This window comes from Cyclobacterium qasimii M12-11B (genome assembly GCF_000427295.1).
In the GTDB taxonomy this organism is placed as follows: domain Bacteria; phylum Bacteroidota; class Bacteroidia; order Cytophagales; family Cyclobacteriaceae; genus Cyclobacterium; species Cyclobacterium qasimii.
In genome coordinates, this window is sequence record NZ_ATNM01000193.1 from 57,672 (window position 1) to 103,507 (window position 45,836).

General features: G+C 38.5%; 34 protein-coding genes and 3 pseudogenes. 7 read left to right on the top strand and 30 right to left on the bottom strand.

Annotation, left to right across the window (positions count from 1 at the left end):
- Positions 1–513: 513 nt before the first annotated feature.
- The gene (locus tag ADICYQ_RS23820; RefSeq protein WP_020891497.1) at positions 514–3,708 is read right to left on the bottom strand and encodes a PVC-type heme-binding CxxCH protein; all 3,195 of its coding nucleotides are present in this window, start codon (positions 3,706–3,708) and stop codon (positions 514–516) included.
- A gap of 293 nt (positions 3,709–4,001) precedes the next feature.
- Between ADICYQ_RS23820 and ADICYQ_RS23825 the strand changes: the two genes are divergently transcribed.
- On the top strand, positions 4,002–5,462 hold the full coding sequence (locus ADICYQ_RS23825) for an SLC13 family permease (protein ID WP_020891498.1): 1,461 nt from the start codon (positions 4,002–4,004) through the stop codon (positions 5,460–5,462).
- Positions 5,463–5,932: 470 nt separating this feature from the next.
- Here the strand turns inward: ADICYQ_RS23825 and ADICYQ_RS23830 are convergent, their stop codons facing one another.
- The 8 genes from ADICYQ_RS23830 to ADICYQ_RS23860 form a co-directional block, all read right to left on the bottom strand.
- Positions 5,933–7,144, bottom strand: a complete 1,212-nt coding sequence (locus ADICYQ_RS23830; RefSeq protein WP_020891499.1) for a tetratricopeptide repeat protein — start codon at positions 7,142–7,144, stop codon at positions 5,933–5,935.
- A 33-nt stretch (positions 7,145–7,177) separates the two neighbouring features.
- Entirely contained in the window at positions 7,178–9,760 is a 2,583-nt protein-coding gene (gene gyrA / locus ADICYQ_RS23835; protein ID WP_020891500.1) for a DNA gyrase subunit A, read from the bottom strand.
- A gap of 165 nt (positions 9,761–9,925) precedes the next feature.
- On the bottom strand, positions 9,926–10,924 hold the full coding sequence (locus ADICYQ_RS23840) for a hypothetical protein (protein WP_040418018.1): 999 nt from the start codon (positions 10,922–10,924) through the stop codon (positions 9,926–9,928).
- Positions 10,925–11,017: 93 nt separating this feature from the next.
- Complete coding sequence (locus ADICYQ_RS23845) at positions 11,018–11,530, bottom strand: hypothetical protein (protein ID WP_020891502.1); 513 nt, start codon at positions 11,528–11,530, stop codon at positions 11,018–11,020.
- Positions 11,531–11,649: 119 nt separating this feature from the next.
- Entirely contained in the window at positions 11,650–12,303 is a 654-nt protein-coding gene (gene rpe / locus ADICYQ_RS23850; RefSeq protein ID WP_020891503.1) for a ribulose-phosphate 3-epimerase, read from the bottom strand.
- A 69-nt stretch (positions 12,304–12,372) separates the two neighbouring features.
- Entirely contained in the window at positions 12,373–13,578 is a 1,206-nt protein-coding gene (locus tag ADICYQ_RS23855; protein WP_235114884.1) for a S8 family serine peptidase, read from the bottom strand.
- Positions 13,539–14,009 carry a hypothetical protein gene (locus tag ADICYQ_RS29160; protein ID WP_235114886.1) on the bottom strand — a complete coding sequence of 157 codons (471 nt, stop codon included), beginning with the start codon at positions 14,007–14,009 and terminating at the stop codon, positions 13,539–13,541. Before ADICYQ_RS29160 ends, ADICYQ_RS23855 begins: the two co-directional genes overlap by 40 nt.
- Positions 13,996–14,685 carry a hypothetical protein gene (locus ADICYQ_RS23860; RefSeq protein WP_051160350.1) on the bottom strand — a complete coding sequence of 230 codons (690 nt, stop codon included), beginning with the start codon at positions 14,683–14,685 and terminating at the stop codon, positions 13,996–13,998. Before ADICYQ_RS23860 ends, ADICYQ_RS29160 begins: the two co-directional genes overlap by 14 nt.
- 52 nt (positions 14,686–14,737) lie before the next feature.
- Here ADICYQ_RS23860 and ADICYQ_RS23865 point away from each other — a divergent pair, with 52 nt between their 5' ends.
- Positions 14,738–15,367: a beta/alpha barrel domain-containing protein gene (locus ADICYQ_RS23865; RefSeq protein WP_020891507.1), complete on the top strand. Its 630-nt coding sequence runs from the start codon at positions 14,738–14,740 to the stop codon at positions 15,365–15,367.
- Between the two features lie 2 nt (positions 15,368–15,369).
- On the opposite strand, the pseudogene trmB reads toward ADICYQ_RS23865, so the two are convergent.
- The 9 genes and pseudogenes from trmB to holA all read right to left on the bottom strand — a co-directional run bounded on the left by trmB (position 15,370) and on the right by holA (position 25,906).
- A pseudogene (gene trmB, locus ADICYQ_RS23870) lies at positions 15,370–16,028 on the bottom strand (tRNA (guanosine(46)-N7)-methyltransferase TrmB).
- A 2-nt stretch (positions 16,029–16,030) separates the two neighbouring features.
- Positions 16,031–17,338, bottom strand: coding sequence for a bifunctional folylpolyglutamate synthase/dihydrofolate synthase (locus ADICYQ_RS23875; RefSeq protein ID WP_020891510.1), 1,308 nt, complete (start codon positions 17,336–17,338; stop codon positions 16,031–16,033).
- A 9-nt stretch (positions 17,339–17,347) separates the two neighbouring features.
- Positions 17,348–18,301, bottom strand: coding sequence for a hypothetical protein (locus ADICYQ_RS23880; protein ID WP_020891511.1), 954 nt, complete (start codon positions 18,299–18,301; stop codon positions 17,348–17,350).
- A 3-nt stretch (positions 18,302–18,304) separates the two neighbouring features.
- The gene (locus ADICYQ_RS23885) at positions 18,305–18,697 is read right to left on the bottom strand and encodes an ExbD/TolR family protein (RefSeq protein WP_040418020.1); all 393 of its coding nucleotides are present in this window, start codon (positions 18,695–18,697) and stop codon (positions 18,305–18,307) included.
- Between the two features lies 1 nt (position 18,698).
- Positions 18,699–19,400 carry a MotA/TolQ/ExbB proton channel family protein gene (locus ADICYQ_RS23890; protein WP_020891513.1) on the bottom strand — a complete coding sequence of 234 codons (702 nt, stop codon included), beginning with the start codon at positions 19,398–19,400 and terminating at the stop codon, positions 18,699–18,701.
- Position 19,401: 1 nt separating this feature from the next.
- Positions 19,402–20,055: an SPOR domain-containing protein gene (locus ADICYQ_RS23895; protein WP_020891514.1), complete on the bottom strand. Its 654-nt coding sequence runs from the start codon at positions 20,053–20,055 to the stop codon at positions 19,402–19,404.
- A gap of 137 nt (positions 20,056–20,192) precedes the next feature.
- On the bottom strand, positions 20,193–21,866 hold the full coding sequence (locus ADICYQ_RS23900) for a TonB-dependent receptor (RefSeq protein WP_040418023.1): 1,674 nt from the start codon (positions 21,864–21,866) through the stop codon (positions 20,193–20,195).
- Positions 21,866–24,868 (bottom strand): tetratricopeptide repeat protein, encoded by a 3,003-nt coding sequence (locus ADICYQ_RS23905; RefSeq protein WP_040418025.1) that lies wholly within the window; start codon positions 24,866–24,868, stop codon positions 21,866–21,868. The genes ADICYQ_RS23900 and ADICYQ_RS23905 overlap by 1 nt, the downstream gene beginning before the upstream one ends.
- Before the next feature lie 13 nt (positions 24,869–24,881).
- Positions 24,882–25,906 (bottom strand): annotated as a pseudogene (gene holA, locus ADICYQ_RS23910) (DNA polymerase III subunit delta).
- A gap of 122 nt (positions 25,907–26,028) precedes the next feature.
- Here holA and ADICYQ_RS23915 point away from each other — a divergent pair.
- Positions 26,029–26,727, top strand: coding sequence for a tetratricopeptide repeat protein (locus tag ADICYQ_RS23915; protein WP_020891518.1), 699 nt, complete (start codon positions 26,029–26,031; stop codon positions 26,725–26,727).
- On the opposite strand, the gene ADICYQ_RS23920 is transcribed toward ADICYQ_RS23915, so the two are convergent.
- Entirely contained in the window at positions 26,714–27,550 is an 837-nt protein-coding gene (locus ADICYQ_RS23920) for a universal stress protein (RefSeq protein WP_020891519.1), read from the bottom strand. The genes ADICYQ_RS23915 and ADICYQ_RS23920 overlap by 14 nt on opposite strands.
- A gap of 16 nt (positions 27,551–27,566) precedes the next feature.
- Entirely contained in the window at positions 27,567–28,493 is a 927-nt protein-coding gene (locus tag ADICYQ_RS23925; RefSeq protein WP_020891520.1) for a 2-hydroxyacid dehydrogenase, read from the bottom strand.
- Between the two features lie 234 nt (positions 28,494–28,727).
- Between ADICYQ_RS23925 and ADICYQ_RS23930 the strand changes: the two genes are divergently transcribed.
- Entirely contained in the window at positions 28,728–29,576 is an 849-nt protein-coding gene (locus ADICYQ_RS23930) for a DUF2911 domain-containing protein (RefSeq protein WP_040418040.1), read from the top strand.
- Between the two features lie 243 nt (positions 29,577–29,819).
- Here the strand turns inward: ADICYQ_RS23930 and ADICYQ_RS23935 are convergent, their stop codons facing one another.
- Positions 29,820–31,541, bottom strand: coding sequence for a sodium:solute symporter family protein (locus ADICYQ_RS23935; RefSeq protein WP_020891522.1), 1,722 nt, complete (start codon positions 31,539–31,541; stop codon positions 29,820–29,822).
- A 96-nt stretch (positions 31,542–31,637) separates the two neighbouring features.
- Positions 31,638–34,130 (bottom strand): PIG-L family deacetylase, encoded by a 2,493-nt coding sequence (locus ADICYQ_RS23940; protein WP_020891523.1) that lies wholly within the window; start codon positions 34,128–34,130, stop codon positions 31,638–31,640.
- Between the two features lie 156 nt (positions 34,131–34,286).
- Between ADICYQ_RS23940 and ADICYQ_RS23945 the strand changes: the two are divergent.
- Positions 34,287–35,232, top strand: a pseudogene (locus ADICYQ_RS23945) (phytanoyl-CoA dioxygenase family protein).
- Between the two features lie 13 nt (positions 35,233–35,245).
- On the opposite strand, the gene ADICYQ_RS23950 reads toward ADICYQ_RS23945, so the two are convergent.
- Together ADICYQ_RS23950 and ADICYQ_RS23955 are read right to left on the bottom strand one after the other, a co-directional pair.
- Entirely contained in the window at positions 35,246–37,423 is a 2,178-nt protein-coding gene (locus ADICYQ_RS23950; RefSeq protein WP_020891526.1) for a DUF5916 domain-containing protein, read from the bottom strand.
- 176 nt (positions 37,424–37,599) lie between these two features.
- Complete coding sequence (locus ADICYQ_RS23955; RefSeq protein ID WP_020891527.1) at positions 37,600–38,793, bottom strand: Gfo/Idh/MocA family protein; 1,194 nt, start codon at positions 38,791–38,793, stop codon at positions 37,600–37,602.
- A 259-nt stretch (positions 38,794–39,052) separates the two neighbouring features.
- Here ADICYQ_RS23955 and ADICYQ_RS23960 point away from each other — a divergent pair, with 259 nt between their 5' ends.
- A complete protein-coding gene (locus tag ADICYQ_RS23960) occupies positions 39,053–39,733 on the top strand; it encodes a VLRF1 family release factor (protein WP_020891528.1) in 681 nt (226 codons plus the stop codon).
- A gap of 114 nt (positions 39,734–39,847) precedes the next feature.
- Positions 39,848–41,047, top strand: a complete 1,200-nt coding sequence (gene lhgD, locus ADICYQ_RS23965; RefSeq protein WP_020891529.1) for an L-2-hydroxyglutarate dehydrogenase — start codon at positions 39,848–39,850, stop codon at positions 41,045–41,047.
- Between the two features lie 114 nt (positions 41,048–41,161).
- Here the strand turns inward: lhgD and ADICYQ_RS23970 are convergent, their stop codons facing one another.
- The 6 genes from ADICYQ_RS23970 to ADICYQ_RS23990 form a co-directional block, all read right to left on the bottom strand.
- Positions 41,162–41,509 carry a hypothetical protein gene (locus ADICYQ_RS23970; RefSeq protein WP_020891530.1) on the bottom strand — a complete coding sequence of 116 codons (348 nt, stop codon included), beginning with the start codon at positions 41,507–41,509 and terminating at the stop codon, positions 41,162–41,164.
- Between the two features lie 182 nt (positions 41,510–41,691).
- Positions 41,692–41,832 carry an NAD(P)/FAD-dependent oxidoreductase gene (locus tag ADICYQ_RS30980; protein ID WP_020891531.1) on the bottom strand — a complete coding sequence of 47 codons (141 nt, stop codon included), beginning with the start codon at positions 41,830–41,832 and terminating at the stop codon, positions 41,692–41,694.
- 55 nt (positions 41,833–41,887) lie between these two features.
- Positions 41,888–42,916 (bottom strand): aminoacetone oxidase family FAD-binding enzyme, encoded by a 1,029-nt coding sequence (locus ADICYQ_RS23975; RefSeq protein ID WP_020891532.1) that lies wholly within the window; start codon positions 42,914–42,916, stop codon positions 41,888–41,890.
- 24 nt (positions 42,917–42,940) lie between these two features.
- Entirely contained in the window at positions 42,941–44,470 is a 1,530-nt protein-coding gene (locus ADICYQ_RS23980) for a helicase HerA-like domain-containing protein (protein ID WP_020891533.1), read from the bottom strand.
- Between the two features lie 123 nt (positions 44,471–44,593).
- Positions 44,594–45,001 (bottom strand): DUF4332 domain-containing protein, encoded by a 408-nt coding sequence (locus ADICYQ_RS23985; protein WP_020891534.1) that lies wholly within the window; start codon positions 44,999–45,001, stop codon positions 44,594–44,596.
- A gap of 31 nt (positions 45,002–45,032) precedes the next feature.
- Positions 45,033–45,485, bottom strand: coding sequence for a DUF937 domain-containing protein (locus ADICYQ_RS23990; protein ID WP_020891535.1), 453 nt, complete (start codon positions 45,483–45,485; stop codon positions 45,033–45,035).
- Positions 45,486–45,836 lie beyond the last annotated feature (351 nt).

Below are 45,836 nucleotides of genomic sequence, written 5' to 3' on the forward strand. Positions count from 1 at the left end.
CCTTTGTTCATCATTTTATCACCTTAAATGGCTTCAAAAAATAAGATCAAATTAGATCAGAAAAACAATGGAATAGCTTAAAAATTTCAAATAAACCTATTCATACTACATTAAATAATGAATCCACCATAGCTATACACATGCATAAATACCTTAAGATTCATAATTTCGACATAGGTAAAAAGTAAGGACTAATTCCCACTTGTCAACTATTAAAATTATGTTTGTAAAAGGTCAAAAAGCCTTTTAGAGTATCATTCTTTTACTTACTTAATACTAAAGTAAGGATAATTAAGAATAAAATTAATTTTAAATGTACCTTTTTTAGACTTTATGACATTTTTTAAATTTATTCGAAATAAAAATAAATTGCACTTTCCAAAAGCAGCATAAAGATGCTGTGCCTCATGACACTAAAAGTAAAAAAAGGCCAGTCCACAAACGTTGAACTGGCCTTTATACTTCTAAAACTAATATGGAGTTAGGACATTAATAAGCCTAAACCATATCTAATTACTCTTTTTCCATCGGATGCTCGTCCAACAACTCTGTTGGAGAATAAAAACCTGTTTTGTCTTTGGTCGCTGCCCTTACTGCCTTCACCTTGTCGGGGCTAATTGCAGAAGATTCGTTTCCAAAGCTATTTCTAACATAGGTCATAACAGCTGCCACTTCCTTGTCATTAAGCATCCCACCATAAGGTGTCATCGGCACCTGCCCAGGATATTCCTTACCCAATACTTCAATTGGTCCCATAATACCATTCAACACGATCTTAATAAATCGTTCTTCATTGCCATTAACCCATCTGGTTCCTGCTAGAGGTGGGAACCCAGAAGCACTAAGCCCTTTGCCATCTGGCTGGTGACAAGTAATACAAAATCCTTCTCTACTGTAAATGGCTTTACCCATTTGGAAGAGGGTTAATTCTTCGCCTTTTAATCTGGCATTTGATGCTTTTGCCTCTTCTTCAGCCTTATGAAATACAACAGACCCATCAGGGTTGATGACCATGTTCTTTATAGACATATCATTCAGGTGGGCCAAAGAAGTCTCAAAAGGTTTTTGCATCCAATCATCCATTGGGTGTTCATTGGCAACCTCCAAAATGGCCAGCCCATCTTCTTTATTGAGCCATGAAGCGGCTACAATAGCTTCTAACCTTACACGTCCGTGTGGATCAGCAGCAGCTTTTTTAAGTAAAGCCACCTGATCAGGAATCTGATGTCCTGTATAACGGAGTATCCTTGCCACAGCAGCTCTCACCCTATGGTCTTCAGAGTCCATCAGTTTTTTCAACAAGTCCTGGTCAACAGCATTGAGTCCCCAACTTACCCATAATCCTTCCAATAGATGATGTTCATACCTGGGATCATTTTTATCAAGTGCGGCCATCCATGTTTTCATTTTGGACAAGACCTCATTTTTATCTCTGCCTCTCAATTCAGTTCGGGTAGTATACCTGGCCCTGAATTCCGGTAATTTCAAATTGTCCAATAAGGTTTCAATTGAAGCACCATCAATGGTCGGAGGAGTGACCAAAGGTCTGGAAGGATAAGTAATCCTGTATATTCTACCATGTACGTGATCTCTTAGTGGATCCCTGGCATTGTGCTGCATGTGCCCTACCAATATATTGTGCCAATCGACAAAGTAAAGGGAACCATCAGGAGCAAATTCCATGTCAACTGGCCTGAAATTTCCATCACTACTTTTGATAAGGTCAACCCGGTGTTCACTGTCATACCCTGTGCCATCTTCTACCATGCGGTGCATTTTCATTCCTAAAAAGCCAATGGTATTGTTGATCAACAAATCCCCCTGGACTTCCTCTGGAAAGTGTCTGCTGGAAACAAATTCAAGTCCTGAAGTAGGCCTTACCCTATGGGCATCTTCTATCAGGTTTGGTCCTTTGTGATTTCCTTCGCCATACCTGGATTTTACTGATCCTGGCATCATCCAACGTACATCTGGACCGGAAGTCTCCGCAAAGAAATTTTGTCCCCAATCGTCAAAGGCAATGCCCCAAGGATTAGGAATAGGAAGCTGTGCAGTTCTTTCTAGTCTTTTTCTAGCTGGATTGTACCTGTAAAAACCTCCATTTGTAGCCCTAACCGGACCATAAGGTGTTTCTACATTTGTATGCAAGAAAACCCCTTCACCCATGTACATGGCACCTGAAGGATCCGCTACAAAGGCTGAAATATTGTGATGGGTATCGTGGTCATCAAAACCACTCAATAAGATCTCTCTCTTTTCTGCATAATCATCACCGTCTTCATCTTTCAGAATGATGAAGTTGGTGCCTTGGGAAAGATACACTCCTTCGGGAGTAATTTCCATGCCTATAGGAAGGTGAAGGCTATCAGCAAAAACAATCTGCTTGTCTGCTTTTCCATCGTTATCGGTGTCTTCCAGGATTAGAATTTTATCATTCGGCTTGGGATCACCAGGTTTGTAATGAGGGTAACTAGGCATTACAGAAACCCATAACCTGCCTTTCGTATCAAAGGTCATCTGTACCGGATTGGCCAAATCAGGGAATTCTTCTTCGGATGCAAATAGCTCAACTTTATAGCCTTCTGCCACTTCAAATTTATCCAGGGCATCTTGTCCATAAAGGTATTCCAGGCTACCATTTTTTTCTGGGTTATAATTGGTATTCACCTGTGGCAATTCAATGGTACTCTCATCGGCTTTTGCCAGGTCAAATTTTTCTCCTTTATTGGCTTTCCAAATTGCCTGATCTCTATTGTCCGTCATTTGACGGATTTTTTTCAATTCGTAAGGATAGTTATCTGGTCCAAATGGATTGTACCTACGGCCAAAAACGTGAACCCCATTAGGGATTTTATAGTCATTGTGCCACATCCAGTTCTTTTCCTTTACAGCCGCATGGATGGCTGCTCTGTTGTCTTCAGCTACCGCTTTGTCATCACCAAAAATATTGTCAGTAATAAAAGTAGAGAACTTATTGTATCCTTCCTCTGTCAATTGAAAACCATCAATAGTAAGGTACTCATCAGCTGAAGCGAACCATGAAGAAGAAGGTTCGAAAGCGTCAACAAATAATACTTGATTCCTGTCTGCAATTTCTTTCATTGCAGCAGTATACAGTTTTAGATTTTTATTTTCATTTTCACCATTTGGCAAATCAAAATCTCCACTAAGATTTTCAAATGCTATAGGTGAAACCAACGCCAATTGTGGCGGTGCTTCTCCGTTGTAAACCGTATTTTTGGTATGCTTGATAAAAGCTTCCAATTCATTTTTATACATTTCCAGCCCTTCCTGGCCTTCAAATGATTCATTGTAACCAAAAAAAGCAATGATTATGTCTGCTTCATGCCTTTTAATCCACTCGTCTGGCGTCTCAAAATGTCCTTCACTTCCTGAATTGGTTGCTAACTCATCCTGAAATTCCTCTGCACCTGGAAAAGCCCAAGGTGAAACCCTACCTGCGTGGGGCCTAAAACCAGGAGTGTCTCCTCCATCACTCATATTCCTTATATACAATAAGGAATCAGGATAGCGAACTTGCATTTCCGTTTCGAAGAATCCGTAATTCATCATTCTTGATCCCAGATTATTTCCGATCAAAATAATATGATCACCTTTGTTTAAGGCTAGTCTGGGTCCTTCCTGACCACATTGAAAGGCAAAAAATGCCAGCACCCCGATTAATAATTGGGTTTTAATTCGCTTCATAAATTTGGACTTGTATTGGATCATAGGGTTATATTTTCATTTCTAACATGCTAGTAATGATTAATTTTGTCAATTGAACATTGGCCAACCTCAATATTAGCAAAATTTTTCAATTTTCTTTACTAATACTACATAAACCTCTGTAATCTGGTATTAACCAACCTACTTAGTTTATAGAAGGATCTTTAAAAGTACAGGTGAAATTTTTAGAAAAATTACTGAACCAACCATTACTGTAAAGAATGCTTTCGAATTAGCTCAATTTTAAGTAATCTTAACTTTTATTCATATTTATGCGAACTCAACAAATAGGTTTATTATTAGGTCCCATCGTTTTTTTTGGATTGTATTTAGGTATTGCACCTGAAGGCTTGTCTCCGGAAGGCGTATCATTATTGGCCGTCACATTTTGGATAGCCATTTGGTGGATTACTGAAGCCATCCCTATTGCAGCCACTGCCCTGCTTCCCTTGGTTTTATTTCCATTGACTGGTGTAATGGCATTAAAAACTACTTCAATCTCCTATTCGGACCCGATGGTGCTATTGTATATGGGAGGTTTTATGATTGCAGTGAGCATTGAAAAGTGGAACCTTCACAAACGTATTGCCCTTAAAATCATTTCTTACCTGGGAACGGATCTCAAACGAATAATACTAGGCTTTATGGTGGCCACTGCATTTCTATCCATGTGGATATCAAATACAGCTACCTCACTAATGATGTTACCCATAGGCATAGCTGTGGTCGTACAAATGTCAAATACTAATAAAGGCATAAAGAAAACCCTAGGACCATCATTAATGCTTGGAATAGCCTACAGTGCGTCTATTGGCGGAATGGCTACCATTATAGGTACGCCCACAAATATCATTTTGACAGCTGTGGTAAACAATATTTATGGCGTAGAAATTAGCTTTGGACAATGGATGCTCGTTGGCTTACCTATAGCCTCTGGATTGTTGATTATTTGCTGGTATTACCTGGTTAATTATGCATTCAAATTTCCAAAAACGTTACAACTGGCTGGTGGAAAAGAGGAGATCAGCAGGCAGCTCCAGGCTTTAGGGGCCATGACGCTCCAGGAAAAGAAGGTGATGTGGGTTTTTATCGGCGTAAGTTTCTCATGGATAACCCGAAGTTTCTTAATCCAGCCTTTTATTCCTGTTTTAAATGATACGATTATTGCCCTTATGGGAGTGTTGCTTTTATTTGTTATTCCTGCTGGAAACGAGAAAAAAGAACAATTACTGGATTGGAAAGTAGCTGAAAAAATTCCTTGGGGAATTCTTATATTATTTGGAGGTGGCTTGGCTTTGGCGGAAGGTTTTAAAGAAACAGGTCTTGCCAACTGGATAGGAGAACAATTTGTACTGCTAGAAAATGTGCCCTTCTGGTTATTTTTATTGATCATAATTGCTGCAGTAAACTTCCTCACAGAAATCACCTCCAATGTGGCCACTGCCTCCATGCTCTTGCCTATTCTTTCAGCAGTGGCTTTGGCCATGGGAGTACATCCCTTCGGGTTAATGATTGGTGCGACAATGGCTGCCTCCTGTGCCTTCATGCTTCCTGTAGCCACGCCTCCAAATGCTGTTGTCTTTGGTTCAGGCTACCTAACCATACCAGTAATGATGCGTGCTGGCTTTTTTCTTAACCTGCTTTCGATTCTTTTAATTTTATTGGTAACCTTGTTTTATCTACCACTTGTATGGGATATCAGTCTGCTTAGTTACCCAGCTGAATGGAAATAGCCTTGGAAAATGCCAATGGAAAAAAGTTTGAAGCTAAGTATCTTATAATGAATGCATAATAATAAGGGGAAGGTTAATACTAAAATTTGTTAAATTCAAGTCATATTAGTTAACCAATTGTCAAAACATTAAAGCTATCTGTTTTTATACCATACATTTCATCAGGAAATAAAAGCGCTATTCCTTATTTAGGATTCAAACGTATGTTTTCATTCCCTTGATTCAACTAGAAATGATGCTAATTTTAGGCTCTTTATAAGGCTCCAATATCATAATTAGGTGGAAGTAAGCTTGATTTCAGGGCTACTTGTGATCGCAAATGCTATAAAAAATTATTTACAAGCCAAACTAATTCTAAGCCAAAACGACCAGCCAGCACTCCTTAGAATAATAAGCCTATTACCTATTTAAACAAAAAAAAGACCTAAGCATTTTGCCTAGGTCTTTCATAAATATAAGAATTGTTAGAATTATCTATCCAACCAGCCTTCTCCTAATTTCTCAGTTAATTTCTGATTGTATTCTTCAACTTTTGAATCATTTTTCAATCGACTATGAACTCGATAAAGAATTTCCATGATATCGGTGTTATCAGGTTGTAAATCTGATGCCTTAGTGAAATAAGGCAATGCTTCCTCATACAAGCTATTGGATTTCGCAAGCATACTTTCAGATTTTGCTTCCCAATCTGCATCAGAAAGATTGTTCACTTCTGTTTCAATGTCTCTGGCTTGGTCCAGATAGATCGCTCCAGCATAATAGTTTCCTTCAAAGAATTCAGGATCTGCTACTACAGCTTTTTTATACTCAGCCAAAGCACCATCTAAGTCTCCTGATTTTTCTTTAAGGTAACCGTACCTTAATAGAATTGCAGAATTGTTAGGATCGCTCTCTAAAGCTTTTTCGATTGAAACCATCGCTTCATCCATCTTATCTAACTGAAGTAATAACTGGATCTCAAATTCAGCTAAACCTTTGTCATCTGGATACTCTTCCCTTGCAGCAGTTACCACACGATAAGCCTCTTCAGGATCATTGTCCTCAGCACTAGCAATTTGAATTAGGAAATAGTAGGCATTCAATTTATTATAACCTTCTACATCCAACAACTGTGTGAAGTACTTTTTAGCTGCTTCGGTATTACTAACCATATTTGCAGTATATCCAGCATTGAATACTATAGAAGTATCATTTGGATCCAAATCGGCTGCCAAAGAGAAAAACTCATGAGAAAGCTCCATGTCTTCTTCTTCATATTTAGCGATTGCTTTGTTAAAAGCTGCATTTTTCAACCTATACACACCTTCTCCTTGGAAATTAGGGGGCATATCAGGCAAAACTTCTTTAAACAAATCCTTACTCACTTTTGAAGTTGAGTCAGCATTCTCCATTTCAAAGGTCTTGATAAAACTCTGTTGAGCTTCACGACCCATAGCTACTGTTGTCTCCGTATTGGATGAATCTACCTCAAACATCTGTGTTTCTATTTTACCTTTGATAAAATAGGTGTCAGATTGTGCTCCAGTTTCTTCATCCGTAATTGCGGATTTGATTTCGGTATAGGCTTCTTCGAGGTTTCCTCTACTAAAGTTTTTCTCAGCAGATTTAACTACCTTTTTTTGGCCAAAGGCAACAGTTGAGGCGATGCCCACCAAAGCCAACGATAAAATTAACTTTTTCATGTTACTAGTGTGGTTCTTTATTGGTTTCAATTACTATTCGTTTATAGGATTATCTTCATTGTCCTCAGTCTGATCAGTATCAGGTTCGTTAGGCGTTTCTGTATCGTCAGGCGCTTCAGTTTCGTTAAGATTTTCTGAATCTTCAGTAACATCTACTGCTTCATCCTCTTCCAGGTTTTCGATTTTTTCTACAGAAGAAATTTCATCAGTTTCATTAAGTCGGATTAACCTAACACCCTGAGTAGCTCTTCCCATTACTCTAATCCCTTTTGCTGGAGTCCTGATAGTAATACCTGATCGATTTATTATCATTAAATCATCTGTATCTACCACTTCTTTTATAGCTACTAATCCACCGGTTTTCTCAGTGATATTCATTGCTTTAACTCCTTTTCCACCCCTATTGGTGATCCTGTATTCAGACAAAAATGAACGTTTACCATAGCCTTTGTCTGTTACGACAAGTAAGGTGGCGTCTTCTCTCTGAACACAAACCATGCCAATTACGTGATTTTCCTCTCCTCCCAGGTTAATGGCTTTCACCCCTGTGGCTGTTCGACCCATTGGCCTAACAGTGGACTCATGGAAGTGAACGGCTCTTCCAGAACTTGATGCGATAACGACGTTCGCATCGCCATTGGTCAACTCTACGTTTAACAGCTGGTCATCTTCCCTAATATTCAAGGCAATGATACCATTTGTTCTTGGCCTGGAGTATTGTTCTAAGGTGGTTTTCTTGATGATACCTTTTTTAGTAATCATCACGATATTGTTATTATTGATATAATCAATATCGGTCAAATCTTTAACCTGTATAATAGACCTAATACTGTCCGTACTCTCAATATTGATAAGGTTCTGGATAGGTCTACCTTTAGATGTTTTACTGCCTTCTGGTATTGCATAAGTTTTGAGCCAGAAAAGTTTACCCTGATCTGTGAATATCAATAGGTAATTGTGGGTCAAAGCAGTAAACAGATAGACGGTATAATCATCTTCTTTGGTGCTTACTCCTCTGGATCCTACTCCTCCTCTACTTTGAGATTTATACTCTGTGAGGACGGTTCTTTTAATGTATCCTTGATTGGAAACGGTAATTACCACTTCCTCATTAGGAATCATGTCCTCATAGTTGAAGTCTTCTGCATTGTGTTCAATGGCAGTTCTTCTCTCGTCGTTGTAACGGGTTTTTATTTCTAGCAATTCATCTTTGATGATCTGCATTCTTCTTTCCTTATTGGCAAGGATATCTTTCAACTCCTCAATAAGTTTCATCAACTCATCGTATTCAAGCTGGATTTTAGCCCTTTCCATGCCAGTAAGACGTTGTAGCCTCATGTCTAGGATTGCGCGCGCTTGAATTTCGGTAAGATCAAATTTTTCCATCAAACCATTTCTGGCTGTTTCAGGGTCTTTTGAATCTCTGATCAACTGGATAACAGCATCAATATTATCCAAGGCAACCAAATAGCCTTCCAGGATATGTGCTCTTTTTTCGGCCTCCTTTAATTCATACTCTGTTCTCCTGACAACTACTTCATGCCTATGGTTTACATAGTGCAGAATAAGCTCTTTCAGGTTTAGTGTAAATGGTCTGCCTTTTACCAAGGCGACATTGTTCACACTAAAGGAAGTTTGAAGCTGTGTATGCTTGTAGAGGTTATTAAGGACAACGCTTGGCATGGCATCTTTCTTGAGCTCATACACTATGCGCATTCCTTGTCTATCCGACTCATCTCTAATGGCAGAAATACCATCAATTTTCTTCTCATTGATTAGCTGAGCTGTTTTCTCAACCATCGAAGCTTTATTGACCTGGTAAGGGATTTCATGGATGATAATCATCTCCTTACCCGAAGCTTTGGTTTCTACTGAAGCCTTGCCTCTTAGAATTACCCTACCTCTACCAGTTTCGAATGCTGCTTTCACACCATTGTACCCATAAATGATCCCCCCAGTAGGGAAATCAGGCGCAATAATGTGCTCCATTAATTCAGGAACAGTAATGTCATTGTTGTCTATATAGGCAAAAATTCCATCAATTACTTCTCCTAAATTGTGAGGCGCCATATTAGTGGCCATACCAACTGCTATACCAGAGGCTCCATTTAGTAATAAGGCCGGAATTTTGGCCGGTAATACTATGGGTTCCTTTAAGGTGTCATCAAAATTTAATTGAAAGTCTACAGTTTCCTTGTTAATATCGGTCAGCAGTTCTTCAGCAATCCTTCTCAATCTTGCCTCTGTGTACCTCATGGCCGCAGGGTTGTCACCATCAATGGACCCGAAGTTTCCTTGAGGATCTACTAATGGATACCGCAATGACCATGGTTGGGCCATTCTAACCAAAGATTCATAAACAGCCGAATCACCATGTGGATGGTATTTACCCAAAACTTCACCGACAATTCTGGCAGATTTTTTATAAGGCTTGTTGTGGGAAACCCCCAACTCCTGCATTCCATAAAGGATTCTGCGATGTACTGGCTTTAAACCGTCTCTTACATCCGGTAAAGCCCGGGAAACAATTACCGACATCGAATAATCGATGTAGGCGCCGCGCATTTCGTCCTCAATATTAATCGGAATGATGTTCTCGTTTTCTCCTTGAGCCATATTTAATTTTTCTCGCTTATAACCTGCAAGATAGCAAAAAGTAAAGGTTTAGAAAAATATTATATTTCTTACAATTCAATAATTCGGTATCCTTTTTATATTCATGGAGTTAATTTTCCATTTTACAGGAATTAATTTGGAATATAACCATGTAAAACCCCCAAATCAGTTGCCATACCACTGACCTACTTTTCTATTCTGCCTTTTCCAAATGGAGCTCCCTCTGTACTCAACACCATTGTGAAGATGCTTCATAACTACCTTACAACCTGCTACTTTACATCTTTTGGATCCTGGAAGACTCATGGAAACACCTACCTGTAAAGTATAAATTGATTGTTTAAGCGACTGAATTTCCATCGGATCGGTCATATTATATTCATAAGGCCTGAATTCTGCCGCAGGTTTTATAAAAACTTTCGAATATTCTGATAAATCTCTCTCAAATCTAAGTCCTACTCCATAATATCCTGAACTGGCAGTAAGTCGAGGATCAAGAGATTTCTTTAACTTCATGGATCCAAACTCCCCTTCAGCAATTATTCGCCATGGATAAAATTGTCTTGCTCTTTGTTTGAGTTGGTTTTGCATGGAGATATTACCCTCGGAATACTTCCTATACTGCCACCTCAGAAATGCACCTCGCTTTTTAGCGTCCCAAAGAATCAAGCCTACTGTGCCATAGAATTTATCATAAGTATACTGCTCTTCTTCTAGGGTAAAAGTATTTCCTGCGCCATTGAATTCATCAAAACTTCCCCATTCTCTACCATACCCAGCACCTACAACAAGCATGTCAAATAAATTAAGGCGAACCCCAAGGTTTAAAGGATAGGCGAAATTATTATTTCTAAATGAAATGGTATCCTCAATTGTTAGCTCCGCTGGCTCCATGGTGGACAAATCCGTGATAGGATAATTTTCAGGCATTTCACTGTTAAAAATAAGTCGGTTCTCATGATAACCTGCTCCTGTAGACAATTCAAAAGAAAAGTTACTGACTGCATTTCTAAATGCATTGCCCACCTCGCTTTCGCTTTTTTTGCTTTTAATTTTCCTGTCTATACCAAAAATATCCTCCTGTGCTTTACTTTGAAAAGTTACCGTAGCAAGTAAAACTACCATGAGGCTAGTCAAAGAAATCAATCGCTTATTCAATTCCATAGTTATAAATGGTCTTTAATTTACTAACGCAATAAAACAAAAAAACCCTCAAAAATTGAGGGTTTTTTTTCTTAACGCTTAAGAAATCGTTTATTAACTCTCGTCAGAAGTACTTTCTTCTTCAGCTGGAGTTCTTTTTTCTTTTAATTCAGCCATTAAACTATCCACTTTTTCTTTAACCTCAGGATTTGCTTTCATTGCCTTGTTTACTTTATTGTAAGTTGCAATTCCTAAAACGTCATCGTTTTTAATCAGGCCAATTTTCAATTCTCTAACTTCTGTGCTTAAGGAACCCATAAATTCCAAAATTGCTTCATAAGCTACTTTCTCCTCGTCGGTGATTTCAATTTCGGCAAGCTTTGCCTCATCTTCCCATGCACCTTTTATATCGTTATAACGGCCAGCTCCATCTATGACTTCGTTTTCCTTAATCATACTGATTAACTCAACATTTTTTTGCTCATAAAAGGCCATTACAGAGTCTTCCATTGCAGCAAATTTTGCAATTTCTTCATCCGTAATTTCTTCTACAGCTTCATCTTGTGCTTGCGCATTAAAACCTATTAAACCACAGAATAAAAAGGCCAATCCTAATAATTTCTTCATAATTTTTCTTAATTTATTAAATGCTATCTACCCTCGAATTAAATCAGAATCAACCAATTTAACAAACAATGAACCAAAAAACATGTTAAAAATTCATGGAAAAGAGGTTAATATTGAATTTAAACAATAAATTTAAGCTTATTAATTGTTTCCGTAGGATTTTCTGAGGAAAATACAAAGTTCCCAGCAACCAGAACATTTGCACCGGCATCCAACAGCTTTTTAGCGTTAGATAAGCTCACTCCCCCATCAATTTCTATTTTTGCATGAGATCCTGTTTCTACAATTAATTGACTTAAAGCCTGTATCTTTTTATAGGTGTTTTCTATAAATTCTTGTCCTCCAAAACCAGGGTTTACGGACATGATTAGGACGGTATCTACCTCTCTAATAATATCTTGCAAACTCCTAACAGGTGTATGCGGATTGAGTGCTACTCCAGCTTTACAATCCATTGCTTTGATGGCCTGGATCGTACGATGTAGATGTGGGCAAGCTTCAATGTGTACTGTGATTTGAGCAGCACCAGCTTTGTGAAATGCCTCAAGGTACTTGTCAGGCTCTACAATCATTAAATGAACGTCCAAAGGCTTTTTTGCATGCCTATTTACAGCCTCTACTACAGGTAATCCAAAAGAAATATTTGGAACAAATACACCATCCATAATGTCGACATGGATAAGATCTGCAACAGAATTATTAATCATTTCTACTTCCTTCTGAAGGTTAGCAAAATCGGCTGCCAATATTGAGGGCGCTATCAAAGGATTCATAAGGAATGGGATTTAGGTTAAAATAATAATCGATTAATATACAAAAAAGGGAATTTTAAGGTCAATTCCTTATTTCTTCCACAACTTCACCTTTGAGGCTGTGGAATCATCTTGTAATTCAACCAGATATATTCCAGGATTCAATAATTTCATGCTTACATTATAGGGGAAATTTTTTCCCATTCTCTCCAGATCATGTTCACTGATCACCTTGCCATCGCTGGAATACAGCTTCATCGTACAATCAGTGCTGCTTCCGAACTCAATAAGCAATTGATCTGCCACCAAAGGGTTAGGATAGATTCTCGTGGCAGTAGCTTTTTCGGGATCCATTACAGGAAAAAGTTCACCAAACATGGCCCTTGTGAAATCAGGAATGCCATAACCAAGTTCATTATCAGGCTCGGAGTATTGTGAACCACTTAGGATTAGCTGGTCTCTTAATTCTTTGCTTGTCCAATCAGGATTTGCTTCCCTCAGGCCTACTGCCAGTGCAGCGACTTGTGGAGCAGAAAAAGAAGTACCACTGGCAGTACTGGTGCTCCCTACCTGTCGCCAAAGGGTTACCCCGCTACCATAAGCCACAAGTTCAGGTTTTATTCTATCATCAGCACTTGGACCAATAGAGCTGAATCCTGCTTTTTCAAAACTACTATTTATCGCACCCACGGCAATTATTCCTTTCGCATCTGCTGGGGCGGTGATTGTTTTCCAGCTAATATTCCCTTCATTGCCAGCACTGCTGATCACAAGTATTCCTTTCTCAGCAGCCATATTGGCTCCTTTGGTAATAACTGCGGTTTCTCCATCCAGGTCTTCCGTGGAGTAATTCATTTCGGCATCGTCGAAAAAATTGTACCCAAGAGAGCTATTGATCACATCCACCCCAAGGCTGTCTGCAAATTCTGCAGCCCTGACCCAATTGTATTCTTCGATTCTATATTCAGAATCTACATCCTCTGTGATGCACAAAATATAATTGGCTCCATAAGCTCCTGCGATAAGGTTTTCAGGATCATAAGCAGCCATTAAGGACAAAGTACCTGTCCCATGGGTATCTGCCCTAAATACTGTAGTAGAGCCTGCCAAAACCAGGTCTTTAGTGGCTGCAATCTTATTCCCATCAAACAAATGATCAAAGGCTGGAATATTATCCACATTCAAAAATCCGGCATCAAAAATTGCTACCAATACCCCTTCACCTGTATATCCAGCATTGTGCATGTCAGAAATGCCTAAAATACTGTTTTGAAAATCGAAATTGGAGACTTCCACAGCCTTCTTAAGCCGCTTTTTCTTTTTTTAACCTTGTAACTCTGGGTGCTACTTTCCAATTGGCTTGGCCCACCTTTGGCAATTAAAATTACTTCGCTAACAAAATCCAATGCTGCGATATTATCAATTTCCTCCGATGAGGCATTTACTATGGAGGCATTTAACCATTTGGTATGAAAAATAAAGTCATCTACATAAGGCCTTAAGGATTCAACGTACTTATTAGACACAGGTAAGTCAGTACTATCCAATAAAACCTTGTCTCTATCCCTTCGAAGCAATGTTTTTTGAGTCAACCAGGTTTCAGGATGTTCGAGACTGTAAGAGCTATCTGGTTTATATTTATAATGTACTGCATACCGGTCCTGGGCAATTACATTGAAAGTAATTAAACAGAAAACAAAAGCTAACGCTACACTATAATTTACCATAATTTATAAGCCTCAAATGTGTAAAACGGCCTTCCTGAATAATTTGTTCGCCTAAACAATCATTTCTAGAGCAATACTGGAATACTTCATAGTAACTTTCAACCAAACCAATACTATTTGCAAACACGGCATACCTGTTGTCTCTGATGGTGATTAAATCATCTTCTTCACTAACTCTAACCTTAACAGCATCAGGAAAGGCAAATTCATTCAATATATAAGACCCCGTACTTTCAATAAAGTAACTTTCGGGCAGGTTATTGTTCAGGGCATTTCCATTCCAACTGAAATCCACTGCCAAAGGATAAACCAAAATGATTTCCTGAAGGTTATTGTATTGCTTAATAATTCGATTATTACTAAATGTGGCCGTATAGACCACTTCGTTTGTCCAGTCAGTTTTATTCAAAGATTTCTTACGATGAAACAGGTAAACCAGGTCCTTGTCTTCATTCAAATAAAAATCAGCGATCTCATCGCGGTAAAAATAACTTTCTGTTTCGAAGTCTTCCTCTCCATAATAGATCGTTTCGTCAACGCTGTAATCCCAAAAATTTCCTATTGCCAGTGGATAATAGGTAGAGGTAATCACTTCAGGATCCTCTTGCTCTTCTGTACAGCTACCCATAAAAATAAGGAGAGGTAGCAACCAATACCTTTTATTAAAAATTTTCATTTTCTATCTTTGAATTCAATTGAAAATTACGGAAATAATCGACTAAAATAAAATGGCTTTAAAAACTTTTGTAAAGATAAGTAATGTCAACAACTTAAGCGATGCACGCTACTGTTCTGGAATGTATGTTAACCTTATGGGTTTTTCCCTTGAAAAGAACAATGAGTATTACGTAACGCCAACAGCTTTTAAAGAAATTACAGATTGGTTATCCGGATTGGAATACGTTGCGGAATTCTCGGACAGTCATCCCGATACTATTTTAGAAACGATGGCGCAGTATGAAGGGTTCTCTTACATTCAAATTGCTGAAAGACTTCATCTCCCAATGCTTAAAAATACCAGTTACTCCTTAATCTTCAAATACACTTTAGAAAAACCCGAAGACTTAGAGGACTTATTGGACCTGGCGCCCACGCTAAAAGAAAACGACATAATACTAAACCTCGAATCTGACACCTCCATGGAAATTACAGAGGGAATTCAGGAAGAAATCAAAAAAATAGCAGCAAAATGTGATTTGCTACTTGGATTTGGCTTTGATGATAAAAACATTGACCAACTTCTGGATTCAATACCTCTAAAAGGTATCAGCATGAAGGCAGGACATGAAATTAAGCCTGGAATAAAAGATTTTGATGAATTGGCGGATATCCTGGAAGCCATTGAAGTAGAAGACTAGGCTTATTTAAAACCAAATTCTATGTATTTGATGGTCTCCCCTTTTTCCATAAACATTTTCTCATAACGCGTCATGATGCCATGATGGTCGTCTTTCCATTCTGATTGGTAAAAATCTCTGGTGTTTTTGAAAATGACGATATCGTCTCTATTCTCAAATAACTCAAAGGTATATTCATACAATCCAGTATTGTCCGTTTTGAAATGTACATGGCCCTTCGGGGTCATGATTTTTTATACCTTTCCAAAAACTTTGGAGAAGTAAGCCTTTTTCGCTCCTCCCTGTCCTTAGGCCTTGGGTCTGGAAAAGTTATCCAGAGCTCATCTATTTCACCCTCATCAAATGATTCCTCTATCAACTCTATTTGAGCTCTTAAAAAGGCTACATTTTGCAAGCCTTCAGCTATGGCAATGGTGCTGCCTTTCCAGATTCTTCCTCCTTTGATATCCACTCCAACAAAATTCTTATTGGGTTCAACCCTTGCTTGTCCTACGGTAAACTCCCCCCTGCCACAGGCCAATTCAACAACCATCGGTGCTTCATTTTGAAACTGATCCGCTTTCCAGTTACCTTTTATCTTTTCGAAACTTTCTTTTCCAGGCTGGATTACATTGGTGTTCTCTTCGATTTGTCGGAATCGCTCTAGTTTATTTCTTCCCATTTCTATAATTCATTTATTTCTGCAACAACAAAGGTACTTCCTCCAATAAAAATCAGATCCTCTGCACTTGCCCTTCTTTTAGCATCCGCTAATGCGGCATTTACTTCCGAAACCACTGTCCCATTCAAGCCAAAACCTGCTGCCAGGGTTTGTAGTGACTCGGCAGGCATTGAACGAGGTTGATCGGCCTCACAAAAAATGTAGATGGCCTCTTTGGGTAATTTTTCAAATACTTTTTGGTGGTCTTTGTCCTTCACCATCCCCAGCACCATGTACAGCTGTCGTTCCTGTTTCAAGGACATTAACTGCCCAACAATCTCTTGAATACCATCCATGTTATGACCTGTATCACAAATGGTTAAAGGATTTTCCTGTAATATTTGCCAACGTCCTTTAAGTCCGGTATTCTTGACAATATTGGCCAATCCTGCGGACACCTGTTTATCATCAATCTGAAGGCCCATTTCATTTAAAATACCTAGAGCGGATAATATACCTGGCAGGTTTTTGGCCTGATAACTACCCAATAGGTCCAATTGAACCTTTTGTAAACCTATAGAAGAACCAACAATGTCATAATCTATCCGTCTTTTTCCACTTGTATCCGTCGAGTATCCATTAAATTTTGCCTGGATCGATTTATCAGCAAATGTTAGGCTTGCCTTGTTTTCTAAGGCTTTATTTTGAAATACTTCGGTAGTTTCAGGTTGCGTTTGACCAATCACAACAGGCACATTTTCTTTGATTATTCCAGCCTTCTCAAAAGCAATTTTGTCGAGACTGTCTCCTAGAAATTGTTCATGATCAAATCCAATATTTGTAATGATACTCAGTATGGGATGAATAATATTGGTGCTATCAAACCTACCTCCCATGCCTGTTTCAACTATAGCATAATCTACTCCCATCCTGGCAAAATAATCAAAGGAAAGGGCGACGGTCATTTCAAAAAAACTTGGTTTTAATGCTAACAAAAAAGACTTATTGGCCTCTACAAAGCTTATTACCTCACTTTCAGGTATTTCTAGGCCATTTATTTTTATTCTTTCTCGAAAGGATTTGAGATGCGGTGAAGTATAAAGCCCTGTTTTAAAGCCTGCTTCTTGCAATACCGAAGCCAAGGAATGGGCTGTGCTGCCTTTACCATTGGTGCCTGCAATGTGAATGCTTTTAAACCTGGTTTGAGGATCCCCCAGGTGCGCGCAAAGTTTTAAAGTGTTGCTAAGGTCTTTTTTAAAAGCAGAAGCTCCTACACGTTGAAACATAGGAAGGGCCTGGAGCAAAAAGTCCAGGGAGGATTGATAGTTCATTGAGGTCAATTAATCTACTCGGATGATAAAGGTGATTTTACCTTTCGAATATTCAGCAATGGCGTTTCCACTTTGAGGCTTAAAGGTCAAACTTCTTACTACACTACGATAATAGTTCAATACCTCATTTGATACTGAATAGGTATCAGGAGTAGCTTGTACAATTTTACCCCCGGAATCTATCGTTATATTAAAAATAATTTGGCCATTCCTATTGGAAACCCTGTCTTGGATGTTTGGTCTAGAAGCAAAATCCCAACCAGCAAGGTCAAGGTTATACCCCCCACCGTCACCGGTATTGCCTTTACCTGATTGTAAAATTGACCTTCCGTCTATGGTTCCATTTGGATTGCCTTCATCACCTGCTTGCGTACTGTTACCCTGGCTGCTACCAGCTGAAGGTTTCTTGCCTGTTCCAGTGGTACCTCCAGCTCCAAATATAGCTCTGGGGTCTACGGTAGGCTGAGGTTTTTCTACCTTTTCAGGCTGAGGTTCTTTTTCAGGTTGACTCTTAACAGGAACTTCAGCTTTGGTAGTCGTCTCTTTAGGACTTTCTTTTTTCTCCACCACTTTCTTTTCAGCTTTCACAGGGCTAGGTGTTTTAGCTACTGCCTCAACCTTAGGTTGTGTCTTTTTTGGTTCTGCGGGTGCAGGATTAGCCTTCGGTGGTGTTACAGGTGTTACGGTCTCAGTAACCTGCGGCGCAGGATCACCTGGTGCCGCTGCCTCAGTAGTTTGTTCCTGACTAGGAGAAGGTGGTGTTTCTGTCTGCTTTGAATCCGAACCCATATCTGAAAATCCAAGGTTCAACTCCAACCCAAATTGAGACATGGGAGGAACCGGTTGTTTCCACACCATGACAAAATAGAGTCCAATCAAAAGCAATACATTAAAGACAAGCGTAATGATTAATGCTTTCCGATTATTTTCCGCTGTAGCTTTATCGTCTTCCCAAACTTCCATCTCTTACTTAAACGGTTGTGTTGCTATGGTCACATTGGCTCCAAGGCTGGCTGCATAGCCACCTATTTCCACCAAATATTCCACTGGCACTTCTTTATCGATATGCAAAACCACATATCCTTTATTATCCTTCAATAACGCTGTCAATGCATTTTTAATTTCATCTCTGGAGACTTGTTTATCATTGACTGCAAACCTGAGATCTTTTGTTACACTTACCGTTACCTCTTGCATAACGATATCTGAACTTTCACTAGAGGGTAAATTCACAGGAAGGCCAGATGGCGTTATAAATGAGGAGGTAAGCATAAAAAATATAAGCAATAGAAAGATAATATCAGTCATGGAAGACATGCTGAAACTAGCTTCTATTTTATTTTTTGACTGCAGTGCCATATTATTTTTTATCCTGTAAAAGGTCAATAAACTCGATCGTAGTGTATTCCATATTATGGATAAGCTTAGATACACGCGTTACCAGGTAGTTATAACCTAGATAAGCTACGATTCCTACCACCAAGCCTGTAGCTGTGGTAATCATGGCTTCGTAAATACCTGTGGAAAGAAGCTTTGGAGAGACCATTCCTTCCTCCTGGGCTACACCTATAAATGCACGAATCATACCTGCAACGGTTCCTAAAAAGCCAATCATAGGAGCCGCACCAGAAACTGTAGCCATTAAACTGAGGTTTTTCTCCAGTTTATAAATTTCAATTTTCCCTACATTTTCTATGGCCACTTCAATGTTTTTAAGTGGGCTACCAATTCTTTCCAATCCTTTAGAAATCATGTGTGCGACAGGCGTTTCTTCACCTTGACAAACCATTTTGGCTTGTTCTATATTGCCACTCTGTACCATCATTTTCACTTGGTCGATCATCCCTTTAGGCGTTTTAGAAGCCTTCTTAAGGGTGATAATACGCTCAATGAAAATAAATATGGCAAGGATAAAAAGTAAATAAAGGGGGATCATCATATAGCCACCCTTAATCATTAAATCCAACAGTCCAATATCATTGGAGCCTGCACTTTCCATAAGGGCAAGAGAATCTACAGCCTGAAGGCCATCATTAGTTGACAAAGTTTGTAGTAATATCATATTAGTATTTCAAAACCCATAAGTTTTCCTTGTAATCCTCTTGAACTTCCTCCATTGCTTCTAAAGCCAGATCTACATTCTCATATTGACCAATCGCCAATCTGTAATAATGGATCTTTCCATAGGGATGTATCAAAAACGTATTCTCTCCTTTTTTATTGAGTCTATTGGAATAATCTCTTGCAAGATCATCATCAATAAAGCTTGCCACTACTAAAAAGTATCTTGGAGCACTTTCCTGGGAGTTAATTTCCGAAAGTACAGGCAATTTTTCTTCTTCAACTACAGGTTCCTCAATCACCGCTTCCTCTTCAGGTGCTGCTGAAGATGGGACTTGTTCTGTTGATAACTCAGCCTTTTCTTTTTCCGGCGAAGTTCCCTGATTCAGCTGATCAAAGATCCCGAAATAATAAAGTCCAAAACCCAAACCGATTATAAACAAAAGAATAATTAAAAAGACCCCAAGGGTATTGTCCTTTTCCTTTTCTACTGGCGGATTATTTTTTGATTCAATACCAGGTTTTATACCTGCTGCACCTGAACCAGACTCAGAACCTTTGGCACCTTCCAATGGTGTTACATTGACCGGAGGCAGTCCAAAGTCCTCATCATTATCGGATTGGCTATTTTGATCCTTGGAATTTTTATCAGACATCTTAAAAATTGTTATTTTAATCCACTAAGCTAAAGTAAAACCAGCAAATCGCCAATATTGACACGAAAAATTCCGCTATTCCAAATATTATAATTTTAAGACGATAGCCTCTTTTCTCCTAAGAAATTTAACTTCTCTTAAAATTTGAAACTTACCCCACCGATTAATTGAATTGCTCGAACTGGATAGTTATTAAAGCGCTGGTATTTTTGATTGAGCAAATTGTTGCCATACGCAAAAGCAGAAATCCTATTGGTAATGGCATAGTCTGCTCCTATTTGAAGGTCAACTATAGTCCCAAGTTTTCTTTGGCTTGATGAAGCGAGGTTTAGCGCCTCAATTCCCCCCATGGCATTAAGGTTCGCATGAATCAACCACTTCTCATCGGGAGTAAAAGTATTGTTTAGTTTTGCTTCCCATTCAGGTCGGTGCCATGCTGCTTCAATTTCATCCAATGTGTATTGGTAAAAATGCGCCGAGGCATCCAATTGGTACCAATCATCAAATACATAATCCAGGGAAGCATGGTATTCTACAACTTTCGTATTGTTGTCATAAATAAGTTGAAATCTAGTGCTGTCCATTTCATTGTTGCCATAAAAATGCATGTTAGTAAAATCACCGTATTTAACACCTATTTTATAATTGGCCTGATCGTTGGCTTTGCCTGAAATCCCTGCATCAATCTGGAAATTTTGTATCGTATTTTTCAAATTTTCAGAAGGACCCAGAAATGGATTTTCTTTTATAAAATCATAATAAGTATTTCTAATAACATCTCCCTCATAGGAACCATAAATACCCAGTTCAGGTACTACATAATAGGACATTTTCAACAGCGGATAGACATGAAGTTCCGTTGATTTATTCGGTACGATATCGTTCTCCTGAATCACATTCGCCCCAACTTTTATCTTAAAAGCATCTTTTGCATATTGCACATAGGGCTGTAACTTAAAATAATTTCGCTCGATGTCATCGTAATAAATGTCACTTGGAGAGGTAAAAGCCAAAAGGGTATTAATCCCTCCTTTAAGGTAGTCATTGGCTCTAAACCCTGCATTTGCCCGGATAACTACTTCACTTTCTTTGGCCTCAAATCTATCGTTGAACAAGCGTAATGCTACATTTGCTTCATAATCAAATGGCTCTGTTCTATCCACTCTTCTTAATCCTGCCATGGCTTTAAGAGTGCCAAAAACTTGACGGATGGAATCCTGCATTACCAGATTCTCAGGATCTGGAGTATAGCCATAAAAATGATGCATGTCCCTCTCATAGCCTATTTTACCAAATACTTCAAAATCATCTTTATAAAGACTACCATTTAGCAAAACAGCAGTATGATCTTCTGCTGAATTTTCGCCATCTACAGGTCCTGTATAAAAACCCTGGTGTTTTAAATGAGCACCAAAGGTATAATCATCGTTGTCAAGGTAGTGGTAATCTGCCTGAATCAACGGGGAAGAATAATTGCCATAGCCTAGTTTTACTATTGCCTGCGTTTGGTCATTTTCAAGTTTTGGAAAAGACTTTGCATAAGGCTGAAATTTCAGTTCAACAGGAGCCAGTGTTGCGGCGAAGTTTTTTACCTGGTAATTGTAATTTATCGAGGTAGAAACCGGTGGCAAAGCTGGGCTCTTTTCAAATACCCTCGATTGCCTAGGTAGACTCAAAACCCTATCCTTCCGAATAATAAATTCCGTATCTCTAATTTCTCCTCTTTGTGGTACTGATGTCTCTTGAGAAATTGCCTGGGTAATCCCTGCAATTACCATCAGCCCAGTTAATAAATAATTTATTCGTTTCATTAATTGGCTATGTTGATGGTTTTCAATAAAGTTTCCGCTTCCTGTTTGACCGTGTCATCCGAAGCATTTTCAATGATGGACTCTAATGTAGCTTTCGCCTGAAATTTTTCATCCAAGGAAATGTAATTCTGAGCAAGCACTATAAACTGCTTTCCATACCAATAAGCATACTGGGTAAATGGCTGGGAGTTGTCAAATATCAACTGATTGGAAAGTGCAAATTCTCCTTTCTGATGATGCAGAAGGGCAATTTTATACAACGCTTCTGCACCTTGCTCGGTTTTATGATTTTCCATAAGTTGCTTGTAAACCGCCAAAGCCTGGTCTATTGCATTCGTACTTTCCAGCGATTTTGCCTTAATCAGTAATGCATTAGGTTCTGAATCTATGGTAATACTTCCAAGTGAGAGAATCTTATCAGCACTTGAAATTGCTTTATTATAGGCTTTCGTTTTAAAATAAGACTGCATCAGCCCAAAAGTTGCCTCATACTCTTCGGCTTTACTCCTTGCATTATCAGCAGTAAATTGATAATAAGGAATGGCTTTGGAAAAATTGCCATTTTCATATTCAATTTGCCCTATTTTATGAAACACCCTACTTTTGAGGTTGTTGTCATTGGTCTTCTCAATTTCATAATAGATCGCCAATGCCTTGGTTTTATCTCCCATTCGAAAATAAGCATCTCCTAAATAGTACTTGGCTTCTGGCACCTGGGCTGAGTTAGGATAATTTCTAATGAAATTTTGTAATGCCGTGATGGCTTCCTTATGAGATTGATTGAAGACAAGGCTTTTTGCCGCTTCAAATTCTACGTTTTGAAGGTTGTTATTGCTTGGATTGGATTTCCGATATCCAGACAGGTAAGTAGAAAACTCTTGTGACCTGCCTTCTAAAGACAAACTTTCCTGTAATCCTACCAAAGCAGTTTCACCATTTTCAGCATTGGGGTATTTATTCAGTATCATTTTATAATCTTCAATGGCAGCGTTATAATCTTTTAAAGAATAATTGGCCACTGCTCTACCCTCTAAGGCAAAAGGTATAAAAGGACTGTTAGGCTTAGTGTTTATGAGCACTGAAAAGACATCTCTTCCTTGTCCGTAATTAAGTTCTTCCATGTGAATTTGCGCTTTTTGGTACAGCACATCTTCTATATACAAACTATTTGGATAGTTGTTAATCACTTGATCAAATTGCCTTATCGCTTCGCTGTTATTTCTTTGGAAATTGGCTACTACTCCACCTCTGAAGTACGCGTAATCACTGTATTGATTACTTTCCGCTACCGCACGCCTAAAGACATTGGCCGCATCAGTAAATCTCTTTTGAACATAATAGGTATCACCAAGTCTGATAAAGGCATCATCATAATGTTGCTTGTCACTGCTACTTTTAAGTTTATCAGTATAGGTTTTAAACTGTCTTTCTGCCTTTTCATACTGACCTTCATTGAAATAGGCGTAACCTAAGCCAAAATGAGTACCTATCAAACTTGAATCCATTGATGGTGGATTCATGCTGATTAGTTTCTCATAAGCTTGAATGGCTGCTGCTGGTCTATTATTGGCTGCATTGGCTTCACCTTTCCAGTATTGCGCTTGGTATTGAAGTGATTTGTCTATGGGATATTGTAGGGATTTGTCCAGAAGTTGTAAAGTTCCTGTCAGGTTATTGTCCCTGTAATAGGTCATGGCCTGGTAAAAGGTAACCTTCTGATAAGCAGATTTTATCCTATCCGATTTATTATTCATTTTCTCCATGTGGCTTATTGCACGGAGATAATTATTGGTATTGACCAAAGCATCACTGAGTAAATTTTCTGCAGCAACTTTTTGGCTTCCCTGTGGGTATTCATTGAGGTAATTGTCCAAAGCGGTTATCGCTTCTTGAAATTTGCCCAATTCCAAACTAACTTTTGCATAGTTGAACAAGGCCTCTTCTTTAATTTCAGGCCTGAAGTCCATCTTATAGGCGGCGTTAAAGCTATTGGCAGCAAATGGTAAATTCTTCTGCTGTATATAAGCATATCCTAAAAAGTAACTTGCCAAATGTCCTAACTCATCGTTGACTAAAGCTACCTCTTTAAAAAACTGGCTTGCTTCAGCAAATTGCTGGTTCTCATAATGAGATACACCGGCTTTGTATTGTTGGTCTCTTGAAAGTTTGCCTTTCTTAGCCGTGTAGAAAGCCATGTAATGAAGTGCTGCCTGACTGTAGTTATTTTTATCATAGTAAGCTTCCGCCAACAGTAAATGAATTTGTTCGCTGTTCTCTAGGTTCTTTTTGTTGATTATTGGCGCGGCATAATCAATCAAAGTATCTAGTTTTTGTTGCCTGTAATAAATGCCGGCCAACATATAAGGAACTTTCAGGTTGTACTCACTTGATTTCTCTGCTTCTTTGAAATCCTTAGCTGCAGACTCGAAATCTTCTTGTTCGAAAGAACTAAAGCCTGAATAGAAATAAGCACTTGCTAAATAAGGACTGCGAAAGGTCTTTGCCCTTTCGAAATAACTTTTCGCCTGGGTATAGTTTTTCAACTGAAAATAGCTGTAACCCATTTTAAAAAACAGTTCCGGATGCCGTTCAGTAGAGAGCGGAACATTGCGGAGCAAGTCATAATTGTTGATCGCTTTTTTGTAATTTTTATTGACAAAATAATGGTTGCCTAAAAACCAAGCTGCTTCATTTCTAAGAGATTCATTTGGATGGTCAAGAATAAACGCATCCATCAAGGAAGTCCCTTCGGGAAATTCTCCTCTAAGGGAGGACAAGGCCTTGTAATAGGCAACAGCTACCGATCGACTGTTGTCCTCAATTCCTGGAAGCATAGACAGCCTTTCAAATGCTTCTCTGGAGGAGGAAAACTGGTCTTTTTGATAAAGTTCAAGAGCATCCTGAAACTTTGCTTCCAAGCTGGTTTGATGTATACTGGACTGGGAATATACCTGACTGAAAATTAGTAGGGATAAACCATAAAATAGAAATGTTTTATTCATTCTCAATTTGCGCTCAATGAAGAATTTTAAAAATAAGTTCTTTTAATGTCTGACTGTCTTCCATAGAATTTGTAGCAATTACTCCTTTGGAACGTAAATCTGCTTCTCTAAGATATCCAATCACATCAATAATCTTGCCTAAAGAATAATTTTTGCAGCAATGGTATATTCTTTCACAAAATAAGGATTGACTTTTATCACTGAAGCCAGTTCTCGTTCTCCTAAGTTTTTATTGGCTTTTACCAACAACAGGCGAGAGAAGTGCATGAATAACAGCGATAAAATTGGAATTAAAGGGTGGGCCTTGGTATTTTGTCCAAAGTAATTTATGATGGTATTTGCCTTTAAAATGTCCTTATAACTTAAAGCTTTGGTCAACTCAAAATTATTGAAGTCTTTGCTAATACCTATATACTGCTGTATATGGCCTGAATTAATCTTTTCCGGTTCATTAAAATTAATGACCATCTTATCAATTTCATTTGTCAGCACCTCCATATTATTACCAATAGATTCGGCCAGGATCTGACAGGCTTTGGTTTCTATGGTATGCCCTTTCGATTTCACATATTGTTCAATATATGGGGCCAACTTGTATTCAGGAACTTTGTCTGACTTAACCAGAATGGCCTTTTTATCCAATTCCTTGGCAAGGGCTTTCCGCCCATCCAGTACTTTGTATTTATAGGCAAAAACCAAAATAGTACTTGGAAGCGGATTTTTGATGTAAGCAATTAATTGCTGATCCCCTATTTCCTTTCCAAGTTCAAAAATATTTTGGGCTTCCTTTACAATGACAACTTGCCTATCCGACATCATAGGAAAGCGCTTTGCATTGGTGAGAATTGATGCCATTGTAGCATCTTTACCATACATTATCGTTTGATTAAAACTACGATCTTGTGGAGCCAATGCATTGTTTTCAATAAAATCCGTAATTTTATCAATAAAATAAGGCTCTTCACCCTGAAGGAAATAAATAGGGGCAAATTTATTTCCTTCCAGATCTTTTAAAATACTTTCCGGTTTACTCGGCATACCTGGTTTAAAAATGAAACTAAAACAGGTCAAAGATAAAAAGAAATAAGGATTATTAAGGCTAGAATGAAACAATACCTTTATTACTTTTGTATGTATAATGACACTAAAGCAAATTTAAGGTGGAAACTATAGAAACAGGCATCTCTTTCTACAAAGAGGGGAAATTTGACGAAGCATTGGCGGTATTTAATCGGCTAATCGTAAATGAAGGAAAGCTTCCTGCTTACCTTCACTATCGTGCACGCATACAATCCAGGCTTGGTGCTTTGGAAGACGCATTAACTGATTTTGATTCTTTGCTAGAATTAGATACTTATAACACCACTTATATTTCTGACAAGGCTGTGGTACTGCACCTTCTTGAGCGCAATCACGAAGCAAATGAGGCATTTGACCAGGCTTTAAACCTTGATCCAAATAATCCCTACCGGTATTCAAGCAGGGCCTACTTCAGGGACAGAATCGGTGATTTGAAGGGAGCAATAGAAGATTATGAAAGGGCAATAGCACTTGATCCGGAAGATGCTGTGGCACACAATAATAAAGGAATAGTAGAGGAAAAACTTGGCTATCAAAAGCAGTCCAAACAAAGTTTTTCTGAGGCAGACAGAATTACCGGATACAAAGCGCCTAAGGGAAATGAAAACCCTTTGCCCAAAATCGATACTTTAAAACAAGAAGAAAGCCTTGATCCAAGTGATCAAAAGGATGCCATTAGCTTAAAAGGGTATTTTAAAACCTTGTCAGGTATCTTTACCAATAAAGATACCCGAGAAGAATTTATGGCTTTTATAAAGACTAAGTTTAAAGGTTCTTGATTACGTAAAGGGGTTTATTGATAAAATAGGACATCTTTTTGGAGAGGTTATTGGTAAAAAGTTTCTCAAACCAGGTTTTCTTTTTGCTAAGGGTAAATAAAATATTTCCCTTCGAAGTAATCAGATAATTTTCCAAACCCAAGGCTGCGTCATCCCGATAAGATTTTAAAACGTAATTGATTTTGTCATACTTAGCAAAGGGGGCCAACTCTTCCTTCAAACTTTGGTGTTGGGCTTTGTCTATAATATTGGATTTTGAACTTACGTGAACAATGTCAATTTCAGCGTCATAACACTTGGCTATTTTGACTATTTTTTGAATGGCCAACTTGTCCTCTTCCAGGTAATCCGTAGCGTAGACTAATTTTCTGGGTGGTTTAAAGAAAACTTTTCTAGGAATAATAAATACATCACAGCTGGACTCAAGCACAACATTACTTGACTTAGTGCCTATATAATTGTTTTTAAACTCATTGATTCCTTCAGTACCCATTATTATCAGGTCAATGTTATTTTCTTCTGAATAGTCAATGATCGTTTTCACGGTCTTTCCTTCTTTTATCAGAAAATTACAAGAAGCCAGGCCTTTTCCAAGACTTTCCTCCTGAACAGCTTTTACCAAGTTTGTAAGTTTATTTTTTGCAGCATCCAAACTGTCTTCCACGACTTTGGTGGGGAAAAGCTTTTGATAATCTTCTTTGTCAGGAACATGAAAGAGTGTTAATTCAGCACCCAGCTTTTCACCTAACCTCGCGGCATATTCGATGGCATTTAAAGCGCATTCAGAAAAGTCTGTGGGACAAAGAATGGTGTAATTTTTCATATCTAGAAAGTATAATTTAATATCCTTGATCTGTACTGACCTCATTAAGCAAAGGCCTTTGGTTAATGAGATTCCTGTAATTGGCGATAATTTGAGGCGCTGCTGCTTTATAATTGGTTATACTTGCAATGTGTGGGGTGACCATTATTTCCTCCTGTTCCCAAAAGGGGTGATTCTTTTCCAGGGGTTCCTTTCGGAAAACATCCAGCAAAGCACCTGAAACCTGCCCTGAATTAATAGCTGGAATCAAATCCTCTTCCACCAAGTGCATTCCCCTAGCAACATTTATAAGGTAAGTACCCTGTTTAAACTTTTTGAATAAAGTAGCATTCAGAAAACCCTCTGTTTTGGGAGTCAAAGGCAACAGACAGACCACTATATTGACCTGATCCAAAAATTCTTGTAATTCCTCGCCATGATAATACGGATACCTAAAGTCATTTTTTGGAGAATTGCCATAGCCATAACAAGGAAAACCCAGCGCATTCACCTTGTCCAACACATCACCACCTAACTCTCCTACTCCCATTACACCCACTGAAATAGGTATTTCTGGTTGTGTCATGTCCCATGTTTTAGACTTTTTATTTTCAAGGTAGCGTTTAAATTGCCTGTGGTAATTTAGAATGCCCATCACCACATAATTGGTCATGGAAAAGGTAAGTCGAGGATCTATAATGCGGGTAATGGGTATGTTTTCAGGAACATAATCTGACATGATATGGTCCACACCAGAGCCCATTGAGCAAATGAGTTTAAGGTTAGGAAACTCTTTGAGGATGTTTTTGGGGTGTTGCCACAATACAACCACTTCTACAAGCGCATTGTCTTGAATATCAGGGTAAATTTGAAGGTTAATGTCTGGTGCTAGTTCAAGAAAAATGCCTTTCCAGGCATTCAATTCCTTTTCAGATTTATTTGGCGCAACAATTGCTAAAGCCATGAAGAGAATTAGTTGATTTTGGATAGTTAATTTAAAATAGATAGCCTCTAGAATTCCTGAAAAAGAAACCTGGATAAATGTCTACCTATAAGCAACATAATTGACATCTATAATTATATACTGACAATTTTCTTATCTTTACATATGGGTGAATTACCGTTTAAAGGATATTATTACCCAACTGTAAGTATACTATACTCTTAGATGATTAACAACAATCTAATTATAAAATCCATGAAAACAAAGAACATTGTTTGCCTAATTGCACTTTTTGCATTTGTTCAAGTGAGTCTATTGGCACAAATTAAAATGCCTCAAGCAAGCCCAAATAGTCAAGTTTCTCAACAGGTTGGCCTTACCATGATCCATCTGGAGTATTCCAGACCGAGTATGAAAAACCGAAAGATCTTTGGGGAATTGGTGCCCTTTGGTAGTGTTTGGAGGACAGGTGCTAATAACCCTACAACCCTTTCTGTTGATACAGATATAAAGGTAAATGGACAATCTTTGAAAGCTGGAAAATACGCCATATATACTATACCTGAAAAGAGGTCATGGACCATAATCTTCTCCAAAAATACAGAATTGTGGGGCGCCATGGGATACGACGCATCTAATGACGCACTTAGATTAAACGTTCCAGTAAACAAGCTTAAAAAAGCTGTAGAATCAATGGAAATTAATTTTTCGAACCTGACAGATTCAGGTGCTCAACTTAATATCTCTTGGGACAAAACTACTGTAGGTTTCGGCATAGAAATGGAAGTTGATCGTGTGGTCATGCGCCAAATTAAGGAGTTACTGATAGATCAGGAGAGCAATGATGCAGGGTTACAGTTTCAAGCGGCCAACTACTATTATAACCAAGGAAAAGACCTCAACGCTGCTATTGAATGGGTTTCAAAATCCGTTGAAGCAGACCCTAAATATTATACCGTTCATTTAAAGGCTAAAATTCAAGCTGCTTTAGGAAATAAAAGTGAGGCCATTGCTACCGCGCAGGAATCAATGCAAATGGCAAAAGAAGAAGGTAATATGGATTATGTTGCCCTTAATCAACGATTGATAGATTCCATCAAATAATAAGGCCTTGAATCCCGTTCACTGTTGAATCTACTACCGGGAGACAAGTACATTAAATCGTTAATCGAACTAAAGATTTTGGGTGTATTGTTGCTATGAATCGGCAACAATACACCCAAATTTTTTAATAGGCTTTGGCTTCGAATCTAAGGCTATAATTTAAAGACTTGTTATTTTTCGAATTGTCATTTATACGAAATTCTATTTTTTTTATAACTGAGCTATCCCTTTACCCATTCTTTATTAGTTATTTAGTTTTTCTGGCTTAGGGATAAACAAGTTCAAAATAGCAGCAATCGCCATTACCAACAAACAGCCAATGGCATTGTACCATAAAAACCCTATATCAATGCTGATGTCTCCTATCGTTTTCCCGTTGAAATAATGAAGCGTAAGGATAAGCATTTCGGTAATGATGGCAGCGATAAATACTGCTCTCCCTCCTACCCATTTCATAAAAAAGGCAACCATAAAAATCCCTAATATACTCCCATAAAACAAAGAGCCTAAAAGATTTACGGCTTGAATAAGGTTTTCAAACAAGGTAGCGTAAGTAGCAAAAAGAATCGCAAATACGCCCCAAAGTACGGTAAACCACCTTGAGGATTTCATGTAGTGATGTGAGCTTTCCTTTTTATTGATGGACCTTCTATAGATATCAATAGTAGTAGTCGAAGAAAGGGCATTCAGTTCTGATGCTGTGGAAGACATGGCGGCACTAAAGATCACTGCGAAAAGCAATCCAATTACCCCTTGAGGAAGGTAATCCATCACAAAGCGCATAAATACATAATCTGTATCTCTGGTTTCTGCCAATGGATCATTTTTTACAATCAAATCCTTGACCTTGTCCCTTACTTCTTCTTGTGCTTTAGAATGCCCACTAATGGCGTCCGTGTATTGGTCAACAGCTGCTTGGTCTTCCTTTTCAATGGCTCCCAACAATCCATCGATGCTCTGCCCTTTACTTTCAAAGATATTGGTATACTCTTGTTCCAAATCATTGAATTCATCCAAATATTCACTTTGCTTTAATTTATCCAATTGAATGGTATTAAAGAAAACGGGAGGCTGAAAGAATTGGTAGAATACAAACACCATCACCCCAATAAAAAGGATGATAAATTGCATGGGTACCTTTAAAAAGCCATTCATCATAAGCCCCATTCTACTCTCCTTCAGTGTCTTTCCATTCAAATACCGCTGCACCTGCGATTGATCTGTTCCAAAATAGGAAAGGAATAGAAACAAAGCACCTGTAAATCCAGACCAAAAGTTATACCTATCAGACAAATCAAACTCAAAATTGACGATATTAAGCTTCTCCATTTTACCAGCCACATGCAAGGCTTCCGTGAAACTAACCGGTATCATTTGAATGACAATAATTCCAGCCAGGACCATGCCTCCCATCATTACAGTCATCTGGTGCTTTTGGGTCACAGAGACAGCTTTGGTACCACCAGAAACGGTATAAATCACCACAATACAACCTATAAAAATATTGGTAAAGGTTAGGTTCCAGCCCAAGAGCGTGGATAAGATTATGGAAGGAGCATAGATGGTAATACCTGCTGCTAAACCTCTCTGTACTAGGAATAGACTAGCGGTCAAAGTTCTTGTCTTCAAGTCAAATCGTTGTTCGAGGAATTCGTAGGCGGTATATACCTTAAGTTTATAGTAAATGGGTAGGAAAAACACGCAAATAAAGATCATGGCTACAGGTAAGCCAAAATAGAACTGAATAAAGCGCATGCCATCAGAATAGGCTTGCCCGGGTGTACTCAAAAAGGTAATAGCAGAGGCTTGGGTCGCCATTATTGATAAACCAATGGTAAGCCAATTCATGTCATTGCCACCACGGATATATTTGTCCATGTCCTTTGGCCCGTACGTTTTATAAATTCCATATCCTGCTATGAGCAGCAGGGTTCCAAATAGAATAGTCCAATCCAGATAACTCATGAAAAATATTTAGTTAACCAATACAAAGCGGCAATTATAACTCCCAAAACCACAATTTGAAGCCAATACAAACGGTTCCAGTTTTGATATTCCTTACTATTCTTCATTACCTTGTTCAATTAAATTGACAAATAGTTTGATCGCTCCCGGTACACCTGCAGGAAGCAACCGAAACCAGGAAATACCTGAATAAGTATAGGTGCCTTTCCCAAAATCGGTAATAAGTAAGCTTCCTTTGGAAGGGGATTCACCAGGATCCTGCATTAATAGTGGGGTTTGATAATGTTCATCCCAATTACCTGGGAAATACAAACCTCGCTCCTGTACCCAGCCTTCAAAGTCTAAAGGATCAATTTTATTGGGGCTGTTAAGGACAGGATGATTCTTAAGCAAAACCTGCACCTTAGAATTTTCTACAGTAACTCTGTCTCTGGACAAAGTCAATGGATAAGGCCCAAATTCGTTGCTCAAAAGTGAAGCACTCGTATTGTATTGAATGATAAGGTTGCCCCCATCTTTAACATACTCCATTAAAGCATCCCTGTTTGTGGCCAGCGCTTGATTAACATTAAATGCCCTGATTCCAGAAATGATGGTTGTGTATTTTGATAAATCTGATCCCAACTGAGCGTCTTCAATTATTTCCACTGAATACCCTAAATTTCTGAGAATTCCTGGAACATCATCCCCTGCTCCTTGAATATAACCAATGGTTTGATTGCTGACTTCCATGTTAAGCCTTATTAAATTAAACGTGGCGTCAGGGAAATAGGTAAGGTTGGGAATATGGGGGTACAGTATACGTTTGGTGTCTTTTTGAAATACCTCACCATTCGTAGTTTCATAGTAAATTTTATGGGAAGATTTTTCTTCACCATTTATGTTCTTCAACTCAATTTGATAATGGATGGTCTTATTCTTCTCATCAATAGATTTATCCTTTACTGTGAAATCTGAACCATTTAATCCTCCTATATGTAATTGGCCATCCTTTATGTCATTACCAAACTTTACAAATACATCCAGGATTCCTGGCGTTTTATTCATTAAGAAAACATTGTTTTGCACTACTTCTACTGCAACTTCAGGAACTACTTTAAATGGCTGAACAATTTCGCCACTTACCCGATCATTGTAACGGTATTGAAGCGGTATGGCTAAATCAAATTGTTCCCCCTTTAAGGTAAAGGACAAAATACCTTCTATGGCTGGCGCATTGTAAGGCTTCCCAATCATCTCTTGATTTGTAACCGTATAAAGGTTGTCTTCAGGTTCATTTCTAAGCCAATAGGGCTGAGAATTTAAATGGTTCGATGGAATTTCAAAGGATACCTCTTTCACGATTGCCTGATTGTTTATCAAATTGGTTTTAAAGGAAAAAGTCTGGTCAAAAACGCTGAAAGATTGTAAGCTTACTTGGTTTTCTGTGACCTGATTGAGTATGATTTTACCCTTGATAGCACCCGAAGGATAATTCAATTCAGTGTCAGAAAGAAACAAGGCCTTCCACCCTATGGACTCCATTATCAATTGATTAACAAGTAATTGCTTGTCTTTGACCCATGGTAAGTTTTCTTGAACCTTATTTAACTCTTTCCTGATTTCAATCAACTGTCCGACATTATTAGCCGGTTCCACGAAATCAAAACTTTTAACCAAAGTCGCTATCTTTTGGGTAATGACTTTCCCGTTTGCCAATTGTTTCCACCTTTCTTCAATGTTCTCAAAAGGTGATTTGGTATAAGCCAATCCATCTACAAATTCAATAAAGTCTGTTCCTTCACCGATATCGGCTGTAGCCCCAAAACCCTGAGATTTGTGCATGGTACGACTATTGGCGGCTATTTGTGAATAGCTCATTCCCAGCAAAGGGTTAAATTTCCCTACCGGGAATTCATAATATTGCTTCCCAGGCTTTGGTTCATACACTCCCCCCCAGTTGTATGCATTCCAAAAAATCCTTTTGACAGCCCATGGCTCAACTTGGGTCAACTGTTCGGGAAAAACGGATGGGTCGCCAGAAACTTTAAAAGCTTCACCTGCAATTATAGCAGAGGTTGTATGGTGACCATGGGTAATTCCTGGTGTTGTATTGAATCGGGTAATGATGATGTCAGGTTGGAATTTTCGAATGACCCAAACCACATCGGATAAAAGCTTTTCACGATCCCAATTATTTAACGTTTCGTCTGGATTTTTACTGTAACCAAAATCAATCGCCCTGGAGAAAAACTGTCTACCTCCGTCTGTTTCTCTGGCTTTCAATAACTCTTGCGTCCGGATCATCCCTAGTTCTGTGCCCAGTTCCTTTCCTATAAGGTTTTGACCGCCATCCCCTCTGGTAAGTGAAAGGTAACCCACTTCAGCCATTTCCTCATTGCCCAGGTAAGCAATCAGCCTCGTATTTTCATCATCTGGATGCGCTGCTACATAAAGAATCCTTTTGGTTTCTTTAAGCTTTAAAAGGCCATGGTATATGGTAGCGCTACTTTGTGCCTTTAAGGAGCTTGTTAAAAAAATGCTGAATAGTATGAGTAAGCAGAGGCCTATGGATCGATGGTAGGCTAGCTTCGTGGATTTTGGTATCATAGTTAAAAGTAAGCATTGTGTTAGTTAACCTAAAACTAAATTATATTAATGGAAATATAGGCAGATCAGGCTAAGAAATTGGTTACTCCTATTGTGATATTGTGGAATAAAGTTTAAAATGCTACCTTATAGAGGTTTGTAAAACAAAAACCCACTATGGCCAAAAATAAAACTCACAAAGCTATACCAGGCAATCCTTCAACTTCCTATTCAAGCAAGCATCATTTAAACGACAGGTCCAATGGCTTGCCTTTAAAAGTGTTAACAGAATCAGATTGGGATTTCTGGATCCAAAACGGTTATGTGATCCTTCGCCAAGCTGTACCAAAAATTCTGACAGACAGGATGTCCAAGTTGTTATGGGAATTTGAAGAGAAAGATCCAGCCGACCTTTCTACCTGGTATGCCAGGCAATCCAATGAAATGGAAATGAAAGAACTTACCAATAGTGGAATGGTAGAGGTTTACAACCACCAGTACTTATGGGATATACGGCAATATCCAAAAGTCTACGAAGCTTTTTCAGACATCTGGGGAATGGAAAACCTATGGGTAACCATAGACCGGGCCAACCTAAACCTGCCTTCCAGGCCTGGGTTTGAGTTCAAGGGATTTATCCACTGGGATTACGATCCTGAGACCAATCCTCAAAATGTACAAGGACTTGTAGCTTTAAACAATCAAGATGATACAAATGTAGGTGGTTTTCAATGCATACCGGAACTTTACCGGAATTATGAAACCTGGAAAAAAGACCAGCCAAAAGACCGGGATCATTTTAAACCAGACACCAGTGGATTTGAGTTGACAAAAGTTAAGTTAATGGAAGGAGATTTGTTGATTTTTCAACAGCAAACTTCCTCATGGTATCAGGCCAAACCTCAGTGATAATAAAGTTAGGATGGCGCAATACATTTCAATGATGCCTGCAGAAGAGGACAATGAAGAGATGAGAAATTGGAGGATTTCTTCCTGGAAAAATAGAATTTCTCCAGAAGGCTATGCTTTTCCTGGAGACCCTAGAAAATGGGAACAAACCAAATACCCACAAGCGGAACTCAGCCCATTGGGTAAAAAATTATTGGGAGCTACTCCGTGGTAACTCCCAAATATTTTTACAATGACCACCAATAAGTGAATTTCAATGCCAGCGTTCTATTTTTAACATAGAATGGAGCAGGTATATAATTATCAGTGTAAACCAGGTAAAGGTCAGATGCAGGTTTAAATCTCCATTGGAACCTGGTATTAAGGTTAATATTGTCAATTTGTTCGTTGTACTGACCAAAGGCAGTAAAGAACAGGGTGTTGGTAAAGGTTACATCCACTCTTGGTCCTACAAGCCAGAATTTCGTATTGCCCCAAGGCTCTGGCAAATCTATTTTATTGTAATTACCTGTGATAGAAAGGCCTACATATGGTTGAAAGCGATAGCCCAACTCACCTGCAATATTAAAACGTTCACCATCAGCAAAGTACCCGCCGTATTGAGACGTTAGGGTATAGGTGAAAAGGCTTTGTGGCTTTGAAATGTATTCCATCCCAAAAGAATTCCATTGATGTTCTGTATAGGCATCAAGGGTAAACTGACTATAATTGGTAGGATCAAAAGGCCTTTGCAATACAATGTGGTTATAAGCATATTTTGCTGTCAATATACTTTGACTTCTAAACCTAAAGCCATAGGAAAGTTCTGTGATATTGTCTGTTTGTTCCATGTCCATGTCGTAAAACAGGGAAGTGTTGATCGTTGGCCCATGGTGAAGTATTAATTTACTTTTAGGGAAAAACAAATAGGAAGCGTTGGGATTGATTCTGTAGTAACCATTCCTAGGTACATAACCTACTTCGGCAAGGTAATTTGGCGCCACATACTCATGTTTCCATTCCCAAATCAAGTTACCACCCAGGTACCTGATATTGGCAGCATGTACCGCACTTTCATTTGATTTTAATGGACTAAAGGATTTAAGGAAGAAAGCCTTTCCTGCCCACTTGCCATTGGAGGAAGCAAGATTGTATTCCAAACCTGCGTTTCTATTGTAACTGGCAATAGGGTCTCCAGGATTATCTCCACCTGTAGGTAAAGCCCCGATATTGGTTCGGTTGACAAAAATTGCCCCGATATTTGATCTTTGTCCGATCCTTCTCTGGCCAGCCAAAACGGTGAAATTTTGACCAGGAGTATTTGTTTCTCCCACTTCACCTGTCTGCATGTTCATGGCACCAATTCGCCAATCCTTGTTGATTTTACCACTTAAACGTGCACCAAATTCAATGGGTGCATTTAGACCAATTCTTCTCGAAAAGAAAGGGCGGATCGTTTCATAACCAAAACTTGAAAACAAATCACCATTTTCAAGGAAGAACTGTCTACGTTCAGGATAAAACAATTCAAAGCGATCAAGATTGGTAATTTGTTGATCTACTTCCACCTGTGAGAAGTCAGGATTGACTGTCAAATCAAGGTTTAAAGAGGAACTAACTGCTATTTTAGCATCCACACCTACTCTATTCTGATAATCTGATGGCAATTCTCTGACATTGTCTTTTACCATGCCGCCCATCACATAAGGAATCACAGAAACATTCATGCCTGGTTCTGGTGGTGCTTCGTCCCATACCAAAATACCTGTATAGGCAAGAGAGGCAGAAGGAAACTGACGAGGAACGGGAGCCCAGGAGGATTTCTCTGTTGACCTAAGGTCATTACGACTGAAATTGATACCCCACTCCTTGATTCCTTTCTTATACCTTATGGATTTGAAGGGAATAGAGGCTTCAAAAATCCATTTATCAGAATAATTCTGAACTTTAGAAACCCATTTATTGTCCCAACTTAAATCTATGCTTCCTCCTCCATACATGATCCCATCCCACTGTGCTCCTGCAGCATTGGCACCAAAGGAAAAACCATTGGTCTGATCGTCAAAGGTATCCATGAAAAGCAAAAAGTTGTCATTTTTACCAAATGAGAAATCCCGACGTAAAGATTCTACGTAATAGGGATCATTTTCTCCATGGTAATTGATCACCAACAGATAAATTCGATCATCATCATAGGTCATCATTACATCTGTCTTCACCTCTGCATAACTGGTATCCATAGGGAGGATCATGTAAAAATCTTTGGCCACTTCAGCATCTGCCCAAGCCTGCTCGTCTACAACCCCATCTATTAAAACCGGAGAACTGGCTCTTTTTATATTTAACCTGTAAGCATCGTTAATTTTTTGCGCCATTCCGGGAATGGCAAAAAGGATGACTAATAATAAAATAAAACTTTTCCGCATGACAAAATTTCGCTTACCGCCAAAACTATAAAGGGAGCATTTGACCAGTAATAAATAAAATATTTAATATAAAAGCGCAATAATAACCTAAATAATACAAAAACTAGGCTTTGCAGCCTGTGTTTTTTTAAATTACACCTGATATTATACTGATAGCGAAATGGGCATATAAATGGTTAAGCTTTAGTAGTCTTTTGAATTACTTTACCTGTTTCTTTGTGTTTTAGGATAAGTTTCTCATCTCCATTGGGTAAAGTTTCCTTCTTGATTAAAAAATAATCCGCATCATGACTGGTGAAATTTTTCTTTTCATCCGGAGCCTCATCCCCTCTCCAATCCTCAATGATTATTGGTTCCCAAAGTTTGCTTTTGGCAGACAAAAAGGCTGCATCTAGAATGGCATTTACGATGTAACCATCATAAAACGTTTCCCTGGGTGCTGTACCTTTATCTATGGCTTCAAACATGTCTGTAAACATGTGTGGATAACCAAGTTCATGTGCTTCATCTCCCACAGGAAACAGCCATCCTGAATCTGATTCGGCCTTTTCAGCAATGTATTTGGCTCCTTTTCCTGTCGTAAACATGTCGAAACCTGTACGCAGAAAACTATTCAGCCAGATCGTGCCTTCAGTACCCATTACTTCATCTCTTAAATCCATTCCCCCTCTAAAAGTCCAACTGACTTCAAATTGACCAATGGCGCCATTTTCATACTTCACTAAGCCAATGGCATGGTCTTCAGCATCAATGGGATGCACTTGTGTATCTGCCCAGCACATTACCTCTACCGGACGAACAGCCTTGCCAATAAAATTTCTTCCTATTTCCACACAATGGCAACCAAGGTCTATAATGGCTCCCCCTCCTGATTGTTCCTTGTCCCAAAACCAATCACTATGAGGGCCAGGATGGGCTTCTCTGGATTTAGTCCACAATATTTTTCCCAGGCTTCCTGCATTTACACTTTCTACGGACTTCAAAAACTTAGGTGTATAACAAAGATCCTCTAAATAGCCGGCAAAAACCCCTGCTTTTTCAACAGCATCAAGCATTCTTTTGGCTTCATTGGCCGTTCTGCCAAGAGGTTTAGTACAAAGCACTGCTTTTCCCGCTTCCACACAGGCCATTACAGCCCCTTCATGCAAGTGATTTGGCAAGGAAATAATTACTATATCTACTTTTTCATTGTTGATGATCTCTTCCATCGATGAACCATAAATGTCCAATCCATAGTCCTCGGCAAATCTTTTGGCGTTTTCCTCATTTCTGGAATAAACACTAATTATCCTATCCAACCTTCTCTGGGCATGAAGCGTATCAGCATAAAAACGGGCAATAAACCCCGAACCAAGCATGGCAATATTCATAAGTATCTATTTTGGGTTAAATCATCAATAAAAGATAATGTAACTATTCAACATCTAATACAACAGTAAACCAATCGTATATTTACGGTAAATCACTAAATGTACAAAAATCAGTGCATAAAATTAACCCATTATGCAATCTTTATGTCTAATTTTGAAAGGCATTTAAAGGCCAATAGCAATGGTAAATTGATGGTATTTTGTTCAATAAAATGAGCAAGACTGTTCTATTAAAAATACACGTTTCCAATATTAATTAATGATTATTAACAACATTGAGAAATTCTTAGACTGGGTTATAGCAAGAAAGCTGGACTTGAACTATGATGTTTCAAGGCATAAACTTCGCATTTATGACCAGGAAGAAATAGTTGGAGACCTGTGGTTGCCTTTTTCTTTGTCCTATAATACCGAAACGAATGGAGTTGCCAAAGTTGAAAAGAACTGGATTGTTTTCTTGATCAGGTCAGGAACAGCTGCATTGGGATATTTTGAAGAAGGGACCAATACAGAGCACAAGGTCATTAGAGCCTATATGGTTAGAAAGAAGCAGGGAAAAAGTCAAATTAAATATTTGAAAACCAAAGGAAAATCCAGGGCTGGTTCAAGAGTTAGACTAGAAGCTTCAGAAAAGTTTTTCAACGATATTAATGAGAAACTTTCAGATTACCTCAACAAATACCCTGTAGATTATATTGCTTATTCCTGCTCCAAAACGCTTTGGCCCTACCTGTTTACAGAAGAAGGTAAACTGAAGAAAGATGATCCCAGGCTGTTTAAAGTACCGGCTCATATACAGGAGCCTGGTTATGGAAAATTGCTGGAGATCAATGATTTACTGCAAAGTCCGAATTTAATAATTGCTGAAAAAAATCCAGATTATTTTTCAGCATACAAAGACAAAGAACAACAAGCTCCTGAAGAAGATGACAATTGGTAGTATTCTGTAAACACCCTAAAAGCAATTAGTGCTTATTTAAGAAAAGTAAAATGGTAGCTACGGAAAAAAATTATCAATCTACTGTGTATATTTGCCCTCTAAGAAAATAGAATTATGCTTTACGATATTACAATTATTGGCGGTGGAATCGTTGGATTGGCCACTGGATTAAAGATAAAAGAGCAAAGACCTGAATTGAAAGTTGCCATTTTGGAAAAAGAACCAGAAGTGGCCAGCCACCAAACAGGAAACAACAGTGGTGTGATACACTCTGGATTGTACTATGCCCCTGGAAGTCTAAAAGCCAAAAATTGCATTGATGGATACCATCAATTGATTCGATTCTGTGAAGAAAATGACTTGCCATTTGAAATTACAGGCAAGGTGGTCGTTGCCACAAAAGAAGAACAATTGCCACAATTGAATCGCCTACTCGAAAGAGGTTTGCAAAATGGCCTTGAAGGCGTTCGTTCTATCTCGATGGAAGAATTAAAAGAGCTCGAACCACACTGTCATGGAGTTGGTGCATTGCACGTTCCTCAAACAGGAATCGTGGATTATAAGAAAGTTGCCTTGGCCTACGAGAAAAACTTTGTAGCCTTAGGAGGGGTTGTTTTATTCAATCATAAGGTACTGGATATTAAAGAGATAAACAACACCATCACTATTATTACTTCAAGTTCTGAAATCAGTACTAAGGTGGTTATCAATTGCGCAGGACTCTATGTAGATAAGGTGGCGGGTATGCTTGAAAAAGATCCTCTACCAATACGAATCATCCCATTTAGGGGAGAGTATTTTAAGATAAAAAAAGACAGGGAGTACCTGGTTAAAAACTTAATTTATCCTGTGCCAGACCCCAACTTCCCGTTCCTGGGCGTTCATTTTACAAGGATGCAAAAAGGAGGCGTAGAGGCTGGACCTAACGCAGTATTGGCCTTCAAAAAAGAAGGCTATAAAAAAACTGACTTTGACCTTAGAGAATTTTTGGATGCTGTTACCTGGCCGGGCTTACAAAAGGTAGCTGGTAAATACTGGAAAACTGGTTTAGGAGAATACAAAAGGTCATTTTCTAAGGCGGCATTTACGAAAGCCTTGCAAGAATTGATCCCCGAGATTGTGCCTTCCGATCTTGTATCAGGAGGAGCCGGTGTTCGGGCCCAGGCTTGTGACAGGGAAGGTGGATTATTGGATGACTTTGCTATTCAGGAAACTGCTAAAGCTGTGCATGTAATTAATGCGCCATCTCCTGCAGCCACCAGTGCACTGTCCATAGCGGATAAAATCAGTGAACTTGCTTTACAAAAAGTTTAAAGAATTAAAAGCCCTTATGGAATACACTTAAGCAAGAGCTAATTGAGCATTTACCATTGGTTTCAAAAAGAAAGAGGCCTTATTATTTCATTGCTTCCAAGGGAATCAAGAAACTTATCTATAATTCCTCACTTCACAAAGGACTGATTGTGTGCTTTCTTTAAATTCCACCAAATGTGCTTCCATGTTATTGGCAAAACCATTTTCTTCCAACATCTTCTTTCCGTTAGCCAAAATATTGGTAAGGCGTTTTAAACCAAACAGACCCAAAGTAGGCTTTATTTTATGCCTTGCTTGCTTGATGCATTCCAAGTCTTCCTCATCAACACCTTTGATATAAGCCCCCTCTAATTCTTCAATTGCAATCTCTATTGCATCCAACAATTGGTTTCGGAAATCCAAATCATCTTCTACCATTTCCTCGATCTTGTTAAAATCGATGTTAATAAAATTACCTTCCATAGCTGTTATTTAGTTGAAACCAATATAGGCAATAGTCATACTACTACGAAATGGAATCCTTACAAAAATTAGTCATTCATTGCTATCTCCTACTAAATACAAGGTTTACAGTGGTTTATTCTCCAAATTGATTGATTTCTATTCCGGTAATTGCATTGATCCCTTAGAAAAAATATAAAATCCTATTGCCCAGTTAAACTTGACGCATTTCCAGCCAAAAATCCTGTACTCCAGGCTGCTTGAAAATTATACCCTCCAGTGATACCATCAACATCAATGACCTCACCTGCAAAAAACAATCCTTTAACCAACTTGCTTTCCATTGTATTTGGGTCTATCTCATTAAGCGATACCCCACCAGCAGTAACAAACTCTTCCTTAAAGGTAGTTTTTCCTGAGATTTTTTAAGGAAAATCTGAATAAATTTTCAATTAATTTATTGATTTTTTTCTTATTTACTGCCTCCCACCTTAATTCTTGATCAATTTCAGCTTTCTCAGTAAGGAATTCCCACAGCCTACCCGGCAATCCGAAAAGAGGATTTGTGGAAATTTTCTTTAATGGATGCATTCCTTTATAACTTAACAGTTCTGCCCTTAGTCCATCTTCGGTAAAATTTTCTTGCCATTTTATAAGGGCTGTCGCTTCGTAATGATTCTCGTGCAGCCATGCTGCACCAAAAGCAGAAAGTTTTAAAACCGCAGGACCACTAATTCCCCAATGTGTAATCAAAATTGGGCCAGAATATTGTAACTGACTGCCTTCAAATCGGATATGGCCATTGGGAACACTTAATCCTTTAAGTGCAATGATTTCAGATGAGGGAGAATTGAAGGTGAAAAGGGATGGAATGGGCGGGTTTATACTGTGTCCAAGCTGATCTACCAGGGTATAGCCTTCTTTCTTGGGTTTTCCGCCAGTGCAAATTACCAATCTATCCACCTCTCTGTTATCTTTCGCAGATTTGAGCAAAAACTTGCCATTAACCACTTTTACTTCCTGAATACCAAATTGGTAAACCACTTTAACTCCAAAAGATTGAGCCTCTTCCTGTAAAACATTTGCAATACTTGAGGACATATCACTCACTGGAAATACCCTGCCATCTTGCTCTGTCTTCAATGGTACCCTTCTGCTTTCAAACCAGTAAACAGTATCCTTAGGATTAAAGCTTTTGAAAACCTTTTTCATAAACTTGTTACCTCGTGGATACCCTTTAAGAAACTCGGAGGTAGAGCTGGCGCCATTGGTTACATTGCACCTACCTCCCCCTGAAACCAATACTTTTGACAGTACTTTACTGCTTTTTTCAAATAAATAAACTTCTGCACCATTCTTAGCAGCTTGGATTGCCGCAAAAAAACCGGAGGCACCACCTCCTATTATTCCAACCTTTAATTTTTCCACTTTACTGTTTCAGCCTCCTAATGATCACTTTTTATTTTTCAGGGATCCCATAATACCCCGCGTCAATTCTCTGAAAAATGTCCTTCCCAATTGCCTCACCATGGTATTTTTACTTAGGGATTCAAAAAAACCAACATCTTTAGCAGCCGAAGCTTTCCTTTGCCTTTTAGAAGGGGTCTCCAATTCTTCCTTTTCAGGGGCAGCATTGTTGATTTTCTTCTCTAAAATTTCGAAAGCACTCTCTCTGTTGATTGGTTCATTGTATTTCTTTATCAAACTAGACTTACCTACTTGCAGGTCAATTTCATCTGGACTTAATATACCCATTCTTGACACAGGAGCCCTCAGAAGGGTATGAACAAGAGGGGTTGGAATCCCTTTTTCATTCAATACCGTCACCAATGCTTCGCCTATCCCCATGGCAGTCAAAATATCAGCCGTATCATAAAAGGAAGATATTGGGTAATTTTCAGCTGCATTTTTAATTGCTTTACGGTCCTTGGCAGTAAAAGCGCGCAAGGAATGTTGCACCTTTAATCCCAATTGTCCTAAAATCTCATCTGGAACATCTGTGGGACTCTGGGTACAAAAAAAGATACCCACACCTTTGGAGCGTATAAGTTTTACAATGGCCTCAATTTTTTCTAAGAGGTCTTTACTGGCATTTGAAAACACCAAATGTGCTTCATCGATGAAAAGGCAGAGCTTAGGCGCTTCCTGGTCACCTTGCTCAGGAAATGTTTCGTAAATTTCCGATAGCAAGCTCAACATAAAAGTACTGAAAAGCTTGGGACGATTTTGAATGTCAGTCAATCTTATAATAGAAACAACTCCTTTACCGGATTCTTGTCTGACAAAATCTTCTACCTCAAAAGAACGTTCTCCATAAAAATTATCCGCTCCCTGTTGCTCTAACTCAATAATTTTCCGGAGGATGGTATTGACAGAACTTGAGGAAACAGCGCCAAATTCCTTGGTGATTTCTTCTTTTCCTTCATTGATGGCATATTTCAGAATACTCCTAAGGTCCATCAAGTCCAATAAAGGAAGATGTTTCATGTCGCAGTACCTAAAAACCAGGGACAAGATACCAGATTGAGTATCGTTTAAATCCAAAATTTGCGCCATTAACACAGGTCCGAATTCAGATACCGTAGCTTTTAGCTTGACTCCTTTTTCATTGCTTATAGACATTAATTCCACAGGTAAGCCAGTAGCTTCGTAGGGAATACCAATGCTTGCAGACCTTTTTTCTATGTGCTCATTGTTGGTTCCTGGACAAGCCAATCCAGTCAAATCACCTTTAAGGTCCATGAGAACAGAAGGAATGCCTTTCAATGAAAGTTGTTCGGCTATTACTTGAAGGGTTTTCGTTTTACCTGTTCCTGTTGCACCAGCAATTAAGCCATGCCTGTTTAGGGTTTTGAGGGGAATTTTAACTTGTGCACCATTGAGTGCTACCTTATCAAGCATACCTGTACCAAGGATAAAGGAATCCTTTTTAAAGGTATAACCAAGGTTAATATGCTCTTTGAACTTGTCTAATTGTTCCATCAATTTTGTCGTTAATATAAAAAAACCTTAATGCGATCCAATAAATCACATTAAGGTCTAACCCGAAATGAAGTTTGCACGATAGGGTGCTACAACACAAAATTAGGGTAAAGTTTTCTTGAATTAGTGGGTCACTACAGGATCCAAGCTCTTGGCTTGCTCTATAAAATCCGTCACTTTAGACAGTGCTGGCACTGCATTGGTTAAATTTTTGGCTTCATTGGTACTTACTAGTGCTTGATGTAAGTTTTCAGCATTCCTTGTACGCAATTCTTTAACAGTGTCTACACCCGCAGCTTTTAGCAATTCTGCAAATTGACTTGCTATTCCTTTGATTCTGAACAAATCGGCCATATTTACCCAGTTCAAAATTATTTTCTCATCTATACCACTTGCAGCGGCAATTTCTTTACGTCCACTTTTTCCAGCTCCTTTTTCAAGTAAATTCTCAACAGTGATCACTCCTGCTGCAGAAAGCTTTTCTTTATTTACCGGGCCTATTCCCTCAATTTTGCTAATAGAATTTGACATATTGATATAATTAAGTTTAATGAATAAAGTATTATTTGAACAAACCGCCTAGACCACCTTTAAGTAGATCTGAAGCCTTGTCGGCTATGGCTTTTCCTGAGGATTGACCCAACATTGAAACCAAATCAGTTTTCTCTATATTTCCACTTTTTGAACCGGAGATGGCGGAAATAACTTTTGGTAAAACAAAGGAAGCTATAGACATGGCCATTTCAGGAGAAAGGCCCAATTTAGATGCATAACTACCTGTAAGATTTCCTAAGATACTTTTAAACATAGGATTTGAGGTCAACCCACTCCCTGTGTTAAGCATTCCAAGAATTCCATCAAAATTCCCTCCAGTTGCCTCTTTTGTTAAACTTTCAAACAAACTGTTCTTGGTCGTGCTAACTGCTTCTGAAGCCTTGCTTTGATCCAGACCAAACTTTTCGGTCAAGCCTGAAATCAATTCTGGTGATAGGTTTTCTAAAAGTGATGAAATCATATGTATTTTATTTATGTGAATTAGTATTTGAACCTGTAATTTATAAGTTTATTTTGTACTTCAAAAATAAACCCGATTTTTGTAAGCCGGTCAGTGCTAACACTAAAGATCAATACGACAATACCTTATATAAGAGAGGATCAATTTATATTTTTACCTTAAACAATAACTGTTCCAGCTTCAAATACATATACATTTGTTAATTTACAGATAGGCTATAAAAATAGCTAATCTATCTAAGATAATTTCTTTCTTCTCATTGGCCAATTAAATATTTCACCAATGTTTTTCTTTTATCCTTAGATGGAAGGCTTTTGTATCATTACAATATTATTGGATATAATTAACAAT

Excerpts from the sequence above, each read along its gene's own strand:
- ADICYQ_RS23820 (WP_020891497.1), bottom strand. The coding sequence starts at position 3,708 with ATGAAGCGAATTAAAACCCAATTATTAATCGGGGTGCTGGCATTTTTT.
- ADICYQ_RS23825 (WP_020891498.1), top strand. The coding sequence starts at position 4,002 with ATGCGAACTCAACAAATAGGTTTATTATTAGGTCCCATCGTTTTTTTT.
- ADICYQ_RS23830 (WP_020891499.1), bottom strand. The coding sequence starts at position 7,144 with ATGAAAAAGTTAATTTTATCGTTGGCTTTGGTGGGCATCGCCTCAACT.
- gyrA (WP_020891500.1), bottom strand. The coding sequence starts at position 9,760 with ATGGCTCAAGGAGAAAACGAGAACATCATTCCGATTAATATTGAGGAC.
- ADICYQ_RS23840 (WP_040418018.1), bottom strand. The coding sequence starts at position 10,924 with ATGGAATTGAATAAGCGATTGATTTCTTTGACTAGCCTCATGGTAGTT.
- ADICYQ_RS23845 (WP_020891502.1), bottom strand. The coding sequence starts at position 11,530 with ATGAAGAAATTATTAGGATTGGCCTTTTTATTCTGTGGTTTAATAGGT.
- rpe (WP_020891503.1), bottom strand. The coding sequence starts at position 12,303 with ATGAATCCTTTGATAGCGCCCTCAATATTGGCAGCCGATTTTGCTAAC.
- ADICYQ_RS29160 (WP_235114886.1), bottom strand. The coding sequence starts at position 14,009 with ATGGTAAATTATAGTGTAGCGTTAGCTTTTGTTTTCTGTTTAATTACT.
- ADICYQ_RS23860 (WP_051160350.1), bottom strand. The coding sequence starts at position 14,685 with ATGAAAATTTTTAATAAAAGGTATTGGTTGCTACCTCTCCTTATTTTT.
- ADICYQ_RS23865 (WP_020891507.1), top strand. The coding sequence starts at position 14,738 with ATGGCTTTAAAAACTTTTGTAAAGATAAGTAATGTCAACAACTTAAGC.
- ADICYQ_RS23875 (WP_020891510.1), bottom strand. The coding sequence starts at position 17,338 with ATGAACTATCAATCCTCCCTGGACTTTTTGCTCCAGGCCCTTCCTATG.
- ADICYQ_RS23880 (WP_020891511.1), bottom strand. The coding sequence starts at position 18,301 with ATGGAAGTTTGGGAAGACGATAAAGCTACAGCGGAAAATAATCGGAAA.
- ADICYQ_RS23885 (WP_040418020.1), bottom strand. The coding sequence starts at position 18,697 with ATGGCACTGCAGTCAAAAAATAAAATAGAAGCTAGTTTCAGCATGTCT.
- ADICYQ_RS23890 (WP_020891513.1), bottom strand. The coding sequence starts at position 19,400 with ATGATATTACTACAAACTTTGTCAACTAATGATGGCCTTCAGGCTGTA.
- ADICYQ_RS23895 (WP_020891514.1), bottom strand. The coding sequence starts at position 20,055 with ATGTCTGATAAAAATTCCAAGGATCAAAATAGCCAATCCGATAATGAT.
- ADICYQ_RS23900 (WP_040418023.1), bottom strand. The coding sequence starts at position 21,866 with ATGAAACGAATAAATTATTTATTAACTGGGCTGATGGTAATTGCAGGG.
- ADICYQ_RS23905 (WP_040418025.1), bottom strand. The coding sequence starts at position 24,868 with ATGAATAAAACATTTCTATTTTATGGTTTATCCCTACTAATTTTCAGT.
- ADICYQ_RS23920 (WP_020891519.1), bottom strand. The coding sequence starts at position 27,550 with ATGAAAAATTACACCATTCTTTGTCCCACAGACTTTTCTGAATGCGCT.
- ADICYQ_RS23925 (WP_020891520.1), bottom strand. The coding sequence starts at position 28,493 with ATGGCTTTAGCAATTGTTGCGCCAAATAAATCTGAAAAGGAATTGAAT.
- ADICYQ_RS23930 (WP_040418040.1), top strand. The coding sequence starts at position 28,728 with ATGAAAACAAAGAACATTGTTTGCCTAATTGCACTTTTTGCATTTGTT.
- ADICYQ_RS23935 (WP_020891522.1), bottom strand. The coding sequence starts at position 31,541 with ATGAGTTATCTGGATTGGACTATTCTATTTGGAACCCTGCTGCTCATA.
- ADICYQ_RS23940 (WP_020891523.1), bottom strand. The coding sequence starts at position 34,130 with ATGATACCAAAATCCACGAAGCTAGCCTACCATCGATCCATAGGCCTC.
- ADICYQ_RS23950 (WP_020891526.1), bottom strand. The coding sequence starts at position 37,423 with ATGCGGAAAAGTTTTATTTTATTATTAGTCATCCTTTTTGCCATTCCC.
- ADICYQ_RS23955 (WP_020891527.1), bottom strand. The coding sequence starts at position 38,793 with ATGAATATTGCCATGCTTGGTTCGGGGTTTATTGCCCGTTTTTATGCT.
- ADICYQ_RS23960 (WP_020891528.1), top strand. The coding sequence starts at position 39,053 with ATGATTATTAACAACATTGAGAAATTCTTAGACTGGGTTATAGCAAGA.
- lhgD (WP_020891529.1), top strand. The coding sequence starts at position 39,848 with ATGCTTTACGATATTACAATTATTGGCGGTGGAATCGTTGGATTGGCC.
- ADICYQ_RS23970 (WP_020891530.1), bottom strand. The coding sequence starts at position 41,509 with ATGGAAGGTAATTTTATTAACATCGATTTTAACAAGATCGAGGAAATG.
- ADICYQ_RS30980 (WP_020891531.1), bottom strand. The coding sequence starts at position 41,832 with ATGGAAAGCAAGTTGGTTAAAGGATTGTTTTTTGCAGGTGAGGTCATT.
- ADICYQ_RS23980 (WP_020891533.1), bottom strand. The coding sequence starts at position 44,470 with ATGGAACAATTAGACAAGTTCAAAGAGCATATTAACCTTGGTTATACC.
- ADICYQ_RS23985 (WP_020891534.1), bottom strand. The coding sequence starts at position 45,001 with ATGTCAAATTCTATTAGCAAAATTGAGGGAATAGGCCCGGTAAATAAA.
- ADICYQ_RS23990 (WP_020891535.1), bottom strand. The coding sequence starts at position 45,485 with ATGATTTCATCACTTTTAGAAAACCTATCACCAGAATTGATTTCAGGC.